A 56,845-nucleotide genomic window follows, 5' to 3' on the forward strand; every position below is an offset into this window, starting at 1 on the left:
GCATCACGCCACTGGGGCGTGGACTTGGCTGTTGGGTATTTCCGCAGCCTGTTAGTGCGTTCGGCACGGCGCCGCACGATGCAGCACGCGAACCTTGGCCGGCCCGTTGCGCCGGCAATCCGTCGGATGAAACGAACGCATGTCGTCATGGGATGCGCGGCACTGCTCGTCGCGCTGCCGATCGCGGCGTATGCACTGATCAAGCCGCTGCGCGTCGCCGTGCCGGCACTCGTGCCGGGCGTGTCCTGCGCGCACGCGCAGATCTGCATCGACGATGCATCGAAGCTCGCCGACGCGCAGCAGCTCTACCGCGACGGCTACGCGCGTGCGGCCGCGGCGGTCGGCGCGTTCGGCGATGCGCCGCGCGTCGTGTTCTGCTCGACGCGCGCGTGTGCGGATGCGTTCGGCCTCGGCGAACGCGCCGCGCTGACGCTCGGCACGGTCGGCGTGGTGATCGCGCCGCGCGGCTGGCACGCATACTTCGTCGCGCATGAGCTGATCCATCACCGGCAGGCGGAAACGCTCGGCAATCTCGCCGTGCTGACGAAGCCGCGCTGGCTGATCGAAGGGATGGCGTATTCGCTGAGCGGCGACCCGCGTCATCCGCTGAAGGAGCCGTTCGAAGGGTGGCGCGCGCGCTTCGACGCCTGGCATGCGGCGCTGGGTACGCGGCCGTTGTGGGACGCGGCGCGCGCGGTAAGGTAGTGCCGCGGGCGGCGCGCTACGCGGGCAGCGGCGGAGCGCCCGACTCGCTGCCGCGCGCGGGCCGTGCGGCGCCGCGTCGCGTCAGGATCGGGTCGGAGAGAGGGCCGGATCGGGCCCGGCGATTGAGCGCGAGAGAGACGGCACGAACGTACGCGCCGTCTTAGCTGAACGTCGCGGACGCATCGCGAAGGGCGACGCGGCCGCGGCCCGCGGCGGCCCGCTCGCGCGCGGCGCGGCGGGCGTCGCCATCAGGCGCTCGGGCCATCAGGCGCTCGGGCTGTCAGGCGATCAGCCCATCAGACCATCAGGCCGTCGTATCGATGATGCGCGGAATCTTCACGTCCGGATTGACGTCCGCGTCGTAGTCGACGCCCGCGATCTCGAAGCCGAACAGCCGCAGGAAGTCCGTCTTGTAGCCGGCGAAGTCGGTCAGCTCGTACAGGTTCTCGTTCGTCACCTGATCCCACAGTTCGACGACCTTCTTCTGGATCTGCGGATCGAGTTCCTTGTAGTCCGCGCGCAGGCGGCCTTCGTCGTCGAGATGCGGCGTCGCGCCGTACAGGCTCTCCTTGAACAGCCCGTACACCTGCTCGATGCAGCCTTCGTGCGTGCCGGCTTCCTTCATCACCTTGAACAGCAGCGACAGGTACAGCGGCATCATCGGAATCGCCGAGCTTGCCTGCGTGACGACGGCCTTCAGCACCGACACGCGCGCGTCGCCGCCATGCGCGGCCAGCTTGTCGCGAATCGACAGCACCTTCTTGTCGAGATCCTTCTTCGCTTCGCCGATCGAGCCGTTCCAGTAGATGTCGTGCGTGATCTGCTCGCCGAGATACGTGAACGCGGTGGTCTTCGCGCCGTCGGCCAGCACGCCGGCTTCGTCGAGCGCGTCGATCCACATCTGCCAGTCCTCGCCGCCCATCACCGCGACGGTGCCGTCGATCTCTTCCTGCGTCGCGGGCTCGAGCACCGTCTCGCGGATCACTTCCTTGTCGGTGTCGATGCCGCGGAACGTGACGGTCTTGCCGATCGGCTTCAGCGTCGAGCTGATCGTCTCGCCCGTCTTCGGATGCGTGCGGCGCGGTGCGGCCAGGCTGTAGACGACGAGGTCGACCTTGCCGAGATCCTGCTTGATGGTGTCGATCGTGACCTGCTTGACCTGGTCGGAGAACGCGTCGCCGTTGATGCTGCGCGCGTACAGGCCCTTTTCGGTCGCGAAGCGCTCGAACGCGGCGCTGTTGTACCAGCCGGCCGTGCCGGGCTTCGTTTCGCTGCCCGGACGCTCGAAGAACACGCCGAGCGTGTCCGCGCCGGCGCCGAAGGCGGCCGAGATGCGCGCGGCGAGGCCGTAGCCCGTCGACGCGCCGATCACGAGCACCTTCTTCGGGCCGTTCGCGATCGGGCCGTGCGAAGTCACGTAGTCGATCTGTTCCTTGACGTTGGCCTCGCAGCCGACGGGATGAGTCGTCACGCAGATGAAGCCGCGCACGCGCGGTTTGATGATCATGGGAACCTCTTGTCTGAAAGGCGCAGACGGCCTGAAAACGGAAAAATCCCGCGCATTGTAAAGGATGCCGCGACCGGCAGGCGGGCGCGGCTTCCCGCGACGCGCCGCGCCGGTGGGCCGGCGCACCGGACGCGCGGGGTCCGACCACGCATGCGGCGGGCCCCCGCGCGATCGGCGCGGCGCGCAAAGACGGTGACGAAACGGCCCCGAGACGTATACATTCGGCGGACGGCGTCCGCGGCGCGTGCCGCGCCGACGCGTTCATTCCCTGTCCGAAGGAGCCCGCATGCTGCACATTCTCGGCAAGATCCCGTCCATCAACGTCCGCAAGGTGCTGTGGCTCTGTACCGAGCTGAACCTGCCGTTCGAGCGCGAAGACTGGGGCGCCGGTTTTCGTTCGACCGACGATCCGGCCTATCTGGCGCTGAATCCGAACGGTCTCGTGCCGGTCATCCGGGACGGCGATTTCGTGCTCTGGGAGTCGAACGCGATTCTTCGGTATCTCGCGAACCGCTACGGGGACCGCTATGGCGACGCCTCGCTGTACCCGACCGACCCGCAGGCCCGCGCGCGCGTCGACCAGTGGATCGACTGGCAGGGAACGGACCTGAACCGCTCGTGGGTCGGCGCGTTTCTCGGCCTCGTGCGCAAGTCGCCCGATCATCAGGACCCGGCCGCGATCGCGCAGTCGATCGCGAACTGGACGAAGCACATGCGCGTGCTGAACGGGCAGCTCGAGGCGACCGGCGCGTTCGTGGCCGGCGAGCATTTCACGATCGCCGACATCGCGATCGGCCTGTCGGTGAACCGCTGGTTCGGCACGCCGTTCGAGCGTCCGGAGCTGCCGGCCGTGAAGCGCTATGCCGAACGTCTCGCGACGCGCGAAGGCTTCAAGACCTACGCGGGCAGCGTGAACCCGTAAGGCGGCGCCGCTCGCGCGCGGCCGTCACGTGCCGGATGCCGGTATCGCGTCGAGCACGCGGGCGAGAAACGCCTCGTGATTCCATGCGGACTCGGGCCGCGACAGCCCGAGCCGCACGACGACGAGATCGCGGCTCGGCACGACGCTGACGAACTGGCCTTCGTGACCGACCGCATGAAACGCATCGGCCGGGAGCGCCGGCGCATGCGGATCGCGGTCGTCGAACGGTTCGGGCACCTTGACCCACAGATGCGCGCCGAACGCCGCACGCGACGATTGCGGCGTCGCGCGGGTCAGGTAGCGCACCCAGCCTTCGGGCAGCAGCCGCTGCCCGTTCCATACGCCGTCCTGCAGCAGAAACTGGCCGAAGCGCGCCCAGTCGCGCGCGCTCGCATACATGAACGACGCGGCGGCCAGCGTGCCGGACGCATCGGGCTCGAACACCGCGCTGCGCATGCCGAGCGGCGCGAACAGCGCGCGGCGCGGGAACGACAGATAGTCGTCCGTGCTGCCGCCGAGCGCGACGCGCATCACGCGCGCGATGATCTCGCTCGTGCCGCTCGAATAGTCCCAGCGCGTGCCGGGCGGCGCCGCGAGCGGCTTGTTCGACGCGAAGCGCGCCGTATCGCGCTGCGTGAACAGCATCACGGCGACGTCGGAGAGCGGGTCGTCGTAGTCCTCGTTGAATTGCAGGCCGCTCGTCATCCGCAGCAATTCGTCGAGCGTGATCGCCGCGCGCGGATCGCCGGCGCCGCGCCACTCGGGTAGCAGCGCCGCCGTGTCGGGCGACAGCCGGTGCTGCCCGACGAGCATCCCGATCAGCACGGCCGTGACGGTTTTCGTCATCGACCAGCCGGGCAGCGGCGTATCGCCGGTGAAGCCGGGCGCGTAGCGTTCCGCGATCACGTGGCCGCGCCACATGACGACGACCGCGCGCGTGCGGCGCGGCCGCGCGGGATCCGGTTCGTCGAATGCGCGATCGAGCGCCGCGTGCAGTTTCCGCATGTCGACGCCGTTGGGCGCGGGTGTGGCCGATGAGGCCGACGCGGAGGCGGAGGCGATGGCAAGCGATGCCGGCACGGCGGTCGCCGCGGGCGCGGCCGGCAACGGCGGCAAGGCGGCCGGCAGCGCGGCGGCCGCGCGACCGAGCGCGAGCGTGCAGCCGAGCCCCGGACGAAATTCGGCGTCGCGCGCGGCGAAGCCCGCGAACGTCGCATGTGCGCGATGGTGCTCGGCATCGATCGACGGGCGCACGAGCTTCAGCAGCGGATGCACGCCGGCCATGATGTCGACGTCGATGACCGAAGCGGCGGGGCGCCCGGACACGAACACGCCCGAGCAGAGCGCCTTCGCCGCATAGCCGGTCGCGATCGGCGCAAGCCGCGACAACTGATAGCCCGCATAGCCGAATGCGGCGATCAGCGCGAGCGCGATGCCGCGTCGAATCAACGGTTTGAGCGGGATCGTCATGCGTGTCCTCGAGCGGGTGCCGGGCGGCAACGAGCGGCAGTGTCGCAGGTTCGGCCGATGCGTGGCAATCGCGGTCGCATGACACGGCGCGCGTCGCGCGACGGACGAGTTGAAATCGCGCCGCGCGTCGGCCGATAATCGACCGGCATTGCCTGCTGCGGCACGCCCATCCACTCTCTGCGGAAAAACGCCATGTCCTACGACGACAACAACCCGTTCGCGAAGATCCTGCGCGGCGAACTGCCTTGCGTGAAGGTTGCGGAAGACGACGCGACGCTCGCCATCATGGACCTGATGCCGCAGGCCGACGGTCACGTGCTCGTGATCCCGAAGGAGCCTGCCGCGCAGATCTTCGACCTGTCGGGCGACGCAGCCGCGGCGAGCATCCGGATGACGCAGCGCGTCGCAACGGCCGTGCGCGCGGCGCTCGCGCCCGACGGCCTTTTCATCGGCCAGTTCAACGGCGCGGCGGCCGGCCAGACGGTGCCGCACGTGCACTTCCACGTGATTCCGCGTACCGAGGGCGTCGCATTGCGGATGCACGCGCGCGACGTCGCCGATGCGGCGACGCTCGAGTCGATCGCGCAGCGCATTCGCGCGCATATCGCTTGAACGGGCGGCCGAGCGCCGCTCCGCGTCCGCGTCGGCCGTATCGGCGGTGACGCCGCGTAACACGTGTAACCGGACCCGAAACTCGGTAAGAAAGGCGGCGCGCTAGACTCCGCGCATCGCTTCATCGTGCGACCGAAGCGCCGATCGGCGCTTCGTGCCGGCCGCCGCATCCCGCGGCGTGCGCGGCGCGCGCGACAGGCGCCTTCGTGTTTTCGCCGGGATTCATCATGGTCAGACTTCTCGTTTCGTTCGCGCTGCTCGGCGCGCTCTGCGGCTGCGTCGTCGCGCCGCCTTACGGCTATGCGCCGGCCCCCGCTTACTACGGCTATGCGCCGGCTTATTACGCGCCGCCCGTCAGCATCGGCATCGGCGGCAGCTTCCGCGTCCGCTGACGCATCACCGCGAACGTGTGGCGGCCGCGCGACGCCCGATCGCGCGGCCGCTGTCGTCTGGAGGGACGGAACCCACATCGGAACGCCGCCCGGCGCGGGTTGGCGGGCCCCTGCGTACGGGCGTTCGATCCTTTCCCCTTGGTAAACAACTTGTTACCAGAATGTCGGGGGCAGGCCGCAGGACCGGTGCTATTCTTCGCCGCAAGCTCATTGAAATGAATTGGTTGCGCGATTCGGCCCAATGCCCGAATCGACGTCGACCGGTTCAGATCCGATACGAGCGACTCCTCATAACATTGCGAACAAGGAAGGATACGGGCATGTGGAAGAAGATCGCCCCCGCTCTCGTCGTCGCCGCACTCGCCGGCGCGACTGCGCTGCCGGCGGCAGCTAACGATTTGAACAACGCGCTTGGCGGCGCGCTCGGCGGGGTAGCCGGCGCGGCGGTCGGCGGCGCGGTCGGCGGCAGCACGGGTTCCGTGATCGGCGGCGCGCTCGGCGGCGGCGCGGGTGGCGCGATCACGTCGAACCGGCGTGAGCGTACCGGCGCGATCATCGGCGGCGCGCTGGGCGGCGGCGCAGGCACCGCGGCCGGCAACGCCATGGGCGGCCGTACCGGCGGCCTGCTCGGCGCGGCCGTCGGCGGCGGCGCGGGTGCGGCGCTCGGCGGCAACATGTCGCGCAGCTCGTACGACGACGATCGCGGCTATCGTCATCGCAAGCATCGCCATCATCGTCACTGGGACTGATCGCAGCAGCGGGCGCGGCCGATCGACCGGCGCGCCCGAATCCACGTCGGGCCCGGCGCGCTGAGCCGGGCCACCGACAGCGGCATCGCCGCCACGCGGTTTCACTTCAGCGGTTCCCTATGCGATACGCGCGATTCGCGCGCCGCATTCTCTGCTTCTCCTTCGATTTCTCTGCGCTCGTCGACGGGTGCGTGCATTGCCGCTCGCCCGGTGTCGATTGCGATCGTCCGTTACGCCAGCATCGAGCGCGTAACCGGATGTGTCGTCGCGCTTGTCGCCGTTCCCCGCTCGCATCCGGCGAGCAGTGGGAAATCGAATGCAATCCATCGCAACATTTAATTGGTCGATCGAAGACGACTTCGCTATCGTCAGTGCTGCCCGCGTACCGAATCGAGCGTTCGGGACCACGCGCCGCCGCATGACGGCGAACGTCACGGCCGGCGCCCGGACCGTCGAGCAAGGGCGGCCCGCTCGGCCGACCGGCCGCGTGCGTTGCGAAGCCTGGCCGACCGAACGAAAGCCGCGGCACGCGCACCGATGCGCGCCGCGTGTCGGCCGCCGGCGCCGTCGGACGACGGGCCGCACCAACCCATTGCCTGGATGCCTTATGTCGAAGACAACGTATTACGCGCCGCATGGCGGCCACCCGCCGCAGACCGATCTGCTGACCGATCGCGCGATGTTCACCGAAGCGTACGCGGTCATTCCGAAAGGGGTGATGCGCGACATCGTGACGAGCTGGCTGCCGTTCTGGACGCACACGCGCCTGTGGGTGATCGCGCGTCCGCTGTCGGGTTTCGCCGAAACCTTCTCGCAGTACATCGTCGAAGTGAACCCGGGCGGCGGCAGCGACAAGCCCGAGCAGGACAAGAACGCGGAAGCGGTGCTGTTCGTCGTCGAAGGCGAGGCCGAGCTGACGCTGCAGGGCACCAAGCACACGCTGACGCCGGGCGGCTACGCGTTCATCCCGCCGGGCGCCGACTGGACGCTGCACAACGTCAGCGACGCAGCCGTGCGTTTCCACTGGATCCGCAAGCACTATCAGGCCGTCGACGGCATTCCGCTGCCGGAGGCGTTCGTGACGAACGAACAGGACGTCGAGCCGATCCCGATGCCGGGCACGAACGGCGCGTGGGTGACGACGCGCTTCGTCGACATGAGCGACATGCGCCACGACATGCACGTGAACATCGTGACGTTCGAACCGGGCGGCGTGATTCCGTTCGCGGAAACGCACGTGATGGAGCACGGGCTCTACGTGCTCGAAGGCAAGGCCGTGTACCGGCTGAACCAGGACTGGGTCGAGGTCGAAGCGGGCGATTTCATGTGGCTGCGCGCGTTCTGCCCGCAGGCCTGCTATTCGGGCGGCCCCGGCCGTTTCCGCTATCTGCTGTACAAAGACGTGAACCGCCACATGAACCTGACGCTGAACCCGGCGCGCTGAGCGCCGCAGCAGTCGTACACGGAAACCCGCCGCTTGCCGGCGGGTTTTTTATTGCCGCGCGCGCGGGCGGCGCCGCGCATCGTCAGCGCGAATCGAGCGCGTGTGCGGCGAGCGCGGCGACCTGCAGCCGCGTGTCTGCCGGCTCGTCGTCTTCGATCAGCCAGATCGCCGACAGCCCGGACCACGCCAGAATCCAGCGCAGCAGCGTGTGCGGATCGAGCCGCGCGACATCGGTGACGATCGCGACGCGACGTTCGAAGCGCGTGCGATCGACCGCGATGTCGTGCGACGGATTGCAGAACAGGTTCGCGTAGTCGAAGGCGCGTGCGCCGCGCAGCGCTTTCGGATCGATCGCGCGCCAGCCGCGATCGCCGAAGTGCAGCACGTTGCGGTGATGGATGTCGCCGTGCAGCACCGCTTCGTCGACGGGCGGTTCGGCAAGCAGCGCGGCCGCCGTCGCTTGCGACCGGCGCAGTATCGCGTCGGTCGCGTCGGACGCCAGCAGCGACGCGAACCAGTCGCGCAGCGCGACGAGCGGCGGCGGGGCAGGCGCACGATACGCGTGCAGCTGCGCGACGACGTCGCATGCGATCCGTATTGCATCGTCGTCGTGGCCGGCCGCCGAGAAGTCGGCGAGCGCCGGTTGCGGCTGCGCGCGCTCGAGCAGGATCGCGTCGTCGTCGTGCGCCCATACCTGCGCGGCGCCGTGTCCGTCCCACCATGTCATCAGCGCGTTGCCGCGCCGCTCTTCTTCGCAGGTCGCGATCTTCAGCATCGCAGGTCGTCCGCGCCAGACGACCGGCAATACGCCGCCGCTGGCGGTCAGGATCGGACCGCCGTCGGGCGTGAGGTTCCACGAACGAAGATGCGCAGCGAACATGCGGAAATGGTACAGGCGAACCGGCGTATTCGCCCGGCGATGCATGTGCCGCCGTGTCCGACGATGCGGCGTGCTTTCCTCAATAAAATTTAGCCAGCCCAACATTGGCTAAGGAATGTTCCGGTTTCACGGCATCCCTTCGACAATGCGCGCCGTTCATGATCGTCGGTCGCGTGGTGCGCCGTCGATCGCCGCATTGCCGAAGGAGCCGACATGACCGACCGCACCGATTCCCGTCCCACGCCGCCCGCGCCGCCGCCTCGCCGCCGCGTGTGGCGCATGCTCGCGGGCGCGCTGCTCGGCCTGACGCTCGCGGGTGCGGGCATCGCGGGATGGACGATTCATCGCATCTGGACGCAATTGCCGTCGGTCGAGCAACTGGCCGTCTATCGTCCCGCGCTGCCGCTGCGGATCTTCTCGCGCGACGGCGAACTGCTTGCCGAATACGGCGTCGAGCGCCGCGAGTTCGTGCCGCTCGAGCGCATGCCCGCGCGGATGCGCGACGCGCTGCTTGCGGCCGAGGACGCGCAGTTCTACCGGCACGGCGCGATCGACATCGGCGGCCTCGCGCGCGCGACGTTCGCGAACGTCGTCACCGGACAGCCGGCGCAAGGCGGCAGCACGATCACGATGCAGGTCGCGCGCAACTTCTACCTGACGCGCGACAAGGTGCTGAGCCGCAAGCTCGCCGAGATCCTGATGGCGATCAAGCTCGAGCGCGCGTACGGCAAGGACAAGCTGCTCGAGCTGTACATGAACGAGATCTATCTCGGCGAGCGCGCGTACGGGTTCGCGGCAGCGTCGCACGTGTATTTCGGCAAGCCGCTCGATGCGTTGAGCGTCGGCGAAGCGGCTGTGCTTGCCGGGTTGCCGAAGGCGCCGTCCGCGTTCAATCCGGTCGTCAATCCGGCGCGCGCGACCGCGCGTCGCAACTACGTGCTCGGCCGCATGCTTGCGCTCGGCCAACTCGACGACGCGACGTACCGCGCGGCCGTCGATGCGCCGATCGCGCTGTCGCCGCAGGCGCCGCCGGGCATCGTCGCGGCGCCGTACGTCGCCGAACGCGCGCGGCAGATGATGGTCGAGCGCTTTCGCGACGACGCATATACGCTCGGCCTCGACGTGACGACGACGATCTCGATGCGCGACCAGCGCGCGGCCGAGGCGGCGCTCGAGCGCACGCTGCGCCGACAGCGGACGACGCGCGACGCGCAGCGCACGCTCGAGGGTGCGCTGGTCTCGCTCGATGCGGCGACCGGCGACATGCTCGCGCTCGTCGGCGGCGCGGATTTCAGCCGCAACGTGTTCGACCATGCGTTGCAGGCCTACCGTCAGCCGGGGTCGAGCTTCAAGCCGTTCATCTATTCGGCGGCGCTCGAGAAAGGCTATTTCCCCGGCGTGCTCGTCGACGATACGCAGCGCACGCTGACGCCGGCCGAGACCGGCGCACGGCCGTGGCGGCCGCGCAATTACGGCAATCATTACGAGGGCTTCATCGCGGTGCGGCGCGGGCTCGTGCGATCGAAGAACCTCGTCGCGGTGAGCCTGATGCAGGCGGCCGACCCGCAATACGTACAGCAGCACGCGATGCGCTTCGGTTTCGACGCGCGGCGTAATCCGGCGTCGCTGCCGCTCGCGCTCGGCGCGGGCGCGGTGACGCCGCTCGAACTCGCGAGCGCGTACGGCGTGTTCGCGAACGGCGGCACGCGAGTGGAACCGCGGCTGATCCTCTCGGTGAAGCAGCGGCACGGCGGTGTGCTGTACGACGCGCCGGCGCCGTCCGGCACGCGCGTCGTGTCGGCGCGCAACGCATTCGTGATGGACAGCATGCTGCGCGACGTCGTGCGTGCGGGCACCGCGCGCGGCGCGCTTGCGCTGCGCCGCGACGACACGGCCGGCAAGACCGGCACGTCGAACGGCTCGAAGGACGTGTGGTTCGCCGGCTATTCGTCGGGCGTCGTCGCGGTCGCATGGCTCGGCTACGACACGCCGCGCTCGATGGGGCGCGCGACCGGCGCGACGCTCGCGCTGCCCGTGTGGCTCGACTACATGAAGACGGCCGTCGACGGACGCACGCCGGCCGAAGCGGTCGAGCCGCCGGGCGTCGCGCGTGTCGACGGCGATTTCGTCTACGCCGAATACACGCGCGGCGCGTGCACGCCCGATGTGCCGGCGTTCGTACGCAGTCGCTTCGCATGCGGCGGCGCTGCCCGCGCGGAGGCGGCATCCGCCGGGTTCGCCGCGTCGGCCGCGTCTGCGGCGTCCGCCGCGTCCACTGCGGCGAACGTCGGCGCGATGCCGGTCGCGCCGACGCCGGCGCCTGTCGATGCGGCCGAGCGCGCCCGCGTGCTCGACCTGTTCCGGACCGAAGACTGACGCGAACGACGATGCATACGCTTTATCTGATCGCGATCGTCGCGGAGGCGATGTCGGGCGCGCTGATGGGCATGCGGCGCGGGATGGACCGCTTCGGGCTGGCGCTGGTCGGCGCCGTGACCGCGCTCGGCGGCGGCACGGTGCGCGACGTGCTGCTCGGCCACTATCCGCTCGGCTGGATCGCGCATCCGCAATATCTGGTGATCACGCTCGTTGCGGCGACCGTCGCGTCGCGCATCGCGCGGCACGTGGCGCGGATGAAGACGCTGTTCGTCACCGTCGACGCGCTGGGCCTCGCGGCGTTCACGATCATCGGCTGCGACGTCGGCGCGTCGACCGGCGCGGCGCCGATCATCGTCGTGCTGGCCGGTGCGATCACCGGTGTGTGCGGCGGCATGCTGCGCGACCTGCTCTGCAACGAGATGCCGTTGATCCTGCGCCGCGAGCTGTATGCGAGCGTCGCGTTCTTCACGGGTGCGCTGTACGTTGCGCTTCAGTATGTCGGTATCGACGCACGCGTCGCGACCGTCGTCGCGCTCGCGGCGGGCTTCGCGATGAGGGTGCTCGCGGTACGGTTCGGCTGGGAGATGCGTACGTTCGGCGCGGCGGACGTCGAGCATTGAGTGCGCGTGCGGCGTGCGGGACGACTGCATGCCGTGCATGTCGGCGTCGACGGACGCATCGCGACTGTCGTCTAGCTCGCGGCGAGGGCGGCGGCATCGCGATGCGGATGCTCGCGGACGTCGAACGTTGAGCGCGCATACGGCGCGTGGGCCGACTACATGGGGCGCACTTCGGCCGTCGATCACGCGTAGGGCCGCGCGCTATGCCGGCACCATCACGGGCGGCGTACCGTCGCCGCTGTCGATCCGCTTCACCGCGAACCCGTAGCAGCGTGCAATGTGCTCGGGCGTCATCACATCGTGCGGCGTGCCGTGCGCGATGATCGTGCCGTCCGCGAGCATCGCGATCGTGTCCGCATGCCGCGCGGCGAGATTCGGATCGTGGACGATCGCGAGCACGCCGAGCCGCCATTCGCGCGCGATCGTGCGCACCGTATCGAGCAGCCGATGCTGATGCGCGAGATCGAGTGCGGCGGTCGGCTCGTCGAGCAGCAGATAGCGTGTCGGCGACGCGTCGCGAGCGTCGCGGCCCGCTTCGTCGTCGGACGGCCACAGCTGCGCGAGCACGCGCGCGAACTGCACACGCGCGAGTTCGCCGCCGGACAGCGTCGTCACGTCGCGGCCGAGCAGCGTGTCCGCACCGGCACGCGCGAGCGCGTGCCACGCGATGCCGCGATCGCGTCGCGACAGCGCGCCGCCGCGGCCACGCGCATGCGGATAGCGGCCGAGCAGCACGATCTCGTCGACACTGAACGGAAAGGCCGGTTGCGCGGCTTGCGGCAGCACCGCGCGCAGCCGTGCGAGCCGCTGCGCGTCGATCTGCGCAAGCGGTTCGCCGTTCAGCGCGATGCGGCCGGTGACGCGCACGCCGTTCGGCGCGGCACTGCCGCTCAGCTCGCCGGCCAGCGCTTTCAGCAATGTGCTCTTGCCCGCGCCGTTGCGGCCGAGCAGCGCGGTGATGCGGCCCGGTTCGATCGTCAGCGACAGATCGTGAAGGATGATGCGATGTCGTCGTGCGACACGGAGATGTTGGACGGTCAGCATGATCGAGACGGAGGCGCGACTAAGCGCCGAGCGAGCCGCGGCTTTTCCACAGCAGCGCGAGAAAGAACGGTGCGCCGAGCAGCGCGGTCAGCACGCCGAGCGGAATCTCGGCCGGCGCGGCGAGTGTGCGCGCGGCGAGATCGGCCGCGAGCGTCAGCAGCGCACCGAGCAACGCGGCGCCGGGCAGCACGATGCGCTGGTCCGGCCCGCACGCGAGGCGCACGCAATGCGGCGCGACGAGCCCGATGAAGCCGACGATTCCCGCGCACGACACGAGCGCGCCGACCGCGAGCGCGACCGCGACGAGCACGCGGCGCTTGAGCCGCTGAACCGGCACGCCGAGGTGCAGCGCTTCGGTTTCGCCGAGCTGCAGCGCGTTCAGCGCATCGCGTTCGCGCACGAGCAGTGCGCAGCCGAGCACGGCGCACGGCGCGACGGCCGCGAGCGTCGGCCATTGCGCGCCGCCGAGGCTGCCGAGGCTCCAGAACGTCAGCGAGCGCAACTGCGCGTCGTCGGCGACGAACGTGAGCAGCCCGATCGCCGCGCCGACGAGCGCGTTGATCGCGATGCCGGCGAGCAGCAGCAGCGGCAGCGCGAGCCGCCCGCGCGACGCGGCGAGCCGGTAGACGAGCGCCGCGATCGCGAGCGCGCCGACGAAGGCCGCGGCCGGCAGCGCGGCCGCGCCGGCATGCGCGGCGAACAGCGCGGGGCCGAGCACGATCGCGGCCGTCGCACCGAGCGCCGCGCCGCTCGACACGCCGACGAGCCCCGGATCGGCGAGCGGATTGCGAAACAGCGCCTGCATCGCGGCGCCGGCGGCGCCGAAGCCGCCGCCGACGAGCAGCGCCAGCACGACGCGCGGCGCACGGATGCCGAGCAGCACCGCACGCGCCTGCTGCGCGGCGGGGTCGCCGGCGAGCGCGGCCCACGCGTCGGCCGGCGAATTGCGGTATGCGCCGACACAGAGCGCGACGACCGACATCGCGCCGACGAGCACGGCGAGCACGCCGAGCGCGACGGGCGCAAAACGGCGCTGCGTACCGATGCGTCGTGCGCCGTGCGCAGCCGCGGCGGCCGACGACGCGCGAATCGACGAGAGACGAGCGGACATCGACGATCCCGTTACGCGAGCGTGTCCGACAGACGCCGATGCAGCGTCGTGACCGCGAGCGGCAGCCGCGGGCCGAAGCCGAGCAGCAGCAGCGCGTCGAGCGACACGATGCGCTGCGCGCGACCGGCCGGCGTCGCGGCGAAGCCGGGCGCGGCCAGCAGCGCCGCGCGCCCGCCGACCGCGGCGAGCCCTTCGTCGGAGATCAGCACGACGTCGGGCGCGGCGGCGGCCAGCGCCTCGCTCGTCAGCGGCTTGTAGTGATCGAAGCCCTGCATCGCGTTGCGCGCGCCGGCGTAGCGGATCATCGCGTCGGCCGCCGTGCGCTGGCCGGCGACGAGCGCCTGGTTGCCGGTGTGATTGAGCACGAACAGCACGCGCGGCGGCTGCGCGCCGCCCGGCACGTGCGCGGCGACGGAATCGCGCGCGGCCTGCCAGTCGCGATCGAACTGCCGCAGCAGCGCGACGCCGGCATCGCGCATGTCGAGCGCCTGCGCGATGCCGGCGATTTTCTTGCGTACCGAGTCGGCATCGTGATGCTCGTCGAAGGTCTGCACCGCGACGCCCGCACGCGCGACTTGCGCGATCGCGGCCGGCGGGCCGGCTTCCGCCGACGCGAGCACGAGATCGGGCCGCAACGACAGCAAGCCTTCGGCCGACAGCGCGCGCTGATAGCCGACCTTCGGCAAGCGTTTCGCGGCCTCCGGATACGTGCACGTGGTGTCCGCGCCGACGAGCCGGTAGCCGCGTGCGTGTTCGCCGCCGAGCGCGAAGGCCGTTTCCGCGAGCGCGCCGCCGATCACGACGACGCGCTTCGGCGCCGACTGGACCGCCGCGATCGCGCGCGCGGGCGCCGTCGCCGCGAGCGCACCAGCGGCCGCGCCCGCCAGCGCCGCGCGGCGGCGCGGATCGAACGTGCGCGCGCTCATCGTGCGTCCCCGCGCGCGGCAGGCGCGAGCGACGCGACGAGCGCGCGCCAGTCGTCGCGCTCCGGCTGCCCGGGCTTGCGTTCGCCGAACAGCAGCGCGACGTGCTCGCCGTTGCGGTCGAACAGTTCGACCGAGGTGACGATGCCGTCGCTCGTCGGCTTCTTCACGACCCACGCGGTCGCGATCATGTCCTCGCGTACGTGCAGGTTGAAGCCCGGATCGAGCACGTTGATCCATGCGCCGACTTCGCGCACGTTCGCGACGGGGCCCGTATGGATCTGGATCATCCCCGCGTTGCCGACGAACACCATGATCGGCTGGCCGCTCTGCGCCGCACGTTCGAGCACGTGACGCAACGCGTGTGCGGCATCGAGCGGATACGCATGCTGCGGATCGGCAAGACGCAACGCCTGCAGGCGGCTCACGCCGAAACGCTGCGTGATGCCGAAGAACTGATGCGTGTCCGTCATTGCGTGCCACGCGGCGCGAAAGCCGGCGACGTCGATCGCGCTGTCCGCGCGCTCGGGTTTTTTCGGCGCGGCCGGCGCGACGTCGAGGCCCGGCTGCTGCGAGGCCGCGCGCCAGCGCGCGACGAACGCATCGTATTCGGCGTGATCGCTGTGCGCGCGCAGATAGACCTTGTGGATCGCATGGCCCTGCGCGTTGAAGAACTGCAGGCTCTTCAGCGGCCCGTGCGGCGTGTCGTCGCGCACCGCGAACGCGGACGCCCACTGTCGATAGAAGATGCGCAGATCGATGTCGCCGAGTGCGAGACCGACGGGGCCGTCGTGGCTCATTTGCGCGTACGCGCCGTCCTTCTCGTGCACGGCCGCGTCGTTGCGCGTGAGCGCCATCACGCGGCCGAGACGCGGCATTTCCTCGAACAGATCGGGAAAGCGCGCATCGAGCCGCACCACGTGCTCGCCGACGAACGCGGCGAGCGCTTCGCCTTCGCTGACACCGAGCGCCTGCGCGACGTCGCGGTTGCGCAGCCGGCGCTCGCGCTTGAGCTTCACGAACGCGTCGCGCAGCGAGGTGGACGTGCGCACGGACGACGCGGAAACGGGGGATTGCATCATGTCGGACTCCTTGACGGACGGTGGGACGCGCGTGCAGCCGGCGCGCATCAGAAATCGACCTTCATGCTGACTGCGACGGTACGGCCGGGCGACGTATAGGCGTCGAGCACCGGCGAATCGGCGGCGATGCCGCGCACGTCGGACCAGTTCCAGTACTTGCGGTCGAACAGGTTGCGGATGCCGACCGTCGCGCTCACGTGCTTGTTGAAGCGATAGCCGCCGCGCAGATCGACGACGAACGACGAAGGCGGCGCGAAGCAGGCTCGCTTCGAACAGTCGGACCGGTCGATGTCCTTGTCGCGCTTCGCGGCCTGGAACAGCAGATCGGTCTGCACGAACCAGCGTTCGGTCGGCTCGTAGCGCACGCCGAACACGGCGGAAAACGGATTCACGGTGTTGAGCGGCTGGCTCGCGGCGCCGTCGTTTTGCGTCGAGCCGCGCGTCAGCGCGAGCGCGGTGCGCAGCGTGATGCCGTTCGGCATCGCCCAGTCGGCGCGGCCTTCGATGCCGTGAACGCGCGCATCGGCGAAGTTCACGTACTGGAACACGAACGGATCGGTCGGCCGGCCGCTGCCGGCGATCGTCGTACGCGCGATGAAGTTGCGGTAGCGGCCGGTGAACGCGGCCGCGCTGTAGCGAATCGTGCCGTAGCCGGTGCCGGCTCGCCCGCGCAGCCCGGCTTCGAACGTGTCGCTGGTCTCGGGCTTCAGGTTCGGATTGCCGATCGAGGTATAGCCCTGCACGGGATTCGAGAAGCTGCTGTTGACCTGATCGGGCGTCGGCGCGCGGAAACCGTGTGCGTACTGTAGATACGGAATCAGCGCAGGCGCGATCTCGTACAGCACCGCGACGCGCGGCGACAGTTCGTTCGCGTGCGTCGACACCGCGCGGCCGGTGAACAGCGGATCGTTGCCGGACGGCTTCAGCCGATACGTGTCGAAGCGCAGCCCGGGCGTGACGAGCAGGCGGCCGTAGCCGATCTGATCCTGCACGAACGCGCCGAACAGCGTGTAGTCGGTGTCGGGGAAGGCCTTGTTCGGAAACGTCTCGCCGACGCCGGGCACCGTGCCGTCGCGCAGGTTCGTGATCCGCGACAGGCTGCCGTCGATCCCGCCCAGCAGCTTGTGCACGAGCGGGCCGGTCGAGAATCCGCTTTCGGCGAACGCCGAGCCGCCGAACGTGCGTTCGCGGTAGCGGTTGTCGCGCGAGCGTGACGGCAGCGTGCCGCGCGTTTCGAACGCGTATTGGTCCTGCGTCGCTTCCTGGTAATAGAACTGCACGTGCGCGTTCTGCAGCCAGCGTGAGGCGTCGTCGCGAAAGGCGTAATCGGCGCTGAAGCGGTTGCGTTCGAGCCGGTCGCTCGTCGTGAGGCCGAGCGTCGCGGGCGCGACGATCGCCGACAGCACGTCGGTGCCGACGCGCCGCTGCACGGTTTCGGCGGTCAGCCTGATCGTGTCGCGCACGGTGGGCATCAGCACGAGCTTGCCGAGCAGCGATTCGCTGTACACGTGCTGCGGGTTCGACGTCGTGCGCAGCTTGCCTGCGGAGTTGTCGCTGCCGCGCGTGTCGATCTCGTGGCCGCGGCGGCCGTCGGCGATGATCATCCCCTGGATGCGATCGTTGCCGCCGGCGGCCGACACGGTCGCGCCGATGCTGCGGTCGGTCGAATCGTAGCTCGGCCGGAACGAGAAGTAGGTCGGCTTGCGGTAGATCGACAGCAGATCCTGCGGATCCTTCGTGATGAAGTTGACGGCGCCGGTCAGTCCGTCGCTGCCGTACAGCGCCGACGCCGGCCCGCGCACGATCTCGATGCGCTTCAGCGTATCGAGGTCGGTGTAGTCGCCGCGGCCCGCCTCGAGCGGGCCGAACGAGAATGCGTTCGGCAGGCGGATGCCGTCTTCCATCAACATCACGCGATTGCCTTCGAGGCCGCGGATGTTGATGCTCGAATCGCCGTCGCGGCCGCCGCCGAGCGCCGCGCTGCCGGGACGATACGCGGTGCGCCGCACCGTGATGCCGGGCTCGTAGCGCAAGGCGTCCTTGATGTTGGTAGCCTGCTGTTCGTCGAGGTCGTCCGCGTCGATCACCGACACGGAAGCGGCGGTGCGGCTCGCGGCTGTCGCGGTGCGCGTCGCCGTGACGGTGACCGGGTCGAGCAGCGCGCTGCTGGCGCGTGCGGCTGCCGCGTCGGCCGTGACGGACGAGGCGGAGGTGTGGGACGGCGAAGAATCGGCGTGAGCCGTGGCGGCGGACAATCCGACCGCACCGATGAGCGCGGCAAAGATCGGCTGGCGCGCCAGCGTAGAGCGATGCACAGGTGGTCTCCCATGGTTGAAACAAGCCCGAAGGCTGGCTGGGCGACGCGTTCACCTGGCTGGCCCATGCGCGCAATGCGGCGCACGGCAAATTGAAAGGAAGCTGACGAATGCCCGAATTGTAAATGAGAATTATTATCGATACAAGAAAGCGGACGGGCTGCACGCGGGCGCGCAGCCGCCAGCGGCGCGCCGCGGGGGCGCGCGATCAATTCGGGAGACGGGCGCCGCGACGCGGCGCTAGGCGAGCGATTCGAGGCGAATCAGCAGATTGCGCGCATGCGCGACGAACGCATCGTGAACGTCGCGGTCGGCGCGGCTTTCGAGCCCCGCCTGTTCGGCGAATGCGATCTGTTCGGTGAAGAGATCGACGAGCGCGCCGCGGGCGTCGACGGGAAGCGTGCGAACCATCGAGACGAGCAGCAGCTCCTGCGCGCGGAGCATGCCGGACAGCGATTGAGCGTTCATGCCGACCTCCTCGGACGATGCGGCGGCGGGCCGCACTTTCCATACTAGGCGGTCAACACGCGGCGCGCCGCGATCGCGAACGGGGAAGGCGCTTCGTGCGCGGCGAATCAGCCGGCGGCGGCGGTGGCCGTGCGCGCGGCGCGTACCGCCTGCGCGACGCGCTCGACGAACTCGGCGTCGACGCTCGACAGCGCTTCGCGCTTGCCGTCGGGCATCTGGACCATCAGCCGGTACGTGACGTCCTGCGTCGTCCAGGCGAGATAGCCGACGACGACGAGCATCACGCCGACCACGAGTGCCGCGCTCGACGAGGCGACGCTGCCTGCGATCGCGGTGACGACGCCGATCAGCGAGATCAGCGATGGTACGAGCCGGTTTTTCGGGACCTTGACGACGTCGACGTCGCCGATGTCACGCAGCGCGAAGACCTGGCCGCCGGACGACAGCCCGTTGCGCGTGATGGTCACGCCGCGTTCGTTGAAAGGGTTTTCCATCGTGTGTTGCGTGGACGAAAACGCGCAGCGTAGCAGACTTCGTCGCCGGACCCAAAGGGACGGAGTGCCGCACGCGCCGGGCGCAGCGGCCGTTGCATGGCACGTGCGGCGCCGCGGCGGGCGCCGGAGGAACGCGGGAAGTGGCGGTTAGAACTGCAGGCGGCCGTCGCCGTACAGCCGGCCGGGCACGTGCGACGCGACGACTTCGGCGATTTCCGCGTCGGTCGATTCGGCCGGCACGATCTGCCGTCGCGCGGGTGCATCGAGATGCATCGTCCATTCGACGAGCCGATACGGGCGCCCCCACGGGCGCTGCATTTCGACGGACACGCGACAGCTCTGGACGGGTAACGAGTGCTCGCGGGTCAGAATCGTGTGCAGATGGCTGAAAACGGTATCTTCGATCATCACGGGCCTCCGATCCTGTCTTGTTATGGGTATCCGGTGGCGGCGCCGCCGGGTTCGCAAAAAAAATGCCGCCGATGCTCAGGCGGCCAACAGGGGGGGTGAGTGCATCGTCTCAGCCCAGAATTAAGCGAAACTTAAAAGCCCATAAAAAAGCGCCCCGCGTGGAGCGGGGCGCTTCTGCCGTCGTGATCCGCAGGTTGAGCGGATGCTTTAGAACTTGTGACGGATACCGACGCGTGCGGCGATCTGGTTCGACGAACCGTTGCCCGACGTGTTGAAGTAGCTCGTGCTCGAACCGATCTGCGCCTGCACGTTGTTGCCCGACGCCTTCTGGTAGATCACGAGACCGTACACGTCCGTACGCTTGCTGAGTGCGTAGTCGAGCGCGAGGTTGCCCTGGTTCCAGTGCGCCGATGCGCCGTTTTGCGTTGCGTTCGTGTACGTGTAGCCCGCTGCTGCCGACAGGGCCGGCGTGATCGCGTACTTCAGGCCGCCTTCATATGCGTTGTAGAACGTGCCGCCTGCGCCCGAAACGGTCGAGAACTGCGTACGCGTCCACAGCAGCCATGCCGTTGCCGGGCCCCATACGTAGCGGCCGCCGACGCCGTACGTGCGCAGGTCGCGGACGTTACCCGTGCTGATGTTTGCGAGCGCCGTGTTGAAGTTCGAGCCGCCCGACGGCGTCGTCGACTGGCTCGGATAGCGGATGTCCGTGTAGGCCGCACCGAGCGAGAACGGACCGTTCGCGTAGTTCAGGCCAAAGCTGTATGCGCGCGACGAACCGCCGCTGTTCGTGGTGCCCGTGCCCGGTGCGCCTGCGAAGTCGGTCGAATTCGAGAAGCCGTACAACGCGCCGAACGTGAAGCCGGCGTAGTTCGCGCTCTGGAACTTGACTGCGTTGTTGATGCGGCTCGACGTGAGCTGGTCGACGTCGTTGACGTGGTACGCGTAGTTGCCTGCGACCGTGTTGCCGCCCGTCGAGTAGTTCGAACCGAGGATGTCGGTCGAGAACGAGTACTGACGACCGAACGTCAGCGTGCCGTACTGCGACTGGCTCAGGCCGACATAGGCTTGACGGCCGAACAGCGCGCCACCTTGGCCGAGTGCGCCCGTGCCGCTGTTGAAGCCGTTTTCGAGCACGAAGATCGCCTTCAGGCCGCCGCCGAGGTCTTCGGTGCCGCGCAGGCCCCAACGGCTGCCTTGCGCAACGCCGTCGTCGTACTTGAACAGCTTGCTGCTACCGCCGGTAGCGTTCTTGCTGTGGTTCACGTAGCTGATACCGGCGTCGATCACGCCGTACAGCGTGACGCTGCTTTGCGCGTGCGCCACACCGGCGGTGGCTGCCAGGATGGCGGTGGTCAACAGTTTCTTGTTCAAAGGATTCTCCGAGCGAATAAATGCGTGTCCAGTTGCGGTTCCGGCGCTCTCTGCGGGCGCTTTCACGGACCGACGGCGACTTTATCGACGTGCCACGTAATGAATGTGACAGCCTCTGTCATATGAAGAATGTGTGGTGCCGATGCGACATCCGGCCCCTGTTCCGGCCCGAAACAGGAGCTGAATTCTGCCCGGCGTCGCGGCCGCCCGTTATATCGAATTCGCCTGAACTTTGATCGCGCCGCGGAAAATGCACATGAAATAAGCTTGGTTGGTCGCGTTCGGGCCCCGTGCGACGATGCGCGTTCCAACAACGACACGGCAAGAGGAACCATGCGACGTTCGATCCTGACCGGCTTTGCCGCCCTCGGCGCGGCGCTGGCTTTCGCGGCGCCCGGCGCGCACGCCGATCCGCAGACGCTGAAGATCGGCACGATGAGCGGCCCCGACGCGCAGATCTGGAGCGAGGTGACGAAGATCGCCGCACGCGAAGGGCTCGCGATCAAGATCATCGAGTTCAACGACTACGTGCAGCCGAACGCCGCGCTCGACGCGGGCGATCTCGATGCGAACGGCTTTCAGCATCAGCCGTTTCTCGACAGCCAGATCAAGCAGCGCGGCTACAAGATCGTCAGCGTCGGGCTGACCTATACGGCGCCGATGGGCTTTTATTCGAAGAAATACAAGTCGCTGAAGGATTTGCCGGCCGGCGCGAAGGTCGGGATCCAGAACGACCCGTCGAACGGCAACCGCGCGCTGCTGTTGCTGCAGAAATACGGCGTCATCAAGCTGAAGCCCGGCGTCGGCACGAACGGCGTGAACGCGACGCCGCTCGACGTCGCCGAGAACCCGAAGAAGATCCGCATCGTCGAACTCGACGCCGCGCAGCTGCCGCGCGCGCTGCCCGATCTCGACGCGGCGTCGATCAATACCGACTACGCGGTGAAGGCGGGGCTCACGCCCGTGAAGGACGCGATTGCGATCGAGGACCTGCGCGGGCCGTACGCGAACCTGATCGCGGTGCGCGAGCAGGACCGGAACAAGCCGTGGGTGAAGAAGCTCGTCGCCGCGTACGAATCGGACGACGTGCGCAAGTTCATCGAGCAGAAATTCGGCGGCGCGATCGTGCCGGCGTTCTGAGCGGCGCGTGCGGTGCGCGCACGGCGCGTTGCCGCGACCCTCGTATCCGCCTAAAAAAAATCGCCCGCGTATGCGGGCGATTTCGCTGTGATGCACGCCACGGCGCGGCGCGCCTGCGGCGGCGCTTATGCGGACAGCAGCGACCCCGTGCGGATCGGCGTTGCGCCGGCGATGCGCGCGACTTCCATCCCGGCCGTCGCGAAGCGCACGACCTGACGCGCATACAGCACGCCCGACACGCTGCTCTTCAGCGTGACGACGCGATCGGTGAGCGGATCGACGATATCCGCGACCTCCTGGCCGGCCTCGATCCATACGCCGACCGGCGTGCGGAACACCAGCACGCCCGACACCGGCGCGACGAGCGGATCGGTGCCGGCGAGCGGCGTGGCCGGATGTGCGAGCGGCGGCAGCGGCGCCGGCGTGCCCTCGACGATCCCGCGTTCGGTCAGGTATTCGACGATCGCCTGCGCGTCCTTTTCCGCGAGCTCGTACGACACGTCGCGCTCGCTGCGCAGCTCGACCGTGACCGAGATCGCGCCGTTCGGAATCGGGAAGCGCTCGCCGAAACGGCTGCGCAGATCGGACCAGCAGAAGCTGTGAATCTCGTCGAACGGATTGCCGACCGAGTTCAGCGCGAGCAGCGACGCCTGCGCGTCGAGATAGCGCGCGAGCGGCTCGACGTCTTCCCAGAGATCGGGGTTCGTATACAGGTGCATCACCGCGTCGTTGTCGCAGTGCAGGTCGAGCACGATGTCGGCGTCGTACGACAGCTTCTGCAGCGCGAGACGCTGCGATTCGAGCTCGGTGCGCGGCTTCTGTTCGTCGAGCGCTTCGCGCATCGCCGCGCGCACCGCTTCGACGTTGCGCTGCGCGTCGTGCGTGAGGCGGCCTTCGATGCGCGGCAGCACGAGCGCGGCGAGATCGTGGAAATTGCGGTTGAAGTTCTGCATCGAGCCGAGCTCGAAGCGGCCCAGATGATCGCCGAACACATGCTGCGACAGGCCGATCGGATTCGGCACGGGCACGATGACGATCTCGCCGCGCAGCTTGCCGGCCGCTTCGAGCGCCGCGATCTTGCGGCGCAGCAACACGGCGACCAGCATGCCGGGCAGTTCGTCCGCGTGCAGCGACGACTGGATGTAGACCTTCTTGCCGCCGCGCGGGCCGTAGTGGAAGCTCGTGATCTGACGTTCGGTGCCGACGGCGGGGGAAATCAGCGGATGGGTCTGCGTTTGCATGGTGACGGGAGCGCGGCGCAGCCGCGAATGATCCGGTGTGCGTGGAAGGTCGATTGTACGTTGCCTTCGTCGAAGCCATCAAACCGGTTCCGGAACAGCCGTTTTCCCGTTGCAAATCAGCGGGTTGACGCGAAAAAAATAGCGACGCCCGCGGCGCCGTGCGCAGCCGCGCGCGCAAAAAAACGGGCTCCTTGCGGAGCCCGTCTGCGCGGATGCGGCGCGCGCTTACTTGCCGTACACGTCGAAGTCGAAGTACTTCTTCGCGATCTTGTCGTACGTGCCGTCCTTGCGCATCGCCGCGATGGCCGCGTCGATCTTCGCCTTCAGGTCGGTGTCTTCCTTGCGCAGGCCGATGCCCGCGCCTTCGCCGAGCGTCTTCGGATCGTCGAGATCCTTGCCCGCGAAGTCGAAGCTCGCGCCGCGCGGCGTCTTCAGGAAGCCGATCTCGGCCTGCACGGCGTCCTGGAGCGCGCCGTCGAGGCGGCCCGCGATCAGGTCGGCGTACACCTGGTCCTGGTTCTGGTACGGGACGACCTTCACGCCCTTCGGCGCCCAGTACGTCTTCGCGTAGGTTTCCTGGATCGTGCCCTGCTCGACGCCGATCGACTTGCCCTTCAGCGATTCGGCCGTCGGCATCAGGCCCGAGCCCTTCTTCGCGACGAGCCGCGTCGGCGTGTTGAACAGCTTCGACGAGAACGCGATCTGTTCCTGACGCGCCGGCGTCATCGACATCGACGACAGCACGCCGTCGAACTTGCGGGCCTTCAGCGCCGGGATCATCCCGTCGAAGTCGTTCTCGATCCACACGCACTTCGCGTTCAGGCGGCGGCAGATTTCGTTGCCGAGATCCACGTCGAAGCCGACCACCTTGCCGCTCGCGTCTTTCGACTCGAAAGGCGGGTAGCTCGCGTCGACGCCGAACCGCACGGTCGTCCAGTCTTTCGCGTATGCGCTGCCGGCCGATGCGGCGAGCAGGGCAACGGTCACAGCCGCAAGAATCTTTTTCACTCGGTGACTCCTCGTTTTGTTCGATGGGTGCGCGGTTGTGCCGCGCCGTAAGCCTTCGGCCCGGCGCGGCTTCGCGTCGGACTGTCCGTTTCGCCTGCCCGATGGGGGCGCGCGACGTGCGCAAGATTATCAAGACAAAATACCGGCGCGGCGCCTAGGACATGCCCCGATACCGGATCGGGCGGCCGCGCGGCGACTTGTCGCGCGTGCCTGCCTTCCGGAACGCTTCAGCCGAGCGTTTCGTTGACCGCGCGCCGCAGACACGCGATGAACTGCGACACGGCGGGCGTCGGCAGCAGGTCGCGCCGCGCGATGATCGACAGGTCGAAGCGCGGCATCGCGTCGTCGAGCTCGGCCGTGCGGATGCCGAGCGGCGCGACCATCGCCGCGAGCGGGCGCGTGAAGCAGCCGATCACGTCCGAGCGCGCGACGAGCCCGAGCGTGACCGCGAACGACATCGGCGAGCGCAGCAGGCGCTTCGGCAGCGGCAGGCCGCGCGCGTCGAACATCGCCGTCATCACGCTGTGCGGAAACTGCTCGGCGCCGACCGTGACGATCCACTCCGCGTCGAGCAATTCCTCTAAACGGCGCGCGTGCGCGAGCGGATGGCCGTCGCGCATCGCGACGACGAACTCGGTCGACAGCAGCGGCGACTGCGTGAAATCGCGGTCGAGCGCCGGCACGTGGTGCATCGCGGCGATGTCGAGCGTGCCGTTGCGCAGCTGCGCGAGCGCGTCGGGCACCGTCACTTCCTCGAGATGCAGGCTCACGTTCGGCATCGCAAGGCGAAACGCGGTGACCGCGTGCGGCAGCGCCGTCAGCGCGATCGACGGCATCGTGCCGACCGCGACGCGCCCGGACATTTCGCCCTTCACCTGTTCGACCGCCTCGAGCGTGCGGCGCATGTCGCCGAGCAGCTGCTCCGCGCGCGGCAGCAGCGCGTGGCCGCAGGCCGTCAGCTCGACGCCGCGCACGCTGCGCACGAGCAGCTCGGCGTTGAGCGCGGTTTCGAGCTCGCGGATCGTATGCGTGATGGCCGGCTGCGTGACGCCGAGTTCGCGCGCGGCGGCGCGCAGGCTCTTGTGATGCGCGGCGCAGACGAAGGCCTGCAGTTGCGCGACGTTCAGGTGATTTCGGATGCGCGTCATCGGTCGGGTTCGGGAGCGGGCGCGCCCGGCGGCGGCCGGTGCACGGGGCCGGCTCGCCGCGGGCGGCGGTGCGAAGACCGATAGGGTAGCGCGCCGCGCGCGTGGCGTGCGGCCGTCGACGCAGCAAAAAAGGCCCGGAAACCTGCGTTTCCGGGCCCGGAGGCCATCAACGATGATGGTGGAGGAGACGCCGTTATCGGGATGCGCGGCCGCCGCCGCGGCACGCGCCGTTCGTGGTCAGATCGCCCAGCCGCCGAGGTAGAACGTGACGAGCACGGCCGCGATGATCACGGTGCCCGCATTCAGCTTGCGGAATTCGCCGCTCGCGATGCGGCCGATCACGAGCGTCGAGAAGCCGAGCATGATGCCCGTCACGATGTTCGCGGTCAGCACGATGAACACCGCGCAGACGAGCCCCGACATCGCGTCGACCATGTCGTCCATATGCAGCTTCGCGACGCTGCCAAGCATCAGCAGCCCGACGTACATCAGCGCGGGCGCGGTCGCGTACGACGGCACGAGCGCGGCGAGCGGCGAGAAGAACATCACGACGAGGAACAGCAGGCCGACCACCGCGGCCGCGAGGCCCGTCTTCGCGCCGGCGGCCACGCCGACGCTCGATTCGATATAGGCCGCCGCCGGTGCGCCGCCGAGGAAGCCGGAGAAGATCGAGCTGACCGAATCGGCGGTCAGTGCGCGGCCGCCGTTGACGATGCGGCCGTTTTCGTCGAGCTGGCCGGCCTGGCCGGCAACCGCGCGGATCGTGCCGGTCGCGTCGAACACGGCCGTCATCACGAGGGCGAGCACGCTCGGCAGCACGGCCATCGACAGCGCGCCGCGAAGGTCCATCGCGCCGATCAGCGACGCATGGCCCGGCGTGCTCAGCGACGGCAGCGCGAAGACGCCGCGGTACTTCACCGCCGGATCGAACGCGAGGCCGAACAGCGAGATCGCGATCACGACGAGCAGGATGCCGCCCGGCACGCGGCGCTTCTCGAGGCCGAAGATCGCCGCCAGGCCGATCACCGACATGATGACCGGGAACGCAGTGATCTGACCGAGCGAGACCGGCAGGCCGGCGCCGGGGTTCTTGATCACGAGGCCGACGTCGTTCGACGCGATCAGCAGCAGGAACAGGCCGATGCCGATGCCGGTGCCGTGCGCGACGCCCGCGGGCAGATTGCGCAGGATCCACGAGCGCACGCCGGTGATCGAGATGCCGGTGAACACGAGACCCATCAGAAACACCGCGCCGAGCGCGACGGTCGGATGCAGCCCCTTGCCGAGCACGAGGCCGAACGCGGTGAAGGCCGTCAGCGAGATCGCGCAGCCGATCGCGATCGGCAGCTTCGCCCACAGGCCCATCAACAGTGAACCGAACGCGGTCGTCAGGCAGACCGCGACGAACACGGCGCTCGTGTCGAAGCCGGCCTTGCCGAACATGCCGGGCACGACGAATACCGAATAAACCATCGCGAGGAACGTCGTTACGCCGGCGACGATCTCGCGGCGCTGGGTGCTGCCGCGCGTCGATATGCCGAAATACCGGTCGATGACGCCCGGCGTGCCGAAGTCGTTTTCTTCCGTGCCGACGCCGACCGTCGGCTGCACCGGGGTATCACTCATGAGCTTGCTCCTTTATCAGCGTGCTGAAACGGCGCGTTGCGCGCCGTCGTCAGGGTGTCTCGTATCTGGTTGGAATATCGGCATCGTCGTGGGGACGAATCGCGTCGCGGCGGTCGCCCGGGTCGCGTCGGACCGCGCATGCGGGGCGGCCGCGTCACCTGCGCTTTGCCGTAGCGAAGAGTAGGCGAACGCCTGTCCGCGTCCCATTGGGCGACGAGCATGCAGCGCATGTCGCAGCGCTTATATCGGCGTGCGGCGGGGCATCGTCGCGAGAAAACGCGTGTATACGCCTAGATCGGATCCGTTAAGGCGACTATTTGCGCGCGCGGATGGCGGGGGCGGTTGCGGGGGCGCGGGAGGGAGGAGGGGAGATTGAGCGGCTTTTGGTCGGGCGTCGGTGCGTCGGCGAGTAGGCGCGTTGGCGCGTCGGCGCGTCGGCGCATCGGCCGGCGATGTTTCGCGCACCCGCGCGCGCGATGCGTGCATGGTCGCGCACACACCGCGCGGCGGTTCGCGTCGGGCGGCGCCGGCCGGCGTCGGCGCGTGATCGGCGATCCGGCGTTCGGCCGTCAGCGCGTCCCAAGGTTCGGCGGGAATCGGCGCGAGCGCCGCACGCAGGGCGTTCATGCAGCACGCATGGCGTCCATGTCGCGGCGCTCGCGATCGTTACGCGGCCGCTTGCGCGAGCGTCGGATAGTCGGTCAGCCCTCGCGCACCGCCGCCGAACAGCGTGTTGCGGTCGTGCAGCGCGAGCGGCGCGCCCGTACGCAGGCGCTCGGGCAGGTCAGGATTCGCAACGAACGGCCGGCCGAACGCGATCAAGTCCGCCCAGCCGGCCGCGATCGCTTCGCGGGCGCGCTCGGCCGTGTATTTGCCGGCGTAGATCAACACGCCCGGGAACGCGGCGCGCAGCTGCTGCTTGAACGCGACCGGCATCAGCGGCGCGTCGTCCCAGTCGGCTTCCGCGATGTGCAGATAGCCGATCCCGAGTTCGCCGAGCAGTTTCGCGGCCGCGAGATAGGTCGTTTCCGGATCGTCGTCGACGCAGCCGTTCAGCGTGGTCAGCGGCGCGAGCCGCACGCCGACGCGCGATGCGTCGCCGGTGCCGTCGATCAGCGCCTGCGTGACTTCGCGCAGGAAACGCAGCCGGTTCTCGAGCGAGCCGCCGTACGCGTCGGTGCGCGTGTTCGCGTTCGAATCGATGAACTGGTTGACGAGATAGCCGTTCGCGCCGTGCAGCTCGACGCCGTCGAAGCCCGCGTCGATCGCGTTGCGCGCGGCGACGCGATACTGCTCGACGATGTCGCGGATCTCGTCGACCGTCAGCGCGCGCGGCTCGGACGCCTGCACGAAGCCGGGCGTGCTGCCGTCTTCGCCGGCGATGAAGACGTTCACGCCCTTCGCCTGCAGCGGCGACGACGACACCGGCTGCCGGCCGCCGAGCAGGCTCGTGTGGCTCAGCCGCCCGACGTGCCAGAGCTGCGCGAAGATGCGGCCCTGCGCGGCATGCACGGCGTCCGTCACCTTGCGCCAGCCGGCGACCTGCGCGGGCGCATGAATGCCGGGCGTCCATGCGTAGCCCTTGCCGAGCGGCGCGATGTAGGTGCCTTCGCTGACGATCAGCCCGGCACTCGCGCGCTGCGCGTAGTATGCGGCCATCAGTTCGTTCGCGACGTCGCCGGGTTGGCTCGCGCGCGAGCGCGTCATCGGCGGCATCACGATGCGGTTCGGCAGCGTCAGCGCGCCGAGGCGAAGCGGTTGGAAAAGCGGGTCCTGGGTCATGAGGATGTCCTGTCGGATGCCGCGGCGCACGGCCGCGGACGGGGCGATTCGATAACGGGCCGAGTTCAGTCCCACTTCGGCGCGAGGCCGGCCGGGTCGACTTCGCGGCCGTTGCGCTCGAGCGCGGCGATCTGCGCCATGTCGTCGTCGGTCAGGCGCAGCGTCTGCGCGAGCAGGTTGCTCGCGAGGTTTTCGCGCTTCGTCGACGACGGAATCACCGAGTAGCCGAGCTGCATCGCCCAGGCGAGCGCGACCTGCGCGGGCGTCGCATCGTGGCGCTTTGCGATCGCGCCGATCACCGGGTCGCCGAGCACCTTGCCGTAGGCGAGCGTCATGTACGACGTCACGTGGATGCCTTCGGCGTTCAGGAATTCGACGAGCTTGCGGTTCTGCAGATACGGGCTCAGTTCGATCTGGTTCGTCGCGATCGCGTCCTTGCCGACCGCCGCGATCGCCTCCTTCGTCAGCGCGATGTTGAAGTTCGAGATGCCGATCCGGCGCGTGAGGCCCTTCGCCTGCGCGTCGGCGAGGGCGGTCATGAACGTCGCGAGCGGCACGCCGTTGTCGGGCGCCGGCCAGTGGATCAGCGTCAGGTCGACGTAGTCGGTGCGCAGCTTGCGCAGGCTGTCCTCGAGGCTCGACACGAGCTTGTCGGGCGCATAGTTGTCGACCCAGATCTTCGTCGTCAGGAAGAGCGCATCGCGGCTGACGCCCGACGCGGCGATCGCCTCACCGACTTCGGCTTCGTTGCCGTAGATCTGCGCGGTGTCGATCGCGCGGTAGCCGAGTTCGAGGGCGTTGCGGACCGAGTCGATGACGACCTGGCCCTTCAGGCGATACGTGCCGAGGCCGAATGCGGGAATCGGATTCATCATGGGCTCCTGGATGGAACGGTGTCGCTACGGGAATCATTGTGGTCCGTCGGACTCGTGAGATAAACGCCGTTAGCGGACAAAAATATTTGATTCGGAATCAAGGATCGGGCGCGGCTTCGCGGGCGAAGGCGGACTGACGCCGAGATCGGCACCGATCGTCGCGATCAGCCGGGCGATCACGAATTCGGTCGTACCGGTGGCAAAGGCGCTGAGGGTCAGCGCGAGCAATGCGAGTGGCATGATGGGATCCGGTTTCCAGTGAGGACGGATCGCAGTGTGCCGGCTTTACTTTTGCAGAAAAACTCGTCTATAAACCAAATTGTTTTGATTTCAGATCAACAATGAAGATTACGCTCGACGAACTCCAGGCCTTTGCGGCCGTGGTCGACAGTGGTTCGATCACGGCCGCCGCGCAGCAGCTCGATCTGACGGTGTCGGCCGCGAGCCGCACGCTCGCGCGGCTCGAGGAGAAGCTGAAGACGACGCTGCTGCGCCGGACCACGCGCCGGCTCGAACTGACCGAAGAAGGGCGCGCGTTCCTGCAGGATGCGCGCGCGATCATCGAATCGGTCGAAAACGCCGAAGAGCAGATGCTCGCGCGGCGCGAGATGCCGTCGGGGCGGCTGCGCCTCGACGCGGCGACGCCGTTCATGCTGCACGTGATCGTGCCGCTCGTGCGCGGCTATCGCGAACGCTTTCCGAAGGTCGAGCTGGAGCTGAACAGCAACGAAGGGATCATCGATCTGCTCGAACGGCGTACCGACGTCGCGTTCCGGATCGGCCGGCTGAAGGATTCGACGCTGCACAGCCGGCGTATCGGCAGCAGCCGGCTGCGCATGCTCGCGAGCCCGGCGTACGTCGAGGCGCACGGCTTGCCGCGCAAGGTCGAGGATCTCGGCCGGCACACGCTGCTCGGCTTTACGCAGCCGGAGTCGCTGAACGTCTGGCCGATCCTCGGCGCGGACGGCGAGCCGCTGCGGATCGAGCCCGCGATCTGGTCGTCGAGCGGCGAGACGCTGCGGCAGCTCGCGCTGGACGGCGCGGGCATCGTATGCCTGTCGGATTTCATGACCGCGCACGATCGCGACGCGGGCCGCCTCGTGCAGGTGCTCGCGCGGCAAACGCTCGACGTGCAGCAGCCGATCAACGCGGTGTACTACCGCAACACGGCGATTTCGTCGCGGATCGCGTCGTTCGTCGACTATCTGGTCGACGCGCTCGGCGGCGGCGCAGCGGCGGCCGGCAGCGCGCCGTCACGGCGCAAGGCCGCATGGTTGAGTCCGTCGTAGCGGCCGTGCCGGTCGCGACGCACGTCGCGCGCCGGCTCGGCCGCGTGCCGCGTCACGCTTCTTCCGACCACGACATGTTGTCGCGCGCGAGCAGCGCCGACGACGCGGCAGGCCCGAACGTGCCGGCCGTATAGAGCCGCGGCCGGTCGCCGAGCTGTTGCCAGCCGTCGAGAATCGGTTCGACCCAGGTCCACGCGGCTTCGAGCTCGTCGCGGCGCATGAAGTGCGTGAGGCGTCCGCGGATCACGTCGATCAGCAGCCGCTCGTACGCTTCCGCGCGGCGCTCGGGGATCGCCTGCTGCAGATCGAGGTTCAGGCTCACCGGCACCATGTTCATGCCGCTGCCCGGCTCCTTCGCGAGCATTTGCAGCTGGATCGATTCCTCCGGCTGCAGCTGGATCACGAGGCGGTTGCCGTAGTGGCGCGGGCCGCTCGGGATGATCGAAAACGGCATGTCCGCGAACTCGATCACGATTTCCGACTGACGCCGCTGCAGCCGCTTGCCCGTACGCAGGAAGAACGGCACGTTCGCCCAGCGCCAGTTGTTGATATACGCGCGCAGCGCGACGAAGGTTTCCGCGCGGCTGTCCGGCGGCACGTTCTCTTCCTCGAGGTAGCCCTTGACCGGCTGGCCGTCGACGGCGCCGGCCGTGTACTGGCCGCGCACCGTGTCGCGCGCGACGTCCGACAGCGACATCGGCCGCAGCGAGCGCAGCACCTTCAGCTTCTCGTCGCGCACGGCGTCCGGGTCGAGCGACACGGGCGGCTCCATCGCGACGATGCAGAGCAGCTGCAGCAGGTGGTTCTGCACCATGTCGCGCAGCGCGCCCGTATGGTCGTAGAAGCCCGCGCGGCTGCCGACGCCGACCGTCTCCGCGACCGTGATCTGCACGCTGCGGATGCTCGGCGCCTGCCACAGCGGCCCGAAGATCGGATTGCCGAAGCGCAGCACCATCAGGTTCTGCACCGTTTCCTTGCCCAGATAGTGGTCGATCCGGTAGATCTGCGATTCCTCGAAATGCTTGCCGACCGAATCGTTGATCGCCTTCGCCGACGCAAGATCGTGACCGAGCGGCTTTTCGAGCACGACGCGCGAATGCGCATCGACGAGATGCGCGGCCGACAGGTTGTCGCAGATCGTCGTGAACAGCTCCGGCGACGTCGACAGGTAGAACACGCGGATCGCGCCGTCGCGCGACGCGGCTGCGAGCCGCGCATAGTCGTCGGGCGCGTTCACGTCGATCAGCACGTACTGGAACAGGTCGAGGAAGCGGCGCCACGCGTCGGCGTCGAACGCCTTCTCGTCGATGAACGGGCGCGACTGCTCGTCCATGAACTTGCGGTAGCCGTCGATGCCCCAGTCGCGGCGGCCGACCGCGATGATGCGCGTGTCGGGCGGAAGGTTGCGGTGCAGGTGCGCCATGTACAGCGCGGGCAGCAGCTTGCGGGCGGCCAGGTCGCCGCCGCCGCCGAAGATGATCATGTCGACGGGCCGGTCGGCTGCGGTCTGAGTAGGCTGATTCGTCATGGGTGGTTCGCGGTCTGAAACGGGGAACGTGAAACGGACGTCGAAACGGCCGGGCGCCGAAGCGTCCGGCGTCGGTGCGGCGAAGTGCTAATAGTGCACGCTTTTGACCGATCGCGTCTGTGTTCGCGTTTCTTCGCGTGGGGCGCCCGCCGGCGGTCGCGCGGGCGACGATCCGGCACCGGTTTGCGCGCCCGCGCGCGCCGGGATGGTGCATCAGGCGGCGCGGGCCGTGCGGCCGTGTGCGCGCGTGCGGTGTGCCGGCCGCGCCGGCCGCGTTTGTCGCCCCTAACGCGCGCTCAGCGCGCGAGCGCGTAGAACTCGGCGTTCGGCCGCATGTTCGTCACGTTGGCGATGCGGTTCGACATGCCGAAGAACGCCGAGATCGCCGCGATGTCCCACGCGTCCTCTTCGGTGAAGCCGTGCGACTTCAGCGTGTCGAAGTCGGCTTCGCCGACCTGCTGCGCGGCCAGCGAGACCTTCATCGCGAAGTCGAGCATCGCCTTCTGCCGCGGCGTGATGTCGGCCTTCCGGTAGTTCGTCGCGATCTGGTCGGCGATCAGCGGGTCTTTCGCGCGCACGCGCAGGATCGCGCCGTGCGCGATCACGCAGTACTGACATTGATTGGCGCTGCTCGTCGCGACGACGATCATTTCGCGTTCCGCCTTGGTCAGGTTGCCGGGCTTGTCCATCAGCGCGTCGTGATACGCGAAGAACGCGCGGAATTCGTCCGGGCGATGCGCGAGCGTCAGGAACACGTTCGGGATGAAGCCCGACTTCTCCTGCACGGCGGCGATCCGGGCGCGAATGTCGTCGGGCAGATCGTCCAGCGCCGGCACGGGAAAGCGGCTGACGGGGGCGGGGGTGGCGGTGCTCATGGGTTCTCTCCTCGTCGGAATGGTGCAGGCCGCGCGCGACGCGGCGCAGCGCCGCCGCAAAGCGCGATGGGCGGCGCAGATGCCAGGCGCGATCAGGCGTTGACGTCGACGACGATGCGGCCGCGCACCTTGCCGCGGATCAGCTCGTCGGCGAGCGGGATCGCGTCGGCGAGGCCGACTTCGCGGCCGATGTCGCCGAGCTTCGCGACGTCGAGGTCGGCCGCGAGGCGGCGCCATGCGGTCAGGCGCTCGTCGCGCGGACACATCACGCTGTCGATGCCGACCAGCGTGACGCCGCGCAGAATGAACGGCGCGACCGTCGCCGGGAAGTCCATGCCGGCCGCGAGCCCGCATGCGGTCACGACGCCGCGGTAGCGCGTCGTCGCGCAGACGTTCGCGAGCACGTGGCTGCCGGCCACGTCGACCGCGCCGGCCCAGCGTTCCTTGCCGAGCGGCTTGCCGGGCGCGCTGAACTGCGCGCGATCGAGGATTTCGGCCGCGCCGAGCGCGCGCAGATAGTCGCCGTCTTCCGGGCGCCCGGTGACCGCGACGACGCGATAGCCGAGCCGCGCGAGAATCGCGGTCGCGACGCTGCCGACGCCGCCTGCCGCGCCCGTCACGACGATCTCGCCGTCGCCGGCGCGCACGCCGTGCCGTTCGAGCGCCATCACGCAGAGCATCGCGGTGTAGCCGGCCGTGCCGATCGCCATCGCCTGCTGCGGCGAGAACGCGTCGGGCAGCGGCACGAGCCAGTCGCCGTCGACGCGCGCCTTCTGCGCGAGACCGCCCCAGTGCGTTTCGCCGACGCCCCAGCCGTTGAGCACGACGCGGTCGCCGCGGCGATAGTCGGGATGCGCGCTGTCTTCGACTTCGCCGACCAGATCGATGCCGGGCACCATCGGAAACCGGCGCACGACCGGGCTCTTGCCCGTGATCGCGAGCGCGTCCTTGTAGTTCAGCGTCGAATACGCGACGCGCACCGTCACGTTGCCGTCGGGCAATTGCGCGTCGTCGAGCGTTTGCACGCGCGTGCGCTGGCCGGTTTCGTCCTTGTCGATCAGGATGCCGTGGAACACGTGTTCTCCTTTCTGGCGCGGTCGCCCAGTCAATGAAAAGATTCAGCGACGCAGCGCGTCGAAGAAATGCCGCGCGAACAGCACGAGCGGCGCGTCGCGGCGTTCGAGCTTCGCGCGCAGCACCGCGCCTTCCCAGCCGATCCAGAAAAACGCGGCGAGCTCGGCCGGCGCGGCCGCGTGCGACAGTTCGCCGGCCTGCTGCGCGGCGCGCAGGCAGTCGGCGAGGCGGCGCTGCCAGTCTTCGAACGTCGCCTGCAGCCGCGCGCGGAAGGTTTCCGGCAGCGCGCCCATTTCCTGGCCGAGATTGCCGATCAGGCAGCCGCGCCGATAGTCGTAGCGCGCCATCCCGTCGCGCGCATCGTCGACGAACGCGCGCACGCGCTGCAGCGGCGAGCGTTCGGCGTCGCCGAAGTGGCGGTCGAGCTTGCGCGCGAAGAATTCCGCATAGCGGTCGATCAGCGCGAGGCCGAACGCTTCCTTGCTGTCGAAGTAGTGATAGAACGAGCCCTTCGGCACGCCGGCGCGTCCGAGGATTTCGTCGAGCCCGGTCGACGAAAAACCCTTTTCGGTCAGAATCTCGAGGCCCGTGCGCAGCAACATGTCGCGCGTCGCGACGAGGTCGTCGTGCTGCTTCGGCGGCCTGCCGCGCCGGCGCGGCAGTTCGGTGCATGTGTCCATGCGTCGAATAATAGACCGTTCGTCTCAAAAATAAAACGGCGCGCGGCGTCGATCCGTACCCGCGTTAACCCGCGATTAAAAAAGCTTATCGCGGTGAAAAATTCCGCATCTTATTGAACCGATATCGGCTCGATATAGTGGCTCGCTTTCCGCATGCGCCGAGCGCATGCCGCCGACCTTCCGCAGGAGCCCGTTGATGACCGACACCCGCTTCACCGAAATCGAGGATCTGCTGCCCGCCGCCGGCGCGCTGCGCGAGATCCGCCATCACATCCACAGTCACCCCGAACTCGCCTACGAGGAGCACGACACGGCCGCGCTCGTCGCGGACAAGCTCGAGCAGTGGGGCTGGCAGGTCACGCGCGGCGTCGGCAAGACCGGTGTGGTCGGCACGCTGCGTGTCGGCGACGGCACGCGCAGCATCGGCATCCGCGCCGACATGGACGCGTTGCCGATCGTCGAGGCGACCGGCCTGCCGTATGCGAGCGCGACGCACGGCAAGATGCATGCATGCGGTCACGACGGCCACACGACGATGCTGCTCGGCGCCGCGCAACATCTCGCGAAGACGCGCCGTTTTTCCGGCACCGTGCATCTGTATTTCCAGCCGGCCGAGGAGCATGGCGTCGACAGCGGCGCAAAGAAGATGATCGACGACGGTCTGTTCGAACGCTTCCCGTGCGACGCCGTGTTCGGCATGCACAACCATCCGGGCGCGGCGCCGGGCGTGTTTCTCACGCGGCGCGGGCCGTTCATGTCGGCCGGCGACAAGGCCATCATCACGATCGAAGGCGTCGGCGGCCATGCGGCGCGTCCGCATCTGACGGTCGACCCGGTCGTCGTCGCGGCGAGCATCGTGATGGCGCTGCAGACGATCGTCGCGCGCAACGTCGATCCCGCGCAGCCGGCGGTCGTGACGGTCGGATCGATGCACGCGGGCACCGCGAACAACGTGATTCCGAACGGCGCGCGTCTTGAGCTGAGCGTGCGCTCGTTCAGCCCCGACGTGCGCGCGCTGCTGAAGCGCCGCATCGTCGAACTCGCCGAAACGCAGGCCGCGAGCTACGGCGCGACGGCGCAGGTCGAGTACATCGAAGGCTATCCGGTCGTCGTCAATACGGATGCCGAAACGGATTTCGCGGCGCAGGTCGCGCGCGAACTCGTCGGCGATGCGCACGTGGTCGAGCAGGCCGATCTGCTGATGGGCAGCGAGGATTTCGCGTTCATGCTGCAGCAGCGGCCCGGTTCGTTCGTGCGGCTCGGCAACGGCGAAGGCGAGGACGGCTGCATGGTCCACAACCCGAAGTACGACTTCAACGACCGCAATCTGCCGATCGGCGCCGCGTTCTGGGCGCGCCTCGTCGAGCGTTATCTCGCGCAGTGACCGCACACGCGGGCGGCCCGTGCGTCGGGCCGCGTTCCAAGGAGACGTGAACGATGCAGAAAGACCCTGTCGCGCTGCACCCCGCACACGCCGCGGCGATGGCCGTCGGCGCGCCGGCCGGCACGCGCCGCGGCGCGATCGCGGCGGCCGTGATCGGCAACTGGCTGGAATTCTTCGACTTCACCGTGTACGGCTTCTTCGCGGTGCTGATCGGCAAGCTGTTCTTTCCGTCGAGCGATGCGACGACGTCGCTGCTGCTGTCGGTCGCGACGTTCGCGGCCGGCTTCTTCACGCGGCCGCTCGGCAGCGTCGTGCTCGGCGTGTATGCGGACCGCAAGGGACGCAAGGCCGCGCTGAACCTGACGATCATGCTGATGGCGGTCGGCACCGGGCTGATCGCGGTCGCGCCGACCTATGCGCAGATCGGCGTGGCTGCACCGCTGCTCGTCGTCTGCGCGCGGCTGATGCAGGGCTTCTCGCAAGGCGGCGAATTCGGCGCGGCGACCTCGACGCTGCTCGAACAAGGCGGCGCGTCACGCCGCGCGTTTCGCGCGAGCTGGCAGCTCGCGACGCAGGGCGGCGCCGCGCTGATGGGTTCGGGCTTCGCGGCGCTGCTGTCGAACACGATGACGAAGGCCGCGTTGGAAAGCTGGGGCTGGCGCCTGCCGTTTCTCGTCGGCGTGCTGATCGGGCCGGTCGGCATGTTTTTACGCCGCCGGCTCGCGGACGATGCGCCGGCCGACCGCCATCACGCGATCGAACGCGGCGTGCTGCGCGAGCTGTTCTCGAAGCACGCGCGCACGGTGCTGCTGCTGATGCTGACGGTGATGGGCGGCACGGTGTCGACGTACATCCTGACGTTCTACATGCCGACCTACGCAATTCATACGCTCGGGCTGCCGATGAAGCTGTCGATGTTCGTCGGCGTGGCGTCGGGCTGCGTGATGCTCGTCACGTGTCCGCTGTTCGGCTGGCTGTCGGACCGCATCGGCAGCCGCCGCCTGCCGATCTTCGTCGGGCGCGGCGTGCTCGTCGCATTGCTGTTTCCGGCGTTCTGGCTGATGAACCATCATCCGTCGCTGTCGGTGATCCTGCCGCTGACCGCGCTGATGCTGCTGTTCTATTCGCTCGGCTCCGCGTCGGAAATGGCGCTGATGTGCGAATCGCTGCCGCGTCACGTGCGCGCGACCGGCATTTCGATCGCCTATGCGCTCGCGGTGACGCTGTTCGGCGGCACCGCGCAGCTGATCGCGACCTGGCTCGTGAAGGTGACGGGCAGCAAGCTTGCGCCGGCCGGCTACGTGGCCGCGTGCGTCGTGCTGTCGCTGATCGCGGTCGCGATGCTGCGCGAGACCGCGCACGAATCGATGGACTGACGCCGCGCCCACGCGCGGCGCGCGCTCAACCGCGCCGCGCGACGAGCTCCGACACGGTCTGTGCGGCTTCCTGCAGCGGCCCGAGAAACTCCTTGACCATCTGCTTGGCGGTATGCCGCTGCGCATTGCCGCTGATGTTCATCGCGGCGATGATCTGCCCGCGCCGGTTGCGGATCGGCGCGGAGATCGACATCAGCCCCACTTCGAGTTCCTGATCGACGACGGCCCAGCCTTGCTGACGGACTTGCGCGATCGTCGCCTTCAGTTCCGCCGGATCGGTGATCGTGCGCGGCGTGTGCGCGCGGATTCCGCTCTGCGCGAGCGTCTCGTCGAGCGCCGCGTCGTCGAGTGCGGACAGCAGCACGCGGCCCATCGACGTGCAGTACGCGGGCAGCCGGCTGCCGATCGACAGATTGATCGTCATGATCTTGTGTGTCGGCACGCGCAGCACGTAGACGATCTCGGTGCGATCGAGCACGGCGGCCGAACAGCTTTCGTGGATGCGCGCGGACAACTGTTCCATCACGGGCTCCGCGAGATTCCAGAACGGCATCGACGTCAGATAGGCGAAGCCGAGTTCGAGAATCTTCGGCGTGAGCCGGAATAGCCGGCCGTCGGCCTCGACGTAGCCGAGCGTCTGCAGCGTGAGCAGGATGCGGCGCGCGCCCGCGCGCGTGAGGCCGGTGGCCGACGCGACTTCGGTCAGCGTCTGCTCGGGACGCTGCGCATCGAACGCGCGGATCACCGCGAGGCCGCGCGCAAACGACTGGACGTAGGAATCGCCGGGTTTCTGAATGTCTTCGGTGGTCATGAGCAGTCGGAATAGGTGCAGCCGAGAAGATAGCGTACCGGGCGCGACGCGCCAACCGCACGGCCGACCGCGCGCTTGACAGGTCGTCCCCGCACTCCCTATGATGCGCTGAACGTTCGATACACGATCTTATGTTCGTATATAGAACATTTAAGCGCATCCCGGCGGGCAATGCAAGGGGCGCGCCCTGTTCATTTCCCAGCCTTGATGAGGCCGGCGTTCGCGCAGCGCGCTGCCCGGCGACAGGAGACACTGATGACCGAAGCTTTTCTGTGTGATGCGATTCGTACGCCGATCGGCCGTTACGGCGGTGCGCTGAAAGACGTCCGCGCCGATGACCTCGGCGCGGTGCCGCTGAAGGCGCTCGTCGAACGCAACCGCGACGTCGACTGGAACGCGATCGACGACGTGATCTACGGCTGCGCGAACCAGGCCGGCGAAGACAACCGGAACGTCGCGCGCATGTCGCTGCTGCTCGCGGGGCTGCCGCAAGGCGTGCCCGGTTCGACGATCAACCGGCTTTGCGGTTCCGGGATGGACGCGGTCGGCGTTGCCGCGCGCGCGATCAAGTCGGGCGAGGCCGCGCTGATGGTGGCCGGCGGCGTCGAAAGCATGACGCGCGCGCCGTTCGTGATGGGCAAGGCCGCAAGCGCATTCGCGCGTCAGGCCGACATCTACGACACGACGATCGGCTGGCGTTTCGTCAATCCGCTGATGAAGCAGCTGCATGGCGTCGACTCGATGCCGGAGACGGCCGAGAACGTCGCGGTCGACTACAACGTGAGCCGCGCCGATCAGGATCTGTTCGCGCTGCGCAGCCAGCAGAAGGCTGCGCGCGCGCAGCAGGACGGCACGCTCGCCGAGGAAATCGTGCCCGTCACGATTGCGCAGAAGAAGGGCGACCCGCTCGTCGTGTCGCGCGACGAGCATCCGCGCGAGACCTCGCTCGAAGCGCTCGCGAAGCTGAAGGGCGTCGTGCGTCCGGACGGTACGGTGACGGCCGGCAACGCATCGGGTGTCAACGACGGCGCGTGCGCGCTGCTGCTCGCCAACGAAGCGAGTGCGAAGCGCTTCGGGCTCACGCCGCGTGCGCGCGTGCTCGGCATCGCGACGGCGGGCGTCGCGCCGCGCGTGATGGGCATCGGGCCGGCACCGGCGACGCAGAAGCTGCTCGCGCGCCTCGGGATGACGATCGATCAGTTCGACGTGATCGAACTGAACGAAGCGTTCGCGTCGCAGGGCCTCGCCGTGCTGCGCATGCTCGGCGTCGCCGACGACGATCCGCGCGTGAACCCGAACGGCGGCGCGATCGCGCTCGGCCATCCGCTCGGCGCGTCGGGTGCGCGGCTCGTGACGACGGCGATGTATCAGCTGCATCGCGCGAACGGCCGCTTCGCGCTGTGCACGATGTGCATCGGCGTCGGCCAGGGCATCGCGATCGCGATCGAACGCGTGTGATCGCGGCGCGCGTCGAAGCGGTTTCAGCAGCCGCTTTGACGCTGCGCGACAGGCAGGGCCGTGGGCATTACGTTGGGTATGCCTTCGGCGGCCCTTGCCGATAGATGAATCCGCCCGCTACGTCGCGCGACGCATCGTCGTCGGCGTGCAGCGCGTCGTCACGCAGCGCCTGGATGCGCGTGACGATCGCGCTTCGGTCTCTCCTCTAGACGAGCCGCAATACTTCGTTGACGCGTACATGCGCCGATAACGTGCCGCATTCAGCAGCGGTACGGTCCGCCAAATGCGGGTTTCGTTCGCTATCGACCGCAAATCGCCGCAGCGCCGCCTCTGCGATTTCATCCCTCTCTTCCTTCATCGAATCCCACGCGACACGCACGGGCCGCCTTCCCGCATATCGCCCGGCAGCACGTGCAACGCACCCGCATAGCGCATGACGGCCGTTTCGAAAAGGGCGAACGGCGACTATCGCCGAATGATTTGATCGAAATCATCGTTGCGGCGGAATTCGCATCGTCAATGCGCGTGCCGACTCAGGTTCGCCGCCGAATTGCCGACAGTAACGGGAAGGCCGTCATCGAGCGATCCATCGCTGTCCGGCTACGGAGTACGGTCGTCCGCATTGCGCGGACGATCGCTCCGCCTTTCGGAGCCCGCATGCGCAACAACCAGCCTGTTACCCAACAAGAATTCGATTTTCCCGACGACGCGACGCTGATGTCGACGACCGATGCCGACAGCGTCATCACGTATGCGAACACCGCGTTCGCCCAGGTCAGCGGCTTTTCGAACGACGAACTCGTCGGTCAGCCGCACAACGTCGTGCGCCATCCCGACATGCCGCGCGACGCGTTCGCCGATATGTGGGCGACGCTCAGGCGCGGCGAGCCGTGGACCGCGCTCGTCAAGAACCGCCGCAAGAACGGCGATCACTACTGGGTGCGTGCGAATGCGGTGCCGATGATGCGCGACGGCGTGCCGGTCGGCTACATGTCGGTGCGCACCAAGCCGCCGCGCGACGAAATCGATGGCGCCGACGCGTTGTATCGCGCGATTCGCGAGGGCAAGGCGGGCCGTCGCCGGTTTCACAAGGGGCTCGTCATCCGTACGGGGCTGCTGCGCGTCGCGTCGCTGACGCAGACGATGTCCGTGCGCACGCGCGTGCACGCGGCGCTCGCCGTGCTCGCACCGGCCGTCGTCGGCGCCGCATATGCATGCGGACTCTCGGGCGCGGGGCTTGCCGCATTCGGCGCGTCGGCCGTCGGGGCGACCGCCGTCGCCGCGCTGTGGCTCGACGCGCAGATCGTGCGTCCGCTGAAGCGGCTGCACGACCAGGCGCTGAACGTCGCGACCGGCGCGAGCCGGCGCGGCGTGCGGATGAACCGCGTCGACGAGATCGGCATGACGCTGCGCACGATCAACCAGCTCGGGCTGATGCTGCGCTGGCTCGTCGACGACGTCACCGAGCAGGTGCATACCGTGCAGCGCGCGAGCAACGAGATCGCGCAGGGCAACGACGATCTGAGCGCACGCACCGAACAGGCCGCGTCGAGCGTGCAGGAGACGGCCGCGTCGATGGCCGAGATGACGACGACCGTCGACAGCAATGCGGAAACGGCGCTGCAGGCGAACCGGCTCGCGATGTCGGCGAGCGATGCGGCCGAGCGCGGCGGACAGGCCGTGTCGGACGTCGTCGCGACGATGCGCGAGATCACCGACAGCTCGCGCAAGATCGCCGACATCATCGGCGTGATCGACGGCATCGCGTTCCAGACCAACATCCTCGCGCTGAACGCGGCCGTCGAAGCGGCGCGCGCGGGCGAGCAGGGGCGCGGCTTCGCGGTCGTCGCCGGCGAAGTGCGGGCGCTCGCGCAGCGTAGCGCGCATGCGGCGAAAGAGATCAAGACGCTGATCGGCGCGAGCGTCGAGCGTGTCGAATCGGGCGCGCGGCGCGTGGACGAAGCGGGCCGCACGATGGAGGACATCGTCGCGCAGGTGAAGCGCGTGTCGGATCTGATTGCGGCGATCAGCGCGTCGACTGCCGAGCAGAGCACGGGCGTCGCGCAGGTCGATCAGGCGGTCGTGCATCTCGACACGATCACGCAGCAGAATGCGGCGCTCGTCGAACAGAGCGCGGCGGCGTCGGCGAGCCTGAAGCAGCAGGCCGCGCGGCTCGTGGATGCGATCGAGGTGTTTCGCTGAACGCGTGCGACGCGAGGAGGAAAGTGACGCGGGCGCGGCGGAGAGGGCACCGGCCCGCGTCGGGTCCGCCCGGTTCCGGCCGGGCGGGCCGCGCCGTCAGACGGCGAGACAGAGGTACTTGATCACGACGTAGTCGTCGATCCCGTAGTGCGAGCCTTCGCGGCCGAGGCCCGACTGCTTGACGCCGCCGAACGGCGCGACCTCGTTCGAGATCAGCCCGGTGTTGACGCCGACCATGCCGTATTCGAGCGCTTCGGCGACCTTCCATACGCGGCCGATGTCGCGGCTGTAGAAGTACGCGGCGAGGCCGAATTCGGTGTCGTTCGCGAGGCGAATCACTTCGTCGTCGCTGCCGAACTTGAACAGCGGCGCGAGCGGCCCGAACGTCTCTTCCTTCGCGACCTTCATCGCCGGCGTGACGCCCGTCAGCACGGTCGGCTCGAAGAAGCCGTGGCCGAGCGCATGACGCTTGCCGCCGGTCACGACGGTCGCGCCCTTCGCAAGGGCGTCCTCGATGTGCGCCTCGACCTTCAGCACGGCCGCCTCGTTGATCAGCGGACCCTGCATCACGCCCGGCTCGGTGCCGCGCCCGACCTTCAGCTCGGCGACCGCGGCCGCGAGCTTCTGCGCGAACTGGTCGTACACGGCTTCATGGACGTAGAAGCGGTTCGTGCAGACGCAGGTCTGGCCGCTGTTGCGGTACTTCGATGCGATCGCGCCCTGCACGGCCGCATCGAGATCGGCATCGTCGAACACGATGAACGGCGCGTTGCCGCCGAGCTCCAGCGACACCTTCTTCACCGTCGCCGCGCATTGCGCCATCAGCAGACGGCCGACCGGCGTCGAGCCGGTGAACGACAGCTTGCGCACGATCGGGTTCGACGTCAGTTCGCCGCCGATCGCCTTCGGATCGCCCGTGACGACGCTGAACACGCCGGCCGGTACGCCCGCGCGTTCGGCGAGCACGGCCATCGCGAGCGCCGAGAACGGCGTCGCTTCGGCCGGCTTCACGACGATCGGGCAGCCGGCCGCGAGCGCGGGACCGACCTTGCGCGTGATCATCGCCGCCGGGAAATTCCACGGCGTGATCGCCGCGCAGACGCCGACCGGCTCCTTCGTCACGACGATGCGCTTGTCGCTCGCCGGCGTCGGGATCGTGTCGCCGTACACGCGCTTGCCTTCCTCGGCGAACCACTCGAGGAACGACGCCGCATAGCCGATCTCGCCTTTCGCTTCGGCGAGCGACTTGCCCTGCTCGGTGGTGAGGATCAGCGCGAGGTCGTCGGCGTTTTCCATCATCAGGTCGTGCCACTTGCGCAGGATCGCCGCGCGTTCCTTCGCGGTCTTCTTGCGCCACGCCGGCCATGCGGCGTTGGCCGCGTCGATCGCCTGGCGCGTCTCGGCCGCGCCCATCGTCGGCACGGTGCCGACGAGGCCGCCCGTGGCCGGATTGCGGACCTCGAACGTCTCGCCGTTCGCCGCGCCTTGCCATTCGCCGTTGATGTACGCCTGCTGGCGGAACAGCGACGGATCTTTCAGTGCCAGGGTTTCTTGAACAGTGCTCATTCCGGTACCTGCTGTGAAGATGAAACGGCCGCCGCCGTCTTCACGACGGCGGCGGCGCATTCGGTTGACGGGAACTCAGGCCGGCACGCCGACCGTTTCCTTCAGCACTTCCTCGAGGATCACGAGCGCTTCGTCGAACACGGCTTGCGGAATCGTCAGCGGGAACAGGAAGCGCACGACGTTCGAGTACACGCCGCAGACGAGCAGCAGCAGCCCGCGCTCGAGCGCACGCGCCTGCACGCGCTTCGTGAATTCGGCGTCCGGCTCGCCGGTGCCCGGCTTCATGAACTCGACCGCGATCATCGCGCCCGGGCCGCGCACGTCGGCGATTTGCGGCACCTCGGCCTGCAGCGCGTTCAGCTTCGCCTTCAGCGTGTCGCCGAGCTGCGTCGCGCGCTCGCACAGCTTTTCTTCGTCGATGATCTCGAGCACCGCGTGCGCCGACGCGACCGCGAGCGGGTTGCCCGCGTACGTGCCGCCGAGGCCGCCCGGGGCGGCCGCGTCCATCACGTCCGCACGGCCGACGACGCCCGACAGCGGCATGCCGCCCGCGAGGCTCTTCGCCATCGTGATCAGGTCGGCCAGCACGTCGTAGTGCTGCATCGCGAACAGCTTGCCGGTACGCGCGAAGCCCGTCTGCACTTCGTCGGCGATCAGCAGGATGCCGTGCTCGTTACAGATCTTGCGCAGCGCGCGCACGAACTCGGCCGGCGCCGGGTTGAAGCCGCCTTCGCCCTGGACCGGTTCGAAGATGATCGCGGCGACGCGCTTCGGATCGATGTCGGCCTTGAACAGCATCTCGATCGCCTTGATCGAGTCGGCGGTCGTCACGCCGTGCACGGCGTTCGGGTACGGCGCGTGGAACACGTCGCCCGGGAACGGACCGAAGTTCAGCTTGTACGGGGCGACCTTGCCGGTCAGCGCCATGCCCATCATCGTGCGGCCGTGGAAGCCGCCCGAGAACGCGATCACGCCCGGACGGCCCGTTGCCGCGCGTGCGATCTTGATCGCGTTTTCGACGGCTTCGGCGCCGGTCGTGAAGAACGCCGTCTTTTTCGGGAAGTCGCCCGGCGCGCGTTCGTTGATCTTTTCGGCCAGCTCGACGTACGACGCGTACGGGACGATCTGATAGGCGGTGTGCGTGAAGAGCTCCAGCTGCTCCGCGATCGCCTTGACGATCTTCGGATGACGATGGCCCGTGTTCAGCACCGCGATGCCCGCGGCGAAATCGATGAAACGGCGGCCTTCGACGTCCCACAGCTCCGCGTTCTCGGCGCGGGCGGCGTAGAAGTCGCACATCACTCCGACGCCGCGCGGGGTCGCGGCGTTCTTGCGGGCCAGCAGGTCGGCATTCTTCACGGTCATCTCCTTGATGTTCTGTCCGGTGAGGTGAGAGGCGGGCGCATCGGCAACCCATGGTCGCGACTATAATCACATTTGGCTCTGGCAATCAGAGCCATTTCAATAAATAGTTAGGAGCCAATCATGCGCGCAAGCGTGTTGTCGGACTGGCTTGCGCAGCGCCTCGTGCGCGGCGGCGAGCAGCCGATCTACCGGCAGCTGCATCGGCTGCTGCAGCAGGCGATCCTGTCGCGCGAACTGCCGGCCGGCGCGCGCGTGCCGTCGTCGCGGCTGCTCGCGGCCGAGCTCGGGATCGCGCGCAACACGGTCACGCAGGTGTACGAGCAGCTCGCGCTCGAAGGCTATGTGCATTCGGCGACCGGCCGCGGCACGTTCGTCGCCGACAGCGCGCCCGACGAGATCGTCGGCGCGCCGCCCGAGACGAGTGCGCGGCATGCGGCCGTGCAGCCGTCGGCGCGCGCGCTGTCGGCGCGCGGCACGCGGCTCGTCGAAGGCGCCGGCGTGTCGAAGCGGCAGGGCGGCGCGTTCATGCCGGGCGTGCCCGATGTGTCGCGATTTCCGGCGCGCGTGTGGACGCGGCTGCACAACAAGTACTGGCGGCGGCTGCGCCCCGATCTCCTGACTTACGCGCCGGGCGGCGGGCTCGCGCTGCTGCGCGAGGCGCTGGCCGACTATCTGCGCACGTCGCGCTCGGTGCGCTGCACGCCCGAGCAGATCGTGATCACGACCGGCATCCACCAGTCGATCGACCTCGCGGTGCGGCTGCTGACCGATCCCGGCGACGCAATCTGGACCGAGGACCCGTGCTATTGGGGCGTGCGCAGCGTGCTGAACGTGTCGGGGCTCACGACGCGGCCGATTCCGGTCGACGACGAAGGGATCGCGCCGAGCGCCGCCGATCTGGCCGAGCCGCCGAAGCTGATGCTCGTCACGCCGTCGCACCAGTATCCGCTCGGCATGGTGATGAGCCTCGCGCGGCGGCGGATGCTGCTCGAATATGCGCGCCAGCACGGCTGCTGGATCATCGAGGACGACTACGACAGCGAGTTCCGCTACGGCAGCCGGCCGCTCGCGTCGCTGCAGGGCCTCGATACGGCCGGGCAGGTTATCTACGTCGGCAGCTTCGGCAAGACGCTGTTTCCGGGCCTGCGCGTCGGCTATCTGGTGGCGCCGGAGCCGCTCGCGGAAAGCTTCGCGACCGCGAGCGCCGAGCTCTATCGCGAAGGTCAGCTGCTGCAGCAGGCGGTGCTCGCGGAGTTCATCGCCGAAGGGCATTTCGTGTCGCACATTCGCAAGATGCGCACGCTGTACGGCCAGCGCCGCGAGGTGCTGCTCGACGCGGTCGCGCGCCGCTACGGCGATGCGCTGCAGGCGCTCGGCAGCGATGCGGGGCTGCATCTCGTCACGCGGCTGCCGGACGGCGTCGACGATCGCGCGGTCGCGCAGGCCGCGCTCGAACGCAATATCGTCGTGCGGCCCTTGTCCGGCTATTACGCGGATCGTGCACGCGCGTCGTCGGGACTGCTGCTCGGTTACGCGTGCGTGCCGGAAGACGAGATCGCCACGGCGTTCGCGACGCTTGCGGAGGCGATCGATGCGCGGGCCTTCGTTGGGCCCGACACCGCGGCCGCGTAGCGGCGTGGCACGCACGTGCGCATGCGCATGCTGCGCGCCGCGCGCCGCGCGCGCTACAGCCGGATCAGCGCCGCGCCCGCGACGACGAGCGCACACGCGACGAGCCGCTGCACACCGGGCCGCTCGCGCATCGCGAACCAGCCGATCGCGACCGCGAAGATCGAGCTCGTCTCGCGCAGCGCGGACACGGTCGCGACCGGCAGATGCCGGTACGCGACGATCACGATGCCGTAGGCGGCGAGCGAGATCGTGCCGGCGATCGCGCCCGGCCGTAGCGTGGCGCGCGAGCCGAACACCGCTTTCGGGCCGCCGCGCATCGCGCAGACGAGCGCGAGCTGCGGCACGCTCCACAGCAGATACACCCATGCGATATAGCCGAGCGCGCTGCCCGATTCGCGCGCGCCGATCCCGTCGCAGATCGAATACGCGGCGATGAACACGCCGGTGAGCAACGCGTACGGCACGCCTTCGCCGGAAAACCGGAAGCCGCGCCGCAGCGCGAGCGACATGATGCCGAGCGACACGAGCGCGATGCCCGCGAAGCCGAACGGCGTCGGCCGCTCGCCGAGCGCCGCGAACGCGAGCACCGAGACGAGCGGCGGCGACAGGCCGCGGGCGATCGGATAGATCTGCCCGAACTCGCCGCTGCGATAGGCGCGCACGAGCGTGAAGCAGTACGCGACCTCGAGCACCGCCGACGCGCCCACATACGGCCACGCGCTGCGCGCCGGCGCGGGCAGCAGCGCGGTGCCGAGCACGCCGAACGCGAGGTACGGCAACGACATCGTGCCGAGCTGCACGAGGCGGTCGTCGCTGACGTGCAGGAACGCGTTCCAGATCGCGTGCAGCAGCGCGGAACACAGCACGAGACCGATGAACAGATGATCCATGAACGGGCGGCGCGGCGCGGGGGAAAGGGCGTGGGCGGGCCGTCATTATGTGGGCATTGCCCGCGCGCACGAGGAATTGTCGATAATAGAACGTTGTTATTCACCGATTCACCGGATGCCGACGATGACCGAAGCCACCCAAGCCCCGCCCGCCGTTCCCCGTCTCACGAGCCTGTCGCACGGCGGCGGCTGCGGCTGCAAGATCGCGCCGGGCGTGCTGTCCGAGCTGCTGAAGCGCGCGACGCCGCCCGCGCTGTTCCCGGATCTCCTGGTCGGCACCGAGACGTCCGACGATGCGGCCGTCTATCGGCTGAACGACGAGCAGGCGATCGTCGCGACGACCGACTTCTTCATGCCGATCGTCGACGATCCGTTCGACTTCGGCCGCATCGCGGCCACCAACGCGCTGTCCGACGTCTATGCGATGGGCGGCAAGCCGATTCTCGCGCTCGCGCTCGTCGGGATGCCGATCAACGTGCTGCCGCACGAAACGATCGCGGCCGTGCTGCGCGGCGGCGAATCGGTGTGTGCGGACGCGGGCATTCCGGTCGCGGGCGGCCACTCGATCGATTCGGTGGAGCCGATCTACGGGCTCGCGGCGATCGGCGTCGTGCATCCGTCGCGCGTGAAACGCAATGCGGCCGCGCGCGCGGGCGACGTGCTCGTGCTCGGCAAGCCGCTCGGCGTCGGCGTGCTGTCGGCTGCGCTGAAAAAGAACCGGCTCGACGATGCCGGCTATGCGCAGATGATCGCGACGACGACGAAGCTGAACCGGCCCGGCGCCGAACTGGCCGCGCTGTCGGGCGTGCATGCGCTGACCGACGTCACCGGCTTCGGGCTGCTCGGCCATACGCTCGAGCTCGCGCGCGGCGCGGCGCTGACCGCGCGCGTGCATTACGCATCGCTGCCGTGGCTCGCGGGCGTCGAAGCGTTCGCGGCGGACGGCGTCGTCACCGGCGCGTCGGGCCGCAACTGGGCCGCGTACGGCGCGGACGTGCGCCTCGCCGACACGCTGCCGCCCGTCGCGCAGGCGCTACTCACCGATCCGCAGACCTCGGGCGGGCTGCTGGTCGCCTGTGCGCCCGATGCGGTCGACGACGTGCTCGCGTGCTTCCGTGCGGACGGCTTCGATCGCGCGGCCGTGATCGGCGAGATGATCGACGGGCCCGCACGCGTCGACGTCGCGTGACGCAGTTTTCCCAAGCGGCTTCAGGCATCGAACGCCGACGGCGCTTCGATTACTTCGACGAGCGATGAACGACTTCCTGTTCGGGCTGATGATCGCGCTGTCGGTCGGGCCCGTTGCGTTGATGATCGCGAACTACGGAATGCGCGCCGGCACCGCGAGCGGCGTGCGCGCGGCCGTCGGCGTCGCGACGGCGGACGGCTGCTATGCGGTCGTCGCGTTCACGATCGGCGCGATGCTCGCGAGCACGCTGGCGTCGCATCTGTCGCTGTTCCGTGTGGTTGGCGCGCTCGTGCTGCTCGCGATGGGCGCACGGATGCTGTGGCAGGCGCTGCGCGATCGTCGCCGCACGCTCGACGGCGCGGCGCCGCCGCCCGGCGCGCGTCCGTTCACGTCGATGTTTCTGATGACGCTCGCGAATCCGCTGACGATCCTGCTGTTCTACGGCTATGCGACGGCTGCCGCCGCCTCGCACCGCCACTGGCTGCTCGGCGCCGCCTGCGTGTTCGCCGGCAGTCTCGCCGGCCAGCTCGTGTTCGCGTTCGGCGGCAGTGCGATCGGCCGACTCGTCAAATCGCCGGCGCTGCTGGCCGCGAGCCATGTCGTCGCGGCGCTCGTCGTGCTCGGCTACGGCGTAGCGGGCCTCGCGCGGCTCTAAAGCCGCACGCGCGGCACCGCACCCGCGTTTCGTAGTCCGCTGACGCGCGGTCGATGCGCGTTCTATACTCGGTCGCGCAGTCTCCGACAGCCGTTCTCATTTCACATTCCCGACACAAGGAACGCCGATGCTGACTCGCTCGATTCTTTCCGCCGCCGCCTTCTCGCTCGCGGCCTGCGCGACCGCGCCGTCGATCGCACAGGACAACCAGGGCAACGCGGGCAACGACTTTGCCGAAACCGGTGCACAGGGCCGCCCGGTGAAGGTCATGATCATCACGATGTTCGGGCCGGAAGGCCAGGCGTGGCTCGACCGCCTCGGCCCGTGGCGCGACGTTGCGGTGCCGGGCCTGTCGCCCGACTATCCGGCCGTGCATTGCAACCGTCAGGATGTCTGCGTGATCACGACCGGCATGGGCTATGCGAACGCCGCCGCGTCGATCATGGCGCTGACGTTCTCGCAGCGCTTCGACCTGCGGCGCACGTATTTCCTGATCTCGGGCATCGCGGGCGTCGATCCGGCGCAAGGCACGGTCGGCTCCGCCGCATGGGCGAAGTACCTCGTCGATTTCAGCCTGCAATGGGAGCTCGACGCGCGCGAGATTCCGGCCGGCTGGAACACGGGCTATCTCGGCATCAACACGAAGAGCCCCAACGACAAGCCGCCGCTCGACTATCGCACCGAAGTGTTCCAGCTCAATCCGCAGCTCGCCGATGTCGCCTACGCACTGTCGCGCAACGTCGTGCTCGCCGACAGCGCGCAGGCGCAGGCCGCGCGCGCGAAATTCTCGTATGCGCCGGCGAACCGGCCGCCGACCGTGATCCGCTGCGACACGTCGTCGGGCAACACGTGGTTCTCCGGCACGCTGCTCGGCGAACGCGCGCGTCAATGGACGAAGATCCTGACCGACGGCAAGGGCACTTACTGCATGACCGCGCAGGAAGACAACGCGACGTTCGAAGCGCTCAAGCGCGCGGCGAGCGTCAAGCGTGTCGATCTGTCGCGCGTTGCGGTGCTGCGTACGGGCTCGGACTTCGACCGTCCGTACGACGGCCAGACGAGCGCAGACAACCTGCTGAACTATGCGGACCAGGGCGGCTTCGCGCCCGCGACCGAGAACCTGTATCGCGCGGGCAATCCGCTCGTGCAGGACATCGTGTCGCACTGGAGCGAATGGCGCAACGGCGTGCCGCGCCGCTGACGCGGCACGCGCGCCGGTACGGCGCACGACCGCGACGGGCGGGTCAACGCGACGGCGAACCCGAACGGAACGGCGTCCATACCGGCGTGCTGTCGTCCCAATGATCGAGCGGCGAAGGAAGTTGGTCGTTCATCATCTGCTCCTGCAATTCACTGACTGATCGGCGATGGATCGACGGCGCCGCGCGCGGGGCGTACCCGCTGCGCGGCGCCGTGCGTTTACCGGCCCGCGCCGGCGAGCTGATTGCCTTCCGGCGTCGGGCGATACGGGCCCTGCGCGAGTTCGATGCCCTGCGGATACGACGTGGCCTTGCGCAGATAGGCGAGCGTGCCGTCGCGGCGTGCCTGTTCGACTTCCGCGCGAACTTCCGCACGCGTGCGCGGGCCGTTGTGCTGCGTGTACGACGACGTGTTGCCGTAGTCGCCGACGTGCGGCGTATCGGTATCGGCGAATGCCGGTGCCGATACGGCGAGTGCGACGGCGACGGCGGAAAGAAGATGGCGGCGATTCATGGCGAAACTCCTGTTCGATCGATACGGGCGGCGCTCCGGCGCGTGCCCGGTCCCGCCGAGGCGGGATCTGTTCGATGCGCAACGCTGTGCGCGACAGGGTTTACTCTAGGAGCGTCGTGCGCCGCGATAAATGCGACGGACGCGAATTGAATTGTCGTCAGAGAGGAACAATCGCGATCCGCATTGTCGGCAGGGGTATTCGGCGTGCGCCGACGATCGCGCCGAGCCGCGTGCGCGCGGGCCTGGCACGGATGTCGTGCGATTCGTCCGACGATGTTCGAGCGATGTGCGCGCGATTCACGCGCGTCGCGCAAAGGTCCGATGCGGATCGGGAAACGATCGCGCGCATCGCGCGATCGCGACACGCAGAAGGCAATGCAGAGAGAGGAAGGCGGGACGGCGCACGGGCCATCCGCCCGTGCACCGCGATACGCGCGCGTGCGCGTCAGACGATCATGCGACCCATTCGTTGATGACGGGCGTGTCGAGCACCGGTGCGCGCTCGGCTTCCTCGAACGTGCGCTTGCTGCACGTCGCGTCGAGGCTGCCCTTGCCGCTCAGCAGCGGGCAGCGGTCGAACACCTCGGCGACCCAGTCGACGAACACGCGCACCTTCGGCGAGAGATGGCGGCTGTGCGGATACACGACCGAGATCGGCATCGGCAGCGGCTTGAAGCCCGGCAGCACTTCCTTCAGGCGGCCTTCGCGCAGATGCGGCAGCACCATGAAGAGCGGCGGCTGGATCAGCCCGAAGCCTTCGAGCCCGCACGTCACATACGCGTCGGCGTCGTTCACCGACACGATGCCGTTCATCTTGACCTCGACTTCCTTGCCGTCGATCAGGAACGACCAGTCGATCGTGCGGCCCGTGCGGCTCGAAAAATAATTGACGGCCTTGTGCTGGCTCAGGTCTTCGATCGTCTGCGGCTCGCCGTACTTCTCGAGATAGGCCGGCGCGGCGACCGACACGCCCTCGAACAGCCCGACGCGGCGCGCGACGAGCGACGAATCCTGCAGCGCGCCGACGCGGATCACGCAGTCGACGCCTTCCTGCAGCAGATCGACCGGACGATCGGACAGGCCGAGCTGCAGATCGATGTCCGGATAGCGCGTATGGAATTCGCAGAGCGAAGGAATCACGAGTAGCCGCCCGATCGAGCCCGGCATGTCGACACGCAACTTTCCGTGCGGCTTCCGGTTGTTGTTCTGGAAGCTCGCCTCGGTTTCCTCGACGTCCGCGAGGATGCGCACGCAGCGTTCGTAGTAGGCGGCGCCGTCGGGCGTCAGCGACAGCCGGCGCGTGGTCCGGTGCATCAGCCGCACGCCGAGGAACGCTTCGAGATTCTGGATGATCGTCGTGACGGACGCGCGCGGCAGGCCGAGCGTCTCCGCTGCCTTCGTGAAGCTGCTCGTGTCGACGACGCGAGTAAACACCTGCATGGCCTGAAGCCGGTCCATCACTACCTCCGCAATCTAATGAGCCCCGGAACGAACGAGGCTGCGCTGCCTCGTGGGCAGACGCAGCCTGGATTGTTCGGGGGCGTTGAATTGTGTTGCCGGATTATAGGCATTTATCCGGATGTCTGCCGGACCCAGAATTCGATCCATCTCGAAATGGACGATGCATCGTCATGGACGCTTCCGAATTCAGCAAATTCCTGAAATCCGCACTGCCCGCCGAAGCCAGAGCCGGCGCGGCACTGGCGGTCACGGAGCTGGAAATTCCGGGCTACGCGCAGGACATCGCGCTGCGCCTCTATCGCCGCCCCGACAAGACCGGGTTGCCAGTAGTGCTTTATTTCCACGGCGGCGGTTTCGTGCGCGGCACGCTCGACGACGCGGATTTCGCCGCGCGCTTTTTAGCAGAACGCTTACCGGCGCTCGTAGTGTCGGTCGACTACTCGCTCGCGCCCGCGTTTCCGTTTCCGGCCGCGCCGGAAGACGCGTATCGCGCGGCCGTCTGGGCCGCGACGCGCGCCCGCGCGTTCGGCGGCAATCCGAAGAAGATCGGCGTCGCGGGGCACGACGCAGGCGGACAGCTCGCGAACTGTCTCGCGTTCATCGCGCGCGATCGCGGCGAAGTGCCGATCGTCGCGCAGGCGCTGTTCGGGCCGATGCTCGACCCGAGCATGACGCGCATCGGCGATGCCGAACGTCTCGCGTCGGACATCACCGCACGCGAATGCGCGGCCTGTTATCGCGCCTATCTGCCGCAGGCGTCGCAACGCATGCATCCGTACGCGGCGCCGCTCGAGTCGGTGCGCCTTTCGGGGCTGCCGCCGACGCTGATCGTCACTGCGCAGAACGACGTGCTGCACGTCGAAGCGGAGAAATACGCGGGCTGCCTGATTTCGTCGGGCGTGCTGACGCAGGTGATCCGCTATCCGGACGTCACGCATGCCGCGCTCGCGACGCACGAAGCCGCCTTCGACGAAGCCGTGCGCTTCTTCCAGTGCCGCTTCCAGGCGCGCCAGCCGAATCGCAACGAATAACCAATCCAATCCACGCTTACTGGAGATCTACATGGCCATCCTACGCACCTCCCGCTCCCGCATCGCGACCGCTGCGGTCGCGACGCTCGCCGTCGTTGGCCTCGGGACGTTCGGCGCGATGCGCGTCAACGCGAACGCGCCCGAGAAGGCCGCCGCCCCGCTGACGGAAGTCGACGTCGCGACGGTCGTTCCGCAGACCGTGACCGACTGGCAAAGCTATTCGGGCCGCCTCGAGGCGGTCGAGAAGGTCGACGTGCGCCCGCAGGTATCGGGCACGATCGTCGCGGTGAACTTCAAGGACGGCGCGCTCGTGAAGAAGGGCGACGTGCTGTTCGTGATCGATCCGCGCCCGTATCAGGCCGAAGTCGACCGCGCCGCCGCGCAGCTCGCGGCCGCGCAGGCACGCAACGGCTACGCGCAGAGCGACTGGCAGCGCGCGCAACGGCTGATCGGCGACAACGCGATCGCGAAGCGCGACTACGACGAGAAGCAGAACGCCGCGCGCGAAGCGGCCGCGAACCTCAAGGCGGCCGAAGCCGCGCTCGAGACCGCGCGCATCAATCTCGGCTATACGCGGATCACGGCGCCCGTGTCGGGCCGCGTGTCGCGCGCGGAGATCACGCTCGGCAACGTCGTGTCGGCCGGTGCATCGGCGCCGCCGCTCACGACGCTCGTGTCGGTGTCGCCGATCTACGCGTCGTTCGACGCGGACGAGCAGACCTATCTGCAATACATCAACGGCGCGCGCAACGGCCGCAAGGTGCCGGTCGAACTCGGCCTCGCCAACGAGACCGGCTATTCGCGCAGCGGCGAGATCGATTCGGTCGACAACCGGCTCGATACGTCGTCCGGCACGATCCGCGTGCGCGCGCGCTTCGACAACGCGGACGGCACGCTCGTGCCCGGCCTGTATGCACGCGTGAAGGTGGGCGGCAGCGCGCCGCATGCGGCGCTGCTCGTCGACGATGCGGCGATCAACACCGATCAGGACAAGAAGTTCGTGTTCGTCGTCGATCAGCAGGGCCGCGTGTCGTATCGCGAAGTGCAGCCGGGCATGCAGCACGGCAATCAGCGCGTGATCGTGAGCGGCCTGGCCGCCGGCGACCGCGTGATCGTGAACGGCACGCAGCGCGTGCGCCCCGGCGAGCAGGTGAAGCCGCACATGGTGCCGATGACGGGCGGCGACGCGCCGTCGGCGCCGATCGCGAGCACGGCGAAGCCGGCCGCTCCGGCGAAGGCGGATTCGTAAGCGGCGCGCCGCTTCGCATCCGCGTTCAACCAGACAGAGTCACCCATGAACATATCCAAATTCTTTATCGACCGGCCGATCTTCGCAGGGGTGCTATCGGTGCTCATCCTGCTCGGCGGGGTGATCGCGATGTTCCTGCTGCCGATTTCGGAGTATCCGGAAGTCGTGCCGCCTTCGGTAATCGTGAAGGCGCAGTATCCGGGCGCCAACCCGAAGGTGATCGCCGAGACGGTCGCATCGCCGCTCGAAGAGCAGATCAACGGCGTCGAGGACATGCTCTACATGCAGTCGCAGGCGAACAGCGACGGCAACATGACGATCACCGTGACGTTCAAGCTCGGCACCGATCCGGACAAGGCCACGCAGCTCGTGCAGAACCGCGTGAACCAGGCGCTGCCGCGCTTGCCGGAAGACGTGCAGCGGCTCGGCATCACGACCGTGAAAAGCTCGCCGACGCTGACGATGGTCGTCCACCTGATCTCGCCGGACAACCGCTACGACATGACGTATCTGCGCAACTACGCGCTGATCAACGTGAAGGATCGCCTGTCGCGGATCCAGGGCGTCGGCCAGGTGCAGCTGTGGGGCTCGGGCGACTACGCGATGCGCGTGTGGCTCGATCCGCAGAAGGTCGCGCAGCGCGGGCTCGCCGCCGAAGACGTCGTGCAGGCGATCCGCGAGCAGAACGTGCAGGTCGCGGCCGGCGTGATCGGTGCGTCGCCGTCGCTGCCCGGCACGCCGCTGCAGCTGTCGGTGAACGCGCGCGGCCGTCTGCAGACCGAGGAAGAATTCGGCGACATCGTCGTGAAGACGACGCCGGACGGCGGCGTCACGCACCTGCGCGACATTGCGCGCATCGAGCTCGACGCGTCGGAATACGGCCTGCGCTCGCTGCTCGACAACAAGCCGGCCGTCGCGATGGCGATCAACCAGTCGCCGGGTGCGAACTCGCTGCAGATCTCCGACGAAGTGCGCAAGACGATGGCCGAGCTGAAGCAGGACATGCCGGCCGGCGTCGACTACAAGATCGTCTACGACCCGACGCAGTTCGTGCGTTCGTCGATCAAGGCCGTCGTGCATACGCTGCTCGAAGCGATCGCGCTCGTCGTGATCGTCGTGATCGTGTTCCTGCAGACGTGGCGTGCATCGATCATTCCGCTGATCGCGGTGCCGGTGTCGATCGTCGGTACGTTCTCGCTGCTGCTCGGTTTCGGCTATTCGATCAATGCGCTGTCGCTGTTCGGGATGGTGCTCGCGATCGGGATCGTCGTCGACGATGCGATCGTCGTCGTCGAGAACGTCGAGCGCAACATCGAGAACGGGATGAGCGCGCGGCAGGCGACCTACAAGGCGATGCAGGAAGTGAGCGGGCCGATCATCGCGATCGCGCTGACGCTCGTCGCCGTGTTCGTGCCGCTCGCGTTCATGTCGGGCCTGACCGGACAGTTCTATAAGCAGTTCGCGATGACGATCGCGATCTCGACGGTGATCTCGGCGTTCAACTCGCTGACGCTGTCGCCGGCGCTGTCCGCGATTCTGCTGAAGGGGCATGGCGACAAGGAAGACTGGCTCACGCGCGTGATGAACCGCGTGCTCGGCGGCTTCTTCCGGCGCTTCAACAAGCTGTTCCATCGCGGCGCGGAGAACTACGGCCGCGGCGTGCGCGGCGTGCTGTCGCGCAAGGCCGTGATGCTC

48 protein-coding genes and 2 pseudogenes (1 of these 50 cut by a window edge) are annotated in these 56,845 nt (G+C 68.4%); 21 read left to right on the top strand and 29 right to left on the bottom strand.

All coding sequences use genetic code 11. The features are described 5' to 3' along the window. Positions 1-126 precede the first annotated feature (126 nt). Complete coding sequence (locus tag ACSHSS_RS17540) at positions 127-705, top strand: hypothetical protein (RefSeq protein ID WP_445545291.1); 579 nt, start codon at positions 127-129, stop codon at positions 703-705. Positions 706-1,009: 304 nt separating this feature from the next. On the opposite strand, the gene fabV is transcribed toward ACSHSS_RS17540, so the two are convergent. Further along, positions 1,010-2,212, bottom strand: a complete 1,203-nt coding sequence (gene fabV / locus ACSHSS_RS17545) for an enoyl-ACP reductase FabV (RefSeq protein WP_059784938.1) — start codon at positions 2,210-2,212, stop codon at positions 1,010-1,012. Positions 2,213-2,498: 286 nt separating this feature from the next. On the opposite strand from fabV, the gene ACSHSS_RS17550 reads away from it, so the two are divergent. Next, on the top strand, positions 2,499-3,134 hold the full coding sequence (locus ACSHSS_RS17550; RefSeq protein WP_445545292.1) for a glutathione S-transferase family protein: 636 nt from the start codon (positions 2,499-2,501) through the stop codon (positions 3,132-3,134). Positions 3,135-3,158: 24 nt separating this feature from the next. Here ACSHSS_RS17550 and ACSHSS_RS17555 read toward each other — a convergent pair whose 3' ends face one another. Next, the gene (locus ACSHSS_RS17555) at positions 3,159-4,604 is read right to left on the bottom strand and encodes a serine hydrolase domain-containing protein (RefSeq protein WP_445545293.1); all 1,446 of its coding nucleotides are present in this window, start codon (positions 4,602-4,604) and stop codon (positions 3,159-3,161) included. A 192-nt stretch (positions 4,605-4,796) separates the two neighbouring features. Here ACSHSS_RS17555 and ACSHSS_RS17560 point away from each other — a divergent pair, with 192 nt between their 5' ends. The 4 genes from ACSHSS_RS17560 to ACSHSS_RS17575 all read left to right on the top strand — a co-directional run bounded on the left by ACSHSS_RS17560 (position 4,797) and on the right by ACSHSS_RS17575 (position 7,801). Then, positions 4,797-5,216, top strand: a complete 420-nt coding sequence (locus tag ACSHSS_RS17560) for an HIT family protein (protein ID WP_006397314.1) — start codon at positions 4,797-4,799, stop codon at positions 5,214-5,216. A gap of 227 nt (positions 5,217-5,443) precedes the next feature. Further along, complete coding sequence (locus tag ACSHSS_RS17565; protein ID WP_012216307.1) at positions 5,444-5,608, top strand: hypothetical protein; 165 nt, start codon at positions 5,444-5,446, stop codon at positions 5,606-5,608. A 320-nt stretch (positions 5,609-5,928) separates the two neighbouring features. After that, a complete protein-coding gene (locus tag ACSHSS_RS17570) occupies positions 5,929-6,357 on the top strand; it encodes a hypothetical protein (protein WP_006397312.1) in 429 nt (142 codons plus the stop codon). A gap of 607 nt (positions 6,358-6,964) precedes the next feature. After that, complete coding sequence (locus ACSHSS_RS17575) at positions 6,965-7,801, top strand: bifunctional allantoicase/(S)-ureidoglycine aminohydrolase (protein WP_006415909.1); 837 nt, start codon at positions 6,965-6,967, stop codon at positions 7,799-7,801. Positions 7,802-7,883: 82 nt separating this feature from the next. On the opposite strand, the gene ACSHSS_RS17580 is transcribed toward ACSHSS_RS17575, so the two are convergent. Further along, positions 7,884-8,681, bottom strand: a complete 798-nt coding sequence (locus ACSHSS_RS17580; RefSeq protein ID WP_445545294.1) for an aminoglycoside phosphotransferase family protein — start codon at positions 8,679-8,681, stop codon at positions 7,884-7,886. A gap of 213 nt (positions 8,682-8,894) precedes the next feature. On the opposite strand from ACSHSS_RS17580, the gene ACSHSS_RS17585 reads away from it, so the two are divergent. Continuing rightward, a complete protein-coding gene (locus ACSHSS_RS17585) occupies positions 8,895-11,057 on the top strand; it encodes a penicillin-binding protein 1A (RefSeq protein WP_445545295.1) in 2,163 nt (720 codons plus the stop codon). An 11-nt stretch (positions 11,058-11,068) separates the two neighbouring features. Next, the gene (locus ACSHSS_RS17590) at positions 11,069-11,680 is read left to right on the top strand and encodes a trimeric intracellular cation channel family protein (RefSeq protein WP_217120764.1); all 612 of its coding nucleotides are present in this window, start codon (positions 11,069-11,071) and stop codon (positions 11,678-11,680) included. Positions 11,681-11,881: 201 nt separating this feature from the next. Here the strand turns inward: ACSHSS_RS17590 and ACSHSS_RS17595 are convergent, their stop codons facing one another. The 9 genes from ACSHSS_RS17595 to ACSHSS_RS17635 all read right to left on the bottom strand — a co-directional run bounded on the left by ACSHSS_RS17595 (position 11,882) and on the right by ACSHSS_RS17635 (position 20,902). Further along, positions 11,882-12,724: a heme ABC transporter ATP-binding protein gene (locus ACSHSS_RS17595; RefSeq protein ID WP_445545296.1), complete on the bottom strand. Its 843-nt coding sequence runs from the start codon at positions 12,722-12,724 to the stop codon at positions 11,882-11,884. Between the two features lie 19 nt (positions 12,725-12,743). Continuing rightward, positions 12,744-13,835, bottom strand: coding sequence for a FecCD family ABC transporter permease (locus tag ACSHSS_RS17600; RefSeq protein ID WP_445545297.1), 1,092 nt, complete (start codon positions 13,833-13,835; stop codon positions 12,744-12,746). A gap of 11 nt (positions 13,836-13,846) precedes the next feature. After that, positions 13,847-14,761: a heme/hemin ABC transporter substrate-binding protein gene (locus ACSHSS_RS17605; RefSeq protein ID WP_445545298.1), complete on the bottom strand. Its 915-nt coding sequence runs from the start codon at positions 14,759-14,761 to the stop codon at positions 13,847-13,849. After that, positions 14,758-15,840 carry a hemin-degrading factor gene (locus ACSHSS_RS17610; RefSeq protein WP_445545299.1) on the bottom strand — a complete coding sequence of 361 codons (1,083 nt, stop codon included), beginning with the start codon at positions 15,838-15,840 and terminating at the stop codon, positions 14,758-14,760. Before ACSHSS_RS17610 ends, ACSHSS_RS17605 begins: the two co-directional genes overlap by 4 nt. A 47-nt stretch (positions 15,841-15,887) precedes the next feature. Further along, on the bottom strand, positions 15,888-18,155 hold the full coding sequence (locus ACSHSS_RS17615) for a TonB-dependent hemoglobin/transferrin/lactoferrin family receptor (protein WP_261527582.1): 2,268 nt from the start codon (positions 18,153-18,155) through the stop codon (positions 15,888-15,890). 240 nt (positions 18,156-18,395) lie between these two features. Beyond that, positions 18,396-18,623, bottom strand: a complete 228-nt coding sequence (locus tag ACSHSS_RS17620) for a hypothetical protein (RefSeq protein ID WP_035956177.1) — start codon at positions 18,621-18,623, stop codon at positions 18,396-18,398. A gap of 107 nt (positions 18,624-18,730) precedes the next feature. Then, positions 18,731-19,117 carry a DUF6232 family protein gene (locus ACSHSS_RS17625; RefSeq protein WP_445545300.1) on the bottom strand — a complete coding sequence of 129 codons (387 nt, stop codon included), beginning with the start codon at positions 19,115-19,117 and terminating at the stop codon, positions 18,731-18,733. A 147-nt stretch (positions 19,118-19,264) separates the two neighbouring features. Beyond that, positions 19,265-19,525: a DUF2866 domain-containing protein gene (locus ACSHSS_RS17630; protein WP_012216319.1), complete on the bottom strand. Its 261-nt coding sequence runs from the start codon at positions 19,523-19,525 to the stop codon at positions 19,265-19,267. A gap of 210 nt (positions 19,526-19,735) precedes the next feature. Further along, on the bottom strand, positions 19,736-20,902 hold the full coding sequence (locus tag ACSHSS_RS17635; protein ID WP_048804302.1) for a porin: 1,167 nt from the start codon (positions 20,900-20,902) through the stop codon (positions 19,736-19,738). A 333-nt stretch (positions 20,903-21,235) separates the two neighbouring features. Between ACSHSS_RS17635 and ACSHSS_RS17640 the strand changes: the two genes are divergently transcribed. Beyond that, complete coding sequence (locus ACSHSS_RS17640; protein ID WP_006412959.1) at positions 21,236-22,042, top strand: MetQ/NlpA family ABC transporter substrate-binding protein; 807 nt, start codon at positions 21,236-21,238, stop codon at positions 22,040-22,042. A gap of 125 nt (positions 22,043-22,167) precedes the next feature. Here the strand turns inward: ACSHSS_RS17640 and ACSHSS_RS17645 are convergent, their stop codons facing one another. From ACSHSS_RS17645 to ACSHSS_RS17675, 7 genes and pseudogenes are all read right to left on the bottom strand, one after another. After that, complete coding sequence (locus ACSHSS_RS17645; protein ID WP_006397295.1) at positions 22,168-23,283, bottom strand: succinylglutamate desuccinylase/aspartoacylase family protein; 1,116 nt, start codon at positions 23,281-23,283, stop codon at positions 22,168-22,170. Positions 23,284-23,508: 225 nt separating this feature from the next. Then, entirely contained in the window at positions 23,509-24,291 is a 783-nt protein-coding gene (locus tag ACSHSS_RS17650) for an ABC transporter substrate-binding protein (protein WP_445545301.1), read from the bottom strand. A gap of 227 nt (positions 24,292-24,518) precedes the next feature. After that, complete coding sequence (locus tag ACSHSS_RS17655) at positions 24,519-25,439, bottom strand: LysR family transcriptional regulator (protein ID WP_164676301.1); 921 nt, start codon at positions 25,437-25,439, stop codon at positions 24,519-24,521. A gap of 237 nt (positions 25,440-25,676) precedes the next feature. Beyond that, positions 25,677-27,065: an NCS2 family permease gene (locus ACSHSS_RS17660; RefSeq protein ID WP_006397292.1), complete on the bottom strand. Its 1,389-nt coding sequence runs from the start codon at positions 27,063-27,065 to the stop codon at positions 25,677-25,679. A gap of 666 nt (positions 27,066-27,731) precedes the next feature. After that, positions 27,732-28,847 carry an alkene reductase gene (locus ACSHSS_RS17665; RefSeq protein WP_445545302.1) on the bottom strand — a complete coding sequence of 372 codons (1,116 nt, stop codon included), beginning with the start codon at positions 28,845-28,847 and terminating at the stop codon, positions 27,732-27,734. Between the two features lie 65 nt (positions 28,848-28,912). Next, entirely contained in the window at positions 28,913-29,719 is an 807-nt protein-coding gene (gene dkgB / locus ACSHSS_RS17670; RefSeq protein WP_445545303.1) for a 2,5-didehydrogluconate reductase DkgB, read from the bottom strand. A 126-nt stretch (positions 29,720-29,845) separates the two neighbouring features. Continuing rightward, a pseudogene (locus ACSHSS_RS17675) lies at positions 29,846-29,962 on the bottom strand (MFS transporter); the annotation flags it as partial. A gap of 101 nt (positions 29,963-30,063) precedes the next feature. On the opposite strand from ACSHSS_RS17675, the gene ACSHSS_RS17680 reads away from it, so the two are divergent. Continuing rightward, complete coding sequence (locus ACSHSS_RS17680; RefSeq protein ID WP_445545304.1) at positions 30,064-31,011, top strand: LysR substrate-binding domain-containing protein; 948 nt, start codon at positions 30,064-30,066, stop codon at positions 31,009-31,011. A gap of 52 nt (positions 31,012-31,063) precedes the next feature. Here the strand turns inward: ACSHSS_RS17680 and zwf are convergent, their stop codons facing one another. From zwf to acuR, 4 genes are all read right to left on the bottom strand, one after another. Beyond that, on the bottom strand, positions 31,064-32,539 hold the full coding sequence (gene zwf / locus ACSHSS_RS17685) for a glucose-6-phosphate dehydrogenase (RefSeq protein WP_006397286.1): 1,476 nt from the start codon (positions 32,537-32,539) through the stop codon (positions 31,064-31,066). A 296-nt stretch (positions 32,540-32,835) separates the two neighbouring features. Beyond that, entirely contained in the window at positions 32,836-33,414 is a 579-nt protein-coding gene (locus ACSHSS_RS17690; protein WP_217029629.1) for a peroxidase-related enzyme, read from the bottom strand. Between the two features lie 92 nt (positions 33,415-33,506). Further along, positions 33,507-34,490 (bottom strand): acrylyl-CoA reductase (NADPH), encoded by a 984-nt coding sequence (acuI, locus tag ACSHSS_RS17695; protein WP_105825379.1) that lies wholly within the window; start codon positions 34,488-34,490, stop codon positions 33,507-33,509. Between the two features lie 42 nt (positions 34,491-34,532). Further along, positions 34,533-35,168, bottom strand: a complete 636-nt coding sequence (acuR, locus tag ACSHSS_RS17700) for an acrylate utilization transcriptional regulator AcuR (protein WP_060042932.1) — start codon at positions 35,166-35,168, stop codon at positions 34,533-34,535. 196 nt (positions 35,169-35,364) lie between these two features. Between acuR and ACSHSS_RS17705 the strand changes: the two genes are divergently transcribed. Next, entirely contained in the window at positions 35,365-36,552 is a 1,188-nt protein-coding gene (locus tag ACSHSS_RS17705) for a M20 aminoacylase family protein (protein ID WP_059786897.1), read from the top strand. Positions 36,553-36,605: 53 nt separating this feature from the next. Continuing rightward, positions 36,606-37,928, top strand: a complete 1,323-nt coding sequence (locus tag ACSHSS_RS17710; RefSeq protein ID WP_445545305.1) for an MFS transporter — start codon at positions 36,606-36,608, stop codon at positions 37,926-37,928. A gap of 25 nt (positions 37,929-37,953) precedes the next feature. Here ACSHSS_RS17710 and ACSHSS_RS17715 read toward each other — a convergent pair whose 3' ends face one another. Beyond that, positions 37,954-38,739 (bottom strand): IclR family transcriptional regulator, encoded by a 786-nt coding sequence (locus ACSHSS_RS17715; RefSeq protein ID WP_006397278.1) that lies wholly within the window; start codon positions 38,737-38,739, stop codon positions 37,954-37,956. 255 nt (positions 38,740-38,994) lie between these two features. Here ACSHSS_RS17715 and pcaF point away from each other — a divergent pair, with 255 nt between their 5' ends. After that, positions 38,995-40,197 carry a 3-oxoadipyl-CoA thiolase gene (gene pcaF / locus ACSHSS_RS17720; RefSeq protein ID WP_445545306.1) on the top strand — a complete coding sequence of 401 codons (1,203 nt, stop codon included), beginning with the start codon at positions 38,995-38,997 and terminating at the stop codon, positions 40,195-40,197. Between the two features lie 657 nt (positions 40,198-40,854). Further along, positions 40,855-42,399, top strand: a complete 1,545-nt coding sequence (locus ACSHSS_RS17725; RefSeq protein ID WP_105808640.1) for a methyl-accepting chemotaxis protein — start codon at positions 40,855-40,857, stop codon at positions 42,397-42,399. A gap of 96 nt (positions 42,400-42,495) precedes the next feature. Here ACSHSS_RS17725 and gabD read toward each other — a convergent pair whose 3' ends face one another. Continuing rightward, positions 42,496-43,965, bottom strand: coding sequence for an NADP-dependent succinate-semialdehyde dehydrogenase (gene gabD, locus ACSHSS_RS17730; RefSeq protein WP_035489163.1), 1,470 nt, complete (start codon positions 43,963-43,965; stop codon positions 42,496-42,498). Between the two features lie 75 nt (positions 43,966-44,040). Then, complete coding sequence (locus ACSHSS_RS17735; RefSeq protein WP_048995795.1) at positions 44,041-45,330, bottom strand: 4-aminobutyrate--2-oxoglutarate transaminase; 1,290 nt, start codon at positions 45,328-45,330, stop codon at positions 44,041-44,043. A 120-nt stretch (positions 45,331-45,450) separates the two neighbouring features. Here ACSHSS_RS17735 and pdxR point away from each other — a divergent pair, with 120 nt between their 5' ends. Continuing rightward, positions 45,451-46,962: a MocR-like pyridoxine biosynthesis transcription factor PdxR gene (gene pdxR, locus ACSHSS_RS17740; protein ID WP_445545307.1), complete on the top strand. Its 1,512-nt coding sequence runs from the start codon at positions 45,451-45,453 to the stop codon at positions 46,960-46,962. A gap of 53 nt (positions 46,963-47,015) precedes the next feature. Here pdxR and ACSHSS_RS17745 read toward each other — a convergent pair whose 3' ends face one another. Next, the gene (locus ACSHSS_RS17745) at positions 47,016-47,852 is read right to left on the bottom strand and encodes an EamA family transporter (protein WP_445545308.1); all 837 of its coding nucleotides are present in this window, start codon (positions 47,850-47,852) and stop codon (positions 47,016-47,018) included. Positions 47,853-47,976: 124 nt separating this feature from the next. Between ACSHSS_RS17745 and selD the strand changes: the two genes are divergently transcribed. The 3 genes from selD (at position 47,977) to ACSHSS_RS17760 (ending at position 50,897) form a co-directional block, all read left to right on the top strand. Continuing rightward, a complete protein-coding gene (gene selD / locus ACSHSS_RS17750; RefSeq protein ID WP_445545309.1) occupies positions 47,977-49,041 on the top strand; it encodes a selenide, water dikinase SelD in 1,065 nt (354 codons plus the stop codon). Between the two features lie 64 nt (positions 49,042-49,105). After that, positions 49,106-49,696 (top strand): LysE family translocator, encoded by a 591-nt coding sequence (locus tag ACSHSS_RS17755; protein WP_006406835.1) that lies wholly within the window; start codon positions 49,106-49,108, stop codon positions 49,694-49,696. Between the two features lie 127 nt (positions 49,697-49,823). Beyond that, positions 49,824-50,897, top strand: coding sequence for a purine-nucleoside phosphorylase (locus ACSHSS_RS17760; protein WP_445545310.1), 1,074 nt, complete (start codon positions 49,824-49,826; stop codon positions 50,895-50,897). Positions 50,898-51,115: 218 nt separating this feature from the next. Here ACSHSS_RS17760 and ACSHSS_RS17765 read toward each other — a convergent pair whose 3' ends face one another. Further along, on the bottom strand, positions 51,116-51,409 hold the full coding sequence (locus ACSHSS_RS17765) for a DUF4148 domain-containing protein (protein ID WP_006397267.1): 294 nt from the start codon (positions 51,407-51,409) through the stop codon (positions 51,116-51,118). A gap of 453 nt (positions 51,410-51,862) precedes the next feature. Then, entirely contained in the window at positions 51,863-52,867 is a 1,005-nt protein-coding gene (gene ceoR, locus ACSHSS_RS17770; protein WP_006397265.1) for a putative multidrug efflux transcriptional regulator CeoR, read from the bottom strand. Positions 52,868-53,040: 173 nt separating this feature from the next. On the opposite strand from ceoR, the gene ACSHSS_RS17775 reads away from it, so the two are divergent. The 3 genes and pseudogenes from ACSHSS_RS17775 to ceoB form a co-directional block, all read left to right on the top strand. Next, positions 53,041-53,901 carry an alpha/beta hydrolase gene (locus ACSHSS_RS17775; RefSeq protein WP_006397264.1) on the top strand — a complete coding sequence of 287 codons (861 nt, stop codon included), beginning with the start codon at positions 53,041-53,043 and terminating at the stop codon, positions 53,899-53,901. A gap of 31 nt (positions 53,902-53,932) precedes the next feature. Further along, on the top strand, positions 53,933-55,150 hold the full coding sequence (gene ceoA, locus ACSHSS_RS17780) for a multidrug efflux RND transporter periplasmic adaptor subunit CeoA (protein ID WP_006397263.1): 1,218 nt from the start codon (positions 53,933-53,935) through the stop codon (positions 55,148-55,150). A gap of 45 nt (positions 55,151-55,195) precedes the next feature. Then, positions 55,196-56,845 (top strand): annotated as a pseudogene (ceoB, locus tag ACSHSS_RS17785) (multidrug efflux RND transporter permease subunit CeoB); its annotated part runs 1,057 nt beyond the window's last position; the annotation flags it as partial.

It is taken from the genome of Burkholderia sp. BC1 (assembly GCF_052683555.1).

Excerpts from the sequence above, each read along its gene's own strand:
- ACSHSS_RS17540 (WP_445545291.1), top strand. The coding sequence starts at position 127 with ATGAAACGAACGCATGTCGTCATGGGATGCGCGGCACTGCTCGTCGCG.
- fabV (WP_059784938.1), bottom strand. The coding sequence starts at position 2,212 with ATGATCATCAAACCGCGCGTGCGCGGCTTCATCTGCGTGACGACTCAT.
- ACSHSS_RS17550 (WP_445545292.1), top strand. The coding sequence starts at position 2,499 with ATGCTGCACATTCTCGGCAAGATCCCGTCCATCAACGTCCGCAAGGTG.
- ACSHSS_RS17555 (WP_445545293.1), bottom strand. The coding sequence starts at position 4,604 with ATGACGATCCCGCTCAAACCGTTGATTCGACGCGGCATCGCGCTCGCG.
- ACSHSS_RS17560 (WP_006397314.1), top strand. The coding sequence starts at position 4,797 with ATGTCCTACGACGACAACAACCCGTTCGCGAAGATCCTGCGCGGCGAA.
- ACSHSS_RS17565 (WP_012216307.1), top strand. The coding sequence starts at position 5,444 with ATGGTCAGACTTCTCGTTTCGTTCGCGCTGCTCGGCGCGCTCTGCGGC.
- ACSHSS_RS17570 (WP_006397312.1), top strand. The coding sequence starts at position 5,929 with ATGTGGAAGAAGATCGCCCCCGCTCTCGTCGTCGCCGCACTCGCCGGC.
- ACSHSS_RS17575 (WP_006415909.1), top strand. The coding sequence starts at position 6,965 with ATGTCGAAGACAACGTATTACGCGCCGCATGGCGGCCACCCGCCGCAG.
- ACSHSS_RS17580 (WP_445545294.1), bottom strand. The coding sequence starts at position 8,681 with ATGTTCGCTGCGCATCTTCGTTCGTGGAACCTCACGCCCGACGGCGGT.
- ACSHSS_RS17585 (WP_445545295.1), top strand. The coding sequence starts at position 8,895 with ATGACCGACCGCACCGATTCCCGTCCCACGCCGCCCGCGCCGCCGCCT.
- ACSHSS_RS17590 (WP_217120764.1), top strand. The coding sequence starts at position 11,069 with ATGCATACGCTTTATCTGATCGCGATCGTCGCGGAGGCGATGTCGGGC.
- ACSHSS_RS17595 (WP_445545296.1), bottom strand. The coding sequence starts at position 12,724 with ATGCTGACCGTCCAACATCTCCGTGTCGCACGACGACATCGCATCATC.
- ACSHSS_RS17600 (WP_445545297.1), bottom strand. The coding sequence starts at position 13,835 with ATGTCCGCTCGTCTCTCGTCGATTCGCGCGTCGTCGGCCGCCGCGGCT.
- ACSHSS_RS17605 (WP_445545298.1), bottom strand. The coding sequence starts at position 14,761 with ATGAGCGCGCGCACGTTCGATCCGCGCCGCCGCGCGGCGCTGGCGGGC.
- ACSHSS_RS17610 (WP_445545299.1), bottom strand. The coding sequence starts at position 15,840 with ATGATGCAATCCCCCGTTTCCGCGTCGTCCGTGCGCACGTCCACCTCG.
- ACSHSS_RS17620 (WP_035956177.1), bottom strand. The coding sequence starts at position 18,623 with ATGAACGCTCAATCGCTGTCCGGCATGCTCCGCGCGCAGGAGCTGCTG.
- ACSHSS_RS17625 (WP_445545300.1), bottom strand. The coding sequence starts at position 19,117 with ATGGAAAACCCTTTCAACGAACGCGGCGTGACCATCACGCGCAACGGG.
- ACSHSS_RS17630 (WP_012216319.1), bottom strand. The coding sequence starts at position 19,525 with ATGATCGAAGATACCGTTTTCAGCCATCTGCACACGATTCTGACCCGC.
- ACSHSS_RS17640 (WP_006412959.1), top strand. The coding sequence starts at position 21,236 with ATGCGACGTTCGATCCTGACCGGCTTTGCCGCCCTCGGCGCGGCGCTG.
- ACSHSS_RS17645 (WP_006397295.1), bottom strand. The coding sequence starts at position 23,283 with ATGCAAACGCAGACCCATCCGCTGATTTCCCCCGCCGTCGGCACCGAA.
- ACSHSS_RS17655 (WP_164676301.1), bottom strand. The coding sequence starts at position 25,439 with ATGACGCGCATCCGAAATCACCTGAACGTCGCGCAACTGCAGGCCTTC.
- ACSHSS_RS17660 (WP_006397292.1), bottom strand. The coding sequence starts at position 27,065 with ATGAGTGATACCCCGGTGCAGCCGACGGTCGGCGTCGGCACGGAAGAA.
- ACSHSS_RS17665 (WP_445545302.1), bottom strand. The coding sequence starts at position 28,847 with ATGACCCAGGACCCGCTTTTCCAACCGCTTCGCCTCGGCGCGCTGACG.
- dkgB (WP_445545303.1), bottom strand. The coding sequence starts at position 29,719 with ATGAATCCGATTCCCGCATTCGGCCTCGGCACGTATCGCCTGAAGGGC.
- ACSHSS_RS17680 (WP_445545304.1), top strand. The coding sequence starts at position 30,064 with ATGAAGATTACGCTCGACGAACTCCAGGCCTTTGCGGCCGTGGTCGAC.
- zwf (WP_006397286.1), bottom strand. The coding sequence starts at position 32,539 with ATGACGAATCAGCCTACTCAGACCGCAGCCGACCGGCCCGTCGACATG.
- ACSHSS_RS17690 (WP_217029629.1), bottom strand. The coding sequence starts at position 33,414 with ATGAGCACCGCCACCCCCGCCCCCGTCAGCCGCTTTCCCGTGCCGGCG.
- acuR (WP_060042932.1), bottom strand. The coding sequence starts at position 35,168 with ATGGACACATGCACCGAACTGCCGCGCCGGCGCGGCAGGCCGCCGAAG.
- ACSHSS_RS17705 (WP_059786897.1), top strand. The coding sequence starts at position 35,365 with ATGACCGACACCCGCTTCACCGAAATCGAGGATCTGCTGCCCGCCGCC.
- ACSHSS_RS17710 (WP_445545305.1), top strand. The coding sequence starts at position 36,606 with ATGCAGAAAGACCCTGTCGCGCTGCACCCCGCACACGCCGCGGCGATG.
- ACSHSS_RS17715 (WP_006397278.1), bottom strand. The coding sequence starts at position 38,739 with ATGACCACCGAAGACATTCAGAAACCCGGCGATTCCTACGTCCAGTCG.
- pcaF (WP_445545306.1), top strand. The coding sequence starts at position 38,995 with ATGACCGAAGCTTTTCTGTGTGATGCGATTCGTACGCCGATCGGCCGT.
- ACSHSS_RS17725 (WP_105808640.1), top strand. The coding sequence starts at position 40,855 with ATGCGCAACAACCAGCCTGTTACCCAACAAGAATTCGATTTTCCCGAC.
- gabD (WP_035489163.1), bottom strand. The coding sequence starts at position 43,965 with ATGAGCACTGTTCAAGAAACCCTGGCACTGAAAGATCCGTCGCTGTTC.
- ACSHSS_RS17735 (WP_048995795.1), bottom strand. The coding sequence starts at position 45,330 with ATGACCGTGAAGAATGCCGACCTGCTGGCCCGCAAGAACGCCGCGACC.
- pdxR (WP_445545307.1), top strand. The coding sequence starts at position 45,451 with ATGCGCGCAAGCGTGTTGTCGGACTGGCTTGCGCAGCGCCTCGTGCGC.
- ACSHSS_RS17745 (WP_445545308.1), bottom strand. The coding sequence starts at position 47,852 with ATGGATCATCTGTTCATCGGTCTCGTGCTGTGTTCCGCGCTGCTGCAC.
- selD (WP_445545309.1), top strand. The coding sequence starts at position 47,977 with ATGACCGAAGCCACCCAAGCCCCGCCCGCCGTTCCCCGTCTCACGAGC.
- ACSHSS_RS17755 (WP_006406835.1), top strand. The coding sequence starts at position 49,106 with ATGAACGACTTCCTGTTCGGGCTGATGATCGCGCTGTCGGTCGGGCCC.
- ACSHSS_RS17760 (WP_445545310.1), top strand. The coding sequence starts at position 49,824 with ATGCTGACTCGCTCGATTCTTTCCGCCGCCGCCTTCTCGCTCGCGGCC.
- ACSHSS_RS17765 (WP_006397267.1), bottom strand. The coding sequence starts at position 51,409 with ATGAATCGCCGCCATCTTCTTTCCGCCGTCGCCGTCGCACTCGCCGTA.
- ceoR (WP_006397265.1), bottom strand. The coding sequence starts at position 52,867 with ATGGACCGGCTTCAGGCCATGCAGGTGTTTACTCGCGTCGTCGACACG.
- ACSHSS_RS17775 (WP_006397264.1), top strand. The coding sequence starts at position 53,041 with ATGGACGCTTCCGAATTCAGCAAATTCCTGAAATCCGCACTGCCCGCC.
- ceoA (WP_006397263.1), top strand. The coding sequence starts at position 53,933 with ATGGCCATCCTACGCACCTCCCGCTCCCGCATCGCGACCGCTGCGGTC.